At 62.0% G+C, this 56,733-nt stretch carries 49 protein-coding genes, 4 tRNA genes and 1 pseudogene (2 of these 54 cut by a window edge); 22 read left to right on the top strand and 32 right to left on the bottom strand.

Annotated elements, in window-relative coordinates; genetic code table 11:
* The 5 genes from C8K66_RS05795 to C8K66_RS05775 form a co-directional block, all read left to right on the top strand.
* Nucleotides 1–720, top strand: partial view of an energy transducer TonB gene (locus C8K66_RS05795; protein ID WP_046384167.1) — the 3' portion only. 6 nt of this gene lie to the left of the window's left edge; 720 of the gene's 726 nt are visible here — the last part of the coding sequence; its start codon lies off the left edge, out of view; it ends in the stop codon at nt 718–720.
* 24 nt (nt 721–744) lie between these two features.
* Nucleotides 745–3,024 carry a TonB-dependent receptor gene (locus C8K66_RS05790; protein ID WP_046384168.1) on the top strand — a complete coding sequence of 760 codons (2,280 nt, stop codon included), beginning with the start codon at nt 745–747 and terminating at the stop codon, nt 3,022–3,024.
* Between the two features lie 17 nt (nt 3,025–3,041).
* Nucleotides 3,042–3,689, top strand: coding sequence for a MotA/TolQ/ExbB proton channel family protein (locus tag C8K66_RS05785; protein WP_046384169.1), 648 nt, complete (start codon nt 3,042–3,044; stop codon nt 3,687–3,689).
* A gap of 56 nt (nt 3,690–3,745) precedes the next feature.
* On the top strand, nt 3,746–4,963 hold the full coding sequence (locus tag C8K66_RS05780) for a phospholipase D-like domain-containing protein (RefSeq protein WP_108524439.1): 1,218 nt from the start codon (nt 3,746–3,748) through the stop codon (nt 4,961–4,963).
* A gap of 184 nt (nt 4,964–5,147) precedes the next feature.
* Nucleotides 5,148–6,887 (top strand): dipeptidase, encoded by a 1,740-nt coding sequence (locus C8K66_RS05775; protein ID WP_108524438.1) that lies wholly within the window; start codon nt 5,148–5,150, stop codon nt 6,885–6,887.
* A 53-nt stretch (nt 6,888–6,940) separates the two neighbouring features.
* On the opposite strand, the gene C8K66_RS05770 is transcribed toward C8K66_RS05775, so the two are convergent.
* Entirely contained in the window at nt 6,941–8,446 is a 1,506-nt protein-coding gene (locus C8K66_RS05770; protein ID WP_108524437.1) for an acetyl-CoA hydrolase/transferase family protein, read from the bottom strand.
* A gap of 43 nt (nt 8,447–8,489) precedes the next feature.
* Nucleotides 8,490–10,268: an acyl-CoA dehydrogenase gene (locus C8K66_RS05765; RefSeq protein ID WP_046384173.1), complete on the bottom strand. Its 1,779-nt coding sequence runs from the start codon at nt 10,266–10,268 to the stop codon at nt 8,490–8,492.
* Between the two features lie 259 nt (nt 10,269–10,527).
* Here C8K66_RS05765 and C8K66_RS05760 point away from each other — a divergent pair, with 259 nt between their 5' ends.
* On the top strand, nt 10,528–11,547 hold the full coding sequence (locus C8K66_RS05760) for an AraC family transcriptional regulator (RefSeq protein WP_108524436.1): 1,020 nt from the start codon (nt 10,528–10,530) through the stop codon (nt 11,545–11,547).
* A 1-nt stretch (nt 11,548) separates the two neighbouring features.
* On the opposite strand, the gene C8K66_RS05755 is transcribed toward C8K66_RS05760, so the two are convergent.
* Nucleotides 11,549–12,595, bottom strand: coding sequence for an AraC family transcriptional regulator (locus C8K66_RS05755; RefSeq protein ID WP_046384175.1), 1,047 nt, complete (start codon nt 12,593–12,595; stop codon nt 11,549–11,551).
* Nucleotides 12,596–12,756: 161 nt separating this feature from the next.
* Between C8K66_RS05755 and C8K66_RS05750 the strand changes: the two genes are divergently transcribed.
* Complete coding sequence (locus tag C8K66_RS05750) at nt 12,757–13,608, top strand: 3-hydroxybutyryl-CoA dehydrogenase (protein ID WP_017846817.1); 852 nt, start codon at nt 12,757–12,759, stop codon at nt 13,606–13,608.
* A complete protein-coding gene (locus C8K66_RS05745) occupies nt 13,601–14,215 on the top strand; it encodes a TetR/AcrR family transcriptional regulator (protein ID WP_017846816.1) in 615 nt (204 codons plus the stop codon). The genes C8K66_RS05750 and C8K66_RS05745 overlap by 8 nt, the downstream gene beginning before the upstream one ends.
* Nucleotides 14,216–14,221: 6 nt before the next feature.
* On the opposite strand, the gene C8K66_RS05740 is transcribed toward C8K66_RS05745, so the two are convergent.
* Nucleotides 14,222–14,857, bottom strand: coding sequence for a response regulator transcription factor (locus C8K66_RS05740; RefSeq protein WP_017846815.1), 636 nt, complete (start codon nt 14,855–14,857; stop codon nt 14,222–14,224).
* A 16-nt stretch (nt 14,858–14,873) separates the two neighbouring features.
* A complete protein-coding gene (locus C8K66_RS05735; RefSeq protein WP_108524435.1) occupies nt 14,874–16,373 on the bottom strand; it encodes an ATP-binding protein in 1,500 nt (499 codons plus the stop codon).
* 261 nt (nt 16,374–16,634) lie between these two features.
* Between C8K66_RS05735 and C8K66_RS05730 the strand changes: the two genes are divergently transcribed.
* The gene (locus tag C8K66_RS05730; protein ID WP_017846813.1) at nt 16,635–18,257 is read left to right on the top strand and encodes an acyl-CoA synthetase; all 1,623 of its coding nucleotides are present in this window, start codon (nt 16,635–16,637) and stop codon (nt 18,255–18,257) included.
* Nucleotides 18,258–18,539: 282 nt separating this feature from the next.
* Here C8K66_RS05730 and C8K66_RS05725 read toward each other — a convergent pair.
* The 4 genes from C8K66_RS05725 to C8K66_RS05710 all read right to left on the bottom strand — a co-directional run bounded on the left by C8K66_RS05725 (nt 18,540) and on the right by C8K66_RS05710 (nt 18,952).
* A tRNA-Gly gene (locus C8K66_RS05725) sits at nt 18,540–18,615 on the bottom strand.
* A gap of 3 nt (nt 18,616–18,618) precedes the next feature.
* Nucleotides 18,619–18,694: transfer RNA gene (locus tag C8K66_RS05720), tRNA-Glu, on the bottom strand.
* 104 nt (nt 18,695–18,798) lie between these two features.
* Nucleotides 18,799–18,874 (bottom strand) — tRNA-Gly (locus C8K66_RS05715).
* 2 nt (nt 18,875–18,876) lie between these two features.
* Nucleotides 18,877–18,952 (bottom strand) — tRNA-Glu (locus C8K66_RS05710).
* A gap of 357 nt (nt 18,953–19,309) precedes the next feature.
* Here C8K66_RS05710 and C8K66_RS05705 point away from each other — a divergent pair.
* Both C8K66_RS05705 and C8K66_RS05700 read left to right on the top strand, forming a co-directional pair.
* On the top strand, nt 19,310–20,080 hold the full coding sequence (locus C8K66_RS05705) for a hypothetical protein (protein WP_046384177.1): 771 nt from the start codon (nt 19,310–19,312) through the stop codon (nt 20,078–20,080).
* A 117-nt stretch (nt 20,081–20,197) separates the two neighbouring features.
* Nucleotides 20,198–21,010, top strand: coding sequence for an alpha/beta fold hydrolase (locus C8K66_RS05700; protein WP_108524434.1), 813 nt, complete (start codon nt 20,198–20,200; stop codon nt 21,008–21,010).
* Nucleotides 21,011–21,049: 39 nt separating this feature from the next.
* On the opposite strand, the gene C8K66_RS31545 is transcribed toward C8K66_RS05700, so the two are convergent.
* The 4 genes and pseudogenes from C8K66_RS31545 to C8K66_RS05685 all read right to left on the bottom strand — a co-directional run bounded on the left by C8K66_RS31545 (nt 21,050) and on the right by C8K66_RS05685 (nt 25,509).
* Nucleotides 21,050–21,892: a methyl-accepting chemotaxis protein gene (locus C8K66_RS31545; protein ID WP_371928132.1), complete on the bottom strand. Its 843-nt coding sequence runs from the start codon at nt 21,890–21,892 to the stop codon at nt 21,050–21,052.
* Between the two features lie 18 nt (nt 21,893–21,910).
* Nucleotides 21,911–22,072: pseudogene (locus C8K66_RS31540) on the bottom strand (HAMP domain-containing protein); the annotation flags it as partial.
* A gap of 1,060 nt (nt 22,073–23,132) precedes the next feature.
* A complete protein-coding gene (locus C8K66_RS05690) occupies nt 23,133–24,545 on the bottom strand; it encodes a PLP-dependent aminotransferase family protein (protein WP_046384179.1) in 1,413 nt (470 codons plus the stop codon).
* Between the two features lie 202 nt (nt 24,546–24,747).
* Nucleotides 24,748–25,509 (bottom strand): SDR family oxidoreductase, encoded by a 762-nt coding sequence (locus tag C8K66_RS05685; protein WP_046384180.1) that lies wholly within the window; start codon nt 25,507–25,509, stop codon nt 24,748–24,750.
* 228 nt (nt 25,510–25,737) lie between these two features.
* On the opposite strand from C8K66_RS05685, the gene C8K66_RS05680 reads away from it, so the two are divergent.
* The gene (locus C8K66_RS05680) at nt 25,738–26,745 is read left to right on the top strand and encodes an NADP-dependent oxidoreductase (protein WP_046384181.1); all 1,008 of its coding nucleotides are present in this window, start codon (nt 25,738–25,740) and stop codon (nt 26,743–26,745) included.
* A 64-nt stretch (nt 26,746–26,809) separates the two neighbouring features.
* Here the strand turns inward: C8K66_RS05680 and pyrF are convergent, their stop codons facing one another.
* Nucleotides 26,810–27,508, bottom strand: a complete 699-nt coding sequence (pyrF, locus tag C8K66_RS05675) for an orotidine-5'-phosphate decarboxylase (protein WP_017846795.1) — start codon at nt 27,506–27,508, stop codon at nt 26,810–26,812.
* 259 nt (nt 27,509–27,767) lie between these two features.
* On the opposite strand from pyrF, the gene C8K66_RS05670 reads away from it, so the two are divergent.
* Nucleotides 27,768–28,529: a response regulator gene (locus tag C8K66_RS05670; RefSeq protein ID WP_046385333.1), complete on the top strand. Its 762-nt coding sequence runs from the start codon at nt 27,768–27,770 to the stop codon at nt 28,527–28,529.
* Nucleotides 28,529–29,563: a HAMP domain-containing sensor histidine kinase gene (locus tag C8K66_RS05665; protein ID WP_046384182.1), complete on the top strand. Its 1,035-nt coding sequence runs from the start codon at nt 28,529–28,531 to the stop codon at nt 29,561–29,563. Before C8K66_RS05670 ends, C8K66_RS05665 begins: the two co-directional genes overlap by 1 nt.
* 43 nt (nt 29,564–29,606) lie before the next feature.
* Here the strand turns inward: C8K66_RS05665 and C8K66_RS05660 are convergent, their stop codons facing one another.
* The 9 genes from C8K66_RS05660 to C8K66_RS05620 form a co-directional block, all read right to left on the bottom strand.
* Nucleotides 29,607–30,668, bottom strand: coding sequence for an AI-2E family transporter (locus C8K66_RS05660; RefSeq protein ID WP_046384183.1), 1,062 nt, complete (start codon nt 30,666–30,668; stop codon nt 29,607–29,609).
* A gap of 72 nt (nt 30,669–30,740) precedes the next feature.
* Complete coding sequence (locus C8K66_RS05655; protein WP_046486363.1) at nt 30,741–31,559, bottom strand: DUF4892 domain-containing protein; 819 nt, start codon at nt 31,557–31,559, stop codon at nt 30,741–30,743.
* A 114-nt stretch (nt 31,560–31,673) separates the two neighbouring features.
* Entirely contained in the window at nt 31,674–32,528 is an 855-nt protein-coding gene (locus tag C8K66_RS05650; RefSeq protein ID WP_046384185.1) for an alpha/beta hydrolase, read from the bottom strand.
* Nucleotides 32,525–33,328 carry an alpha/beta fold hydrolase gene (locus tag C8K66_RS05645; protein WP_017846789.1) on the bottom strand — a complete coding sequence of 268 codons (804 nt, stop codon included), beginning with the start codon at nt 33,326–33,328 and terminating at the stop codon, nt 32,525–32,527. The genes C8K66_RS05650 and C8K66_RS05645 overlap by 4 nt, the downstream gene beginning before the upstream one ends.
* A 97-nt stretch (nt 33,329–33,425) precedes the next feature.
* Entirely contained in the window at nt 33,426–33,869 is a 444-nt protein-coding gene (locus C8K66_RS05640; protein WP_017846788.1) for a hotdog fold thioesterase, read from the bottom strand.
* Nucleotides 33,870–33,899: 30 nt separating this feature from the next.
* Nucleotides 33,900–35,555, bottom strand: a complete 1,656-nt coding sequence (locus tag C8K66_RS05635) for an AMP-binding protein (RefSeq protein WP_108524433.1) — start codon at nt 35,553–35,555, stop codon at nt 33,900–33,902.
* Between the two features lie 85 nt (nt 35,556–35,640).
* The gene (sixA, locus tag C8K66_RS05630; protein WP_057003702.1) at nt 35,641–36,090 is read right to left on the bottom strand and encodes a phosphohistidine phosphatase SixA; all 450 of its coding nucleotides are present in this window, start codon (nt 36,088–36,090) and stop codon (nt 35,641–35,643) included.
* A complete protein-coding gene (locus C8K66_RS05625) occupies nt 36,087–36,434 on the bottom strand; it encodes a DUF4389 domain-containing protein (RefSeq protein ID WP_017846785.1) in 348 nt (115 codons plus the stop codon). Before C8K66_RS05625 ends, sixA begins: the two co-directional genes overlap by 4 nt.
* 10 nt (nt 36,435–36,444) lie before the next feature.
* The gene (locus C8K66_RS05620; protein WP_017846784.1) at nt 36,445–37,470 is read right to left on the bottom strand and encodes an NAD(P)H-dependent glycerol-3-phosphate dehydrogenase; all 1,026 of its coding nucleotides are present in this window, start codon (nt 37,468–37,470) and stop codon (nt 36,445–36,447) included.
* 195 nt (nt 37,471–37,665) lie between these two features.
* Between C8K66_RS05620 and C8K66_RS05615 the strand changes: the two genes are divergently transcribed.
* The 7 genes from C8K66_RS05615 to C8K66_RS05585 all read left to right on the top strand — a co-directional run bounded on the left by C8K66_RS05615 (nt 37,666) and on the right by C8K66_RS05585 (nt 46,183).
* Nucleotides 37,666–39,786: a TonB-dependent receptor domain-containing protein gene (locus C8K66_RS05615; RefSeq protein ID WP_353847389.1), complete on the top strand. Its 2,121-nt coding sequence runs from the start codon at nt 37,666–37,668 to the stop codon at nt 39,784–39,786.
* Nucleotide 39,787: 1 nt separating this feature from the next.
* Nucleotides 39,788–40,717: an ABC transporter substrate-binding protein gene (locus C8K66_RS05610; protein ID WP_046384189.1), complete on the top strand. Its 930-nt coding sequence runs from the start codon at nt 39,788–39,790 to the stop codon at nt 40,715–40,717.
* Entirely contained in the window at nt 40,714–42,615 is a 1,902-nt protein-coding gene (locus tag C8K66_RS05605; protein WP_108524431.1) for an ATP-binding protein, read from the top strand. Before C8K66_RS05610 ends, C8K66_RS05605 begins: the two co-directional genes overlap by 4 nt.
* A 249-nt stretch (nt 42,616–42,864) precedes the next feature.
* On the top strand, nt 42,865–43,380 hold the full coding sequence (fabA, locus tag C8K66_RS05600; protein WP_003190035.1) for a 3-hydroxyacyl-[acyl-carrier-protein] dehydratase FabA: 516 nt from the start codon (nt 42,865–42,867) through the stop codon (nt 43,378–43,380).
* An 11-nt stretch (nt 43,381–43,391) separates the two neighbouring features.
* A complete protein-coding gene (fabB, locus tag C8K66_RS05595) occupies nt 43,392–44,612 on the top strand; it encodes a beta-ketoacyl-ACP synthase I (protein WP_017846780.1) in 1,221 nt (406 codons plus the stop codon).
* Nucleotides 44,613–44,835: 223 nt separating this feature from the next.
* Entirely contained in the window at nt 44,836–45,252 is a 417-nt protein-coding gene (locus tag C8K66_RS05590) for an OsmC family protein (protein WP_046384191.1), read from the top strand.
* A 64-nt stretch (nt 45,253–45,316) separates the two neighbouring features.
* Nucleotides 45,317–46,183 (top strand): pirin family protein, encoded by an 867-nt coding sequence (locus C8K66_RS05585; RefSeq protein ID WP_046384192.1) that lies wholly within the window; start codon nt 45,317–45,319, stop codon nt 46,181–46,183.
* A gap of 98 nt (nt 46,184–46,281) precedes the next feature.
* Here the strand turns inward: C8K66_RS05585 and C8K66_RS05580 are convergent, their stop codons facing one another.
* The 4 genes from C8K66_RS05580 to C8K66_RS05565 form a co-directional block, all read right to left on the bottom strand.
* Nucleotides 46,282–47,010: a dienelactone hydrolase family protein gene (locus C8K66_RS05580; protein ID WP_108524430.1), complete on the bottom strand. Its 729-nt coding sequence runs from the start codon at nt 47,008–47,010 to the stop codon at nt 46,282–46,284.
* Nucleotides 47,011–47,077: 67 nt separating this feature from the next.
* Nucleotides 47,078–48,982, bottom strand: a complete 1,905-nt coding sequence (gene htpG, locus C8K66_RS05575) for a molecular chaperone HtpG (RefSeq protein WP_017846776.1) — start codon at nt 48,980–48,982, stop codon at nt 47,078–47,080.
* Nucleotides 48,983–49,071: 89 nt separating this feature from the next.
* Nucleotides 49,072–49,524 carry a PaaI family thioesterase gene (locus C8K66_RS05570; protein WP_017846775.1) on the bottom strand — a complete coding sequence of 151 codons (453 nt, stop codon included), beginning with the start codon at nt 49,522–49,524 and terminating at the stop codon, nt 49,072–49,074.
* Nucleotides 49,521–49,997 carry a PaaI family thioesterase gene (locus C8K66_RS05565; RefSeq protein WP_108524429.1) on the bottom strand — a complete coding sequence of 159 codons (477 nt, stop codon included), beginning with the start codon at nt 49,995–49,997 and terminating at the stop codon, nt 49,521–49,523. The genes C8K66_RS05570 and C8K66_RS05565 overlap by 4 nt, the downstream gene beginning before the upstream one ends.
* Nucleotides 49,998–50,155: 158 nt before the next feature.
* Between C8K66_RS05565 and C8K66_RS05560 the strand changes: the two genes are divergently transcribed.
* On the top strand, nt 50,156–50,407 hold the full coding sequence (locus C8K66_RS05560; RefSeq protein WP_017846773.1) for a hypothetical protein: 252 nt from the start codon (nt 50,156–50,158) through the stop codon (nt 50,405–50,407).
* Nucleotides 50,408–50,520: 113 nt separating this feature from the next.
* On the opposite strand, the gene C8K66_RS05555 is transcribed toward C8K66_RS05560, so the two are convergent.
* The 5 genes from C8K66_RS05555 to lpdA form a co-directional block, all read right to left on the bottom strand.
* Nucleotides 50,521–51,261 (bottom strand): DUF599 domain-containing protein, encoded by a 741-nt coding sequence (locus tag C8K66_RS05555; protein ID WP_108524428.1) that lies wholly within the window; start codon nt 51,259–51,261, stop codon nt 50,521–50,523.
* A gap of 179 nt (nt 51,262–51,440) precedes the next feature.
* Entirely contained in the window at nt 51,441–52,754 is a 1,314-nt protein-coding gene (gene brnQ, locus C8K66_RS05550) for a branched-chain amino acid transport system II carrier protein (RefSeq protein ID WP_057003705.1), read from the bottom strand.
* Nucleotides 52,755–53,185: 431 nt separating this feature from the next.
* Complete coding sequence (gene sucD / locus C8K66_RS05545) at nt 53,186–54,067, bottom strand: succinate--CoA ligase subunit alpha (protein WP_003172813.1); 882 nt, start codon at nt 54,065–54,067, stop codon at nt 53,186–53,188.
* Nucleotides 54,067–55,233 (bottom strand): ADP-forming succinate--CoA ligase subunit beta, encoded by a 1,167-nt coding sequence (sucC, locus tag C8K66_RS05540; protein WP_017846770.1) that lies wholly within the window; start codon nt 55,231–55,233, stop codon nt 54,067–54,069. Before sucC ends, sucD begins: the two co-directional genes overlap by 1 nt.
* Before the next feature lie 203 nt (nt 55,234–55,436).
* Nucleotides 55,437–56,733: the 3' portion of a dihydrolipoyl dehydrogenase gene (gene lpdA, locus C8K66_RS05535; RefSeq protein WP_046384196.1), read on the bottom strand. It continues 140 nt past the right edge of the window; the window shows 1,297 of its 1,437 coding nt (coding positions 141–1,437); its start codon lies off the right edge, out of view; the stop codon is at nt 55,437–55,439.

Raw genomic sequence — 56,733 nt, 5'->3', positions numbered from 1 at the left:
GTCCTGTTTCGTGCGCGTCGGCTGCTGGGCAGTGTCCCGGCCCTGATCGCCCTGGTGCTGATTGCACTGGGTATCCAGTCCCAGACGTTGAAGGTCGAACCGGTGTACGACGAGTCGGCGGTCGAGTTGGCATTGGTCGAGCCGGAGCCCGAGGTGGTGCCGCCACCCGTGGCGGAGCAAGCACCGCCACCGCCGGTGATCGAGGATGAAGAGGCCGAGCCGGCCCCTCCACCACCGCCCCCGCCACCGCCCAAGCCGGTGCCGAAACCTGAACCCAAGCCCAAGCCGGTGCCCAAGCCCGTGGTCGCCAAACCCACGCCGACGCCGCCCCCGGTGGCGGCCAAACCCGCGCCGGCGGCGGTCGCCCAGGCTGCGCCGACTCCGGCCCCGCCCGCACCGCCCAAGGTCGACGGCCAGGCCCTGGAGGGCGGTTACCTCAAGGGTTTGCGTAACGAGCTGGACACTTACAAGCAATACCCCACCGGACGCCAGGCCTCCCTCGAACGCCCAAGTGGCGACGTGGTGGTCTGGCTGCTGGTGGACCGCCAGGGTCGGGTACTCGACTCCGGCGTGCAGACCCCGGCCTCGAGCATGTTGCTCAACCGGGCCGCCGCCAACAGCCTGCGGCGTATCAAGCAGGTCAAGCCGTTCCCCGAGCAAGCCTTCGGGGGGCGCAACGAGCAGCGCTTCACCGCCACCTTCAACTACAGCGTGCAATAAGCACCCGACACTAGGACGACACTGATGAGGTTCACACGGATTCATCTGGCACTCGTTGCCGCGAGCATGGGGCATGGCATGGTCATGGCCGACACCGGCGACAGCGACGTCGGCACCATCGGCGTACAGGGCAAGGCCACTGCCGGTGGCGGCTACATGGTGCAGGAAGAAAGCATCAAGGGGCGCTCCACGATAACCAAGGAAGCACTGGATAAACAAACCGCCACCGGCAACGCCATCGACAAGCTCAAGTACACCCCGGGCCTGAACATCTCCAGCGAAGATGCCACCGGCCTGTCGGGTTTTCGCTTCACCATGCGCGGGCTTAACTCCGACCAGGTGGGGATGTCGGTGGACGGCATGCCGATCAACGACTCCGGCAACTACGCGCTGTACTCCAACCTGTTGGGCGACCCGGAAAACATCGACCAGATTTTCGTCACCCAAGGCTCGTCGGAGGCCGACGGCCCGCACATCGGTTCCAGCGGCGGCAACATCGGTATCGTGACCATTCGCCCCACCAAGGAAACCGGGGCCTTCGTCAAACAGACCATCGGCAGCAACGCCACCCGCAAGACCTTTGCCCGGCTCAACACCGGCGAGGTCAACGGCCTGAGCAACTGGCTGTCGGCGTCCCATACCGAAGGGCAGATGTGGCGCGGCTCGGGCGCCGTGCGTGCGGACAAGGTCGAGTGGAACAGCTTCTTCGACGCCGGCAACGGCAACACCGCCAACCTGATCCTCAAGTACCACGAGCAGGACAACAACAGTTACAGCCAACTGACCAAATCGCAGTTCCAGCAGAACGGCCGCAAGTTCGACCCCTACCCCGCCACACCGACGGTCGGCAGCAACGGCAAGCTCAACAGCTACTACGCCCTCGCGCAGAACCCGTTCCAGACCTTTACCGGCGTGCTCAATACCCAGTTCAAACTGGCCGACAACCTGGCCCTGTCGGTGATCCCATATTACTTCTGGGGTAACGGCAGCGGCGTCAACTCGTCGAGCTACGCGCTGAACCGCGGCTCGAACGCAGGCGGCGTCTTCGACCTGGGCAACTTGCCCACCGCCGCGCAATACAATGCCGACGGTTCCTCGACCACCGGCGTGTACTACCGCCCTTCCCGCACCCAGACCTGGCGCCCCGGCATTACCACCAAACTGAACTGGGACCTGGGCGATCACAGCCTGCAATTCGGCTACTGGTACGAGCGCGCGCGCCAAAGCCAGACCCAACCGTTCATCGCGCTCAAGAGCAACGGCAAGCCTACCGATACCTGGCCGGACGGCACTTCCGTGGTCGATGCCAACGGCAACACCGTGCAAGGCCGCGATCGTTTCACCGTCACGCCGGCGCAGAAAGTCTGGGCCCAGGACACCTGGTACATCAACCCGGACTGGACCCTGGTGGCCGGCCTGGCCTACATGAACGTCAAGCGCGACGGCACCAACAACGGCAGCCTCACCGAGCAGCCGGAAAAACGTCACCAGACCTACAACAAGCTGCTGCCCAACGCCGGCCTCAAGTACCAGCTCGACGAACGCGACCAGTTGTTCTACAGCCTGTCGCGCAACATGCGTATCCCGCAGAACTACGTGCTGTACGACAAGGGCGTGGACTCGATCAACTCCAAGCCGGAAACCAGCTGGAACCATGAGCTGGGCTGGCGCTTCACCGGCGACGACATGACCGTGGCCGCCACCTTGTTCTACATGCAGTTCAAGGATCGCCAGGTTTCGTCCAAGGACGTCAACGGCGACTTCGCCGACATCAACGCCGGATCGGTCAACAACAGCGGCCTGGAGCTGGAATGGAGCGGCCTGCTGCCCCACCACTTCAACTACTACACCTCCTACACCTATACCAAGGCCGAGCAACAGGACGACTTGACCGTGTACAACGCGGGCAAAGCCATCCTGTTGCCCACCAGCGGCAAGCAGTTCGCCAACGTGCCGAAAAACATGCTGGCCGCCAACATCGGGTATGACGACGGACGCTTCTACGGCACCTTCGGCGGCAAATACACCAGCAAGCTCTACGGTGACCTGACCAACGACGAAGCCATCTCCGGCCGCACCGTGTTCAACGCCGGCGCCGGTATCTACCTGCCGGTGGACAAGAAAGTGGTGAAGGACGCAACCCTGCGCCTGAACGTCGACAACCTGTTCGACAAGAAGTACCTGGACGGCGTGTACACCACCAAGACCAACGCGGCCAGCTACAGCGGTTTCCGCGACGGCGACCCGGCCTACATCGTTGGCCTGGAACGCACCGTGACGGTGTCCCTGGAAGCCAATTTCTAACGGCGAGGTAATCGAACATGAACATGAACCTGCTCCACGACATCACCTTCTATGTGATGTACGCCGCGATGGCCATCGCCATCTTTATCACCATCGAGCGCGGTATTTACTTCGCCTATGTGCGCCGCCAGGCCCGTGCCTTGACCGAGGTGCTGGGCGCCCACGTACACAGCGAACGTGACCTGCCGGAAAGCCTGAGCCGCCGCGACAGCCTGCCGCTGAACATGGTGATGCCGGTGTTGGCACAGAAAGCCTCGCAGGGTTCGCGCAAGGACCTGGATGATGTGATCGAAACCCAGTACCTGACCACCCGCGCCCCACTGGCCCGCAGCCTGTGGATCATCGAAACCATCACCACCGCCGCGCCGTTGCTGGGCTTGCTCGGCACCATCCTCGGCATCATCGACACCTTCAAGGCGTTGGCCAGCGCGGGGGTGTCCGACCCTGGGCAGATTTCCGGCGGTATCGGCACCGCGTTGTTCGCGACGGGCCTGGGGATCGCCATCGCGCTGTTCTGCGTGGTGTTCCACAACTTCTTCCAGGACAGCCTGGAACGCATCAACGATCAGTTGAAGATCCTGCTGATCCGCGCTGCCACCGGGGCCCGCGTGCAAGGCGAAGTGCCGCACCTGGTGCCGACCTCGTTGCACAGCCGCACGGCATGACTGTCAGGGCGGGCGCGTGAGGCGCCCGCCCTGTCTTTTTCCCTGACGAGATGCCTATGTCCCTATCGATGAAATGCCGTATCGCCGGCCTCGCCGGCTTGCTGCTCAGTCCGCTGGCCCAGGCGGACTTTTCAATTCCGGGGTTCGAACTGGTACACACCGTGCCGCTGGACACCGACCTGGCGAGCGCCGATCTACGCCAGCCGGGCCCGGTATGGATCGAGCTGTTCGACGGCGCGAAAAGCGCGATCGACATCGGCCAGTTTTATGCCGCCGACCATCCAGGCTCGGTGCTGGAGCGGGTGATCGAGCGCCTGGAGGCCGCCGGTAAACGCGGCGTGAAAATTCGCTTCCTGCTGGAGGAAAAAGGCATTCGCCTATCAGAAGCCTCCACCCTGGAACGCCTGCGCGCGATTCCCAACCTGACCTTGCGCGTGCTGCCCTACGCGCAACTGAGTGGCGGCATCATCCACGCCAAATACATGGTGGTGGATGGGCAGCAGGCGTTTGTCGGCAGCCAGAATTTCGACTGGCGGTCCCTGGAACATATCCACGAAACCGGGCTGCGCATCACCGACGCCACGGTGGTCGGCCAGGTCCAGGCGATTTTCGATCAGGACTGGCAAGCCCAGGCGGCGCTGAGCGCACACAGCCCGGTACCGCTGCCGATGGCCGGCCAGGCGCCTGCGCGCAGCGGCAATTACCTGGTGGCCAGCCCGCAACGCTACAACCCGCCCGGGGTGGGCGACTCCCAACTCGAACTGCCGCGCCTGCTCGGCGAAGCCAAGCACGAAGTGCGCGTGCAACTGCTGGACTACGCGCCGCTGTCCTACGGCCCGGATAAAACCCGGCCCTACTATGCGGTGATCGACAACGCGGTGCGTGCCGCCGCCGCACGCGGGGTGTCGATCAAGCTGATGGTGTCCAACTGGAACACCGATGCGCTGGAACTGCCCTATTTGAAAAGCCTCGCAGTGCTGCCCAACGTGCAGATCAAGATCGTCACCCTGCCCCAGGCCAAGCAAGGGTTTATCCCCTACGCACGGGTGATCCACAGCAAGACCTTGGAGATCGACGGGCGAGTGGCCTGGGTCGGCACCAGCAATTGGCTGGGCGGTTATCTGGATAATTCGCGCAACCTGGAGGTGGTCATGCACAGCGAAGCGATGGCCAAGCGTATAGGCCAATTGCATGAGCAGTTGTGGGATGGGCCCTACGCCAAAGCACTGGACGTAACGGCCGATTACCCTGCGCCGCACCCTGGCCAACCTTGACCTGAACACGATTCAACGCCCGCGCGCACAGGGATGTACCCTTCGACGCGGGGGCGTTTGACTGAGAAATTTCCTACGCCAAGGTCTGCCATTCTCAGTCCCTGTGGTGGTAGTGTGTGGAAATATTTCTGACTTAATGATCAGAAATCCCCCACTCACTACCAGCAAAGGAATGCGTCCCGCCATGTACTTTCCACTCAAGCAATTGGCTGCCGCCAGCGTGTTCGCCGCGAGCCTTTCGACCTTCGTCAGCCCGGCTTTCGCCAATATCACCCCACAGCAGAGCACGGCGATTCTGAAGGACTTCAGCCAAACCTCGGTCACTGACTTCAACGGTTTCCTCGGCACCCTGGCCCAGGGCGAGCTGGGCAAAACCAGCGATACGGGGCCGGCGATCAGCGCCTTTCTCGAGCACAAACCCCTGAGCGCCGAGCAACAGAACGAAATCAATCGCCTGCTGGGCATTTATGCGCGGCTGAAATACGCCAAGGCCGCCACCGAGACCCTGCGCGAGCTGGTGGAAATTCCGACGTTCAACGTCGACGGCGTGCCGCAGTACAAAAACCCGCAATTCCTCAAGATCGCCGACAAGCTTCAGGGCCTGGCGAAAGCCTTCAACCTGAACTTCCGTAACATCGATAACCGCGTGTACGAAATCTCCCTGGAAGGCAGCGGCGATGAAGTGGTGGGCATCCACGCGCATGCGGATGTGGTGCCGGTGACGCCGGAAAACTGGGTGTTGAAAGACGGCACCCGGCTCGATCCGTTCAAGGTCACGCTGATTGGCGACCGCATGTACGGCCGCGGGACTGAAGACGACAAAAATGGCATCGTGGTGGCGATGTACGCCATGAAGGTGATCAAGGAAGAGAAGCTGCCGCTGGCGCGCACGTTCAAGCTGCTGGTGGACACCACCGAGGAAACCTCCGGCGACGCGATCCCCTATTACTTCGAACGCAACCCGACGCCGCCGTACAACCTGGCGCTGGATGGCGGCTACCCGGTGGTCATTGCCGAAAAAGGTTACGGCACGATCATGGCCACCTTCCCACGCCGCAAAGGCGAAGGCAAAGGCGCAGAGATCATCGCCATGACCGGCGGCAAGGCCACCAACCAGATTCCCTCGGCGTCGGTCGCCACGTTGCTCAGCGACAAGCCCGCCGAGTTGGCGGCCAGCCTGCAAGAGGCCGGTACGCAATACGCCGAGCGCAATGGCGGTGACTTCCAGGTGAGCGCCAAGGTGGTCGGCAAACAGGTGCAGTTGACGGTCACCGGGGTCTCGGCGCATTCGTCCGAACCGGAATCCGGGGTGAACCCGGTCGCGCGCATGCTGGAGCTGATCCACAGCGTCGATGGCAAGATCGCCCTCAAGCACAACCACATCACCGACGCGGCGCGTTATGCCGCCGACAATTGGGGCCTGGATTACCTGGGCGGCAAATTGGGCGTGGGCTTCGCCGATGACTTCATGGGCCCACTGACCACCTCGCTGACGTTCGTCGACCTCGACGACAAGAGCTTCAAGCTGGCGGTGAACCTGCGCGTGCCCAAGGGTCAGTCGCCGGAGAAACTCAAAGCGCAAATTGCCGACAAGCTCAGCGCCTGGGACAAGAAAACCAAGGTCAACGTGAACTTCACCTACTCGATCGCCGAACCGATGTACCGCAACCCGGAAGGTGAGTGGGTCAAGGCCTTGTTGGCGGTGGCCACGGAAAACCTGGGCATGAAACACGCGTTCGGCACCTCGGCCGGCGCCACCTCCGTGCATGAACTGCCCAACGGCGTGCAGTTCGGCCTGGCACGCCCGGAAGAGAAGTACACCGGGCACACCGACAATGAGTTCAAGACCGTCGAGCAGTTCCTCCTCGACCTGCAAATCGTCACCGAAATGATGGCGCGGGTCGGTCAGTTACCGCAGCTCTGAATGCGGCAGGAGCCCGCCGCAATGGCGGGCTTGTTTCAGTTGGCGCAGACACCCTAGACGCCGACGGCGGCCGCCTGCATCGAACCGGTTTCCTGCAGGTTGATGTGCCAGCTCAAGGCCTTGCTCAACACATGCGGCGTATGCCCACCTTTGGCGCACGCGGCCTTGAAGTAGCTGCGCAACGCCTCGCGATAATCCGGATGCACGCAGTGGTTGATGATCAACTCGGCCCGTTCTTTCGGCGCCAGGCCGCGCAGGTCGGCCAGCCCTTGCTCAGTCACCAGGATATCGACGTCATGCTCGGTGTGGTCGACATGGCTGACCATCGGCACCACGCGGGAAATCGCACCGTCCTTGGCGATCGACTTGGTCACGAAAATCGACAGCAGCGCGTTGCGGGCGAAATCTCCCGAACCGCCGATGCCATTCATGATCTGCGTGCCACAGACGTGGGTGGAATTGACGTTTCCGTACAGGTCAAACTCCAGCGCGGTGTTGATGGCAATCACACCTAAGCGTCGAATCACTTCCGGGTGATTGGAGATTTCCTGGGGCCGCAACACCAGGCGGTCAGCGTATTTTCCCAGGTTGCCGAACACCCGCTGGCCGCAAGGGCCGGACAAGGTAATCGAACAGCCGGAGGCAAACTTCAGCTTGCCCGCGTCGAGCAATTCGAAGGTCGAATCCTGCAACACCTCCGAGTACTGCACCAGGTCGGTGAACGGCGCATCGATCAGCCCGCACATGACGGCGTTGGCAATGGAGCCGACGCCGACCTGCAACGGCGCCAGGCTTCTGCCCAAGCGTTTGTGCTCCACTTCTTGCTCGAAGAAAGCCACCAGATGGTCGGCAATCGCCTGGGTCTCATGATCGGGCGGCAGCATCGGAATCGCAGATTCCGGCGTGTCGCAGAGCACGATGGCGACGATCTTGGCAGGGTCAATTTCGATGGCCTGGGTGCCGACGCGATCATCCGCGCGGATGACCGGAATCGGCCCGCGGCCAGGGCGCCCGTGGGGCAGGAAAATATCGTGCATCCCTTCGAAATAGGGGCTGCTGGCCAGGTTCAGCTCAACAATGACCTGCCGTGCCGTCTGGGCGAAACTGGCCGAATTGCCGACCGAAGACGTCGGCACGATATGGCCCTGCTCAGTGATCGCCACCGCTTCAATCACCGCAATATCCGGATTGGGCAGGCTGCCGTCACGCAGTTGTTCGACCACTTCGCTCAGGTGCTGGTCGATAAACACCACACGGCCTTCGTTGATCGCCTTGCGCAGCACCGGGTCGCCTTGAAACGGCATGCGCCGCGCCAGCAGCCCGGCCTCGGCCATCTGCCCGTCCAGGCCACGACCGAGGCTCGCGCCGGTGATCAGGTTGATCTTGAGCGGATCCTGCCGCGCTCGTTCGATGAGCGCCAGCGGCACGGCCTTGGCGTCCCCTGCGCCACCGAAACCACTCATGCCCACGGTCATGCCGTCTTGAATGAACGCGGCGGCCTGCGCCGCGCTCATGATTTTTTCGTGCAAGGAATCCAGGCGGATGCGCTGGTGATGCATGGGGTGAACCTCAAAAAAGTTAGGCACAAAAACCAACGCGCTGTCAGAACTGTTCTTCATCCAACGCCATGATGCTCGCGCTCCCAGCGCTGACCGCCGCCAACAATGCGTGTACCCGCGGCAACAATTGCTCCGCGTAGAAGCGTGCGCTGACGCCCTTGGCCTTGAGGAAGGCCGCATCGCCCGTGCCGGCTTCCAACTGCGCATGCGCCTGCACAGCAGAACGCGCCATGAGCCAGCCGCCCGACAGGTAGCCGAAGAGCATCAGGAAGTTGACGCTGACACTGCCGGCCCAATCCGCATCGTGCTTGGCGTTGTCGAGTAACCGCGACAAGGCCTCGCGCCCGGCGCCGAGCGCAGCGGCCAGTGCCACGGCCTGATAGTCGAGGGCATCGATGTGACGCAGTTGCTCGACGGTTTCATCCATTTCCTCGAGCAGGCTGTTCAGTAACGCGCCTTGGTTCAGCAGGGTCTTGCGCCCCACCAGGTCGAGCGCCTGAATGCCGGTGGTGCCTTCATAAATGGTCAGGATGCGCGCATCGCGATAATGCTGCGCCGCGCCGGTCTCTTCGATGAAGCCCATGCCGCCGTGGATTTGCACGCCGAGGGAGGTGACTTCCTGGGCCAGTTCGGTCAGCCAGCCTTTGACGATCGGGGTGAACACATCGACCCGCCCTTGGTGATGGCGCGCCAGTTCCGGCGTGGGCGCATGCGCGGCACGGTCGACTTCGGCGGCGGCCACCAGCGACAACGCGCGCATCGCTTCGATGGACGCTTTCATCTGCAACAGCATCCGGCGCACATCGGGAAAGTGGATGATCGAGAAACGGCTGCCATCCTTGCGCGTGCCCTGCAGACGGTCCTTGGCGTATTGACGGGCCTGCTGGTAAGCGCGCTCGGCAATCGACAGCCCCTGCAGGCCGACACTCTGGCGGGCGTGGTTCATCATGGTGAACATGCAGGCCAGGCCCATGTGCGGCTCGCCAAGCAGATAACCGACGGCCCCTTCGGGATCGCCGAAATTCATCACGCAGGTCGGGCTGCCATGAATGCCCAGTTTGTGTTCCAGGGAGATGCACTGCACGCGGTTGCGCACACCCGGCTGGCCCTGGGCATCGAGCAGGAACTTGGGCACCACGAACAGCGAAATGCCTTTGACGCCCGCCGGCGCATCCGGCAAGCGTGCCAGGACCAAATGCACGACGTTGTCGGTCATCTGGTGATCGCCCCAGGTGATGAAAATCTTCTGCCCGGTGATCAGATAGTGGTCGCCCTGGGGCACGGCGCGGCTCTTGATGGCCGCCAGATCGGAGCCGGCATCCGGCTCGGTCAGGTTCATCGTCCCGGTCCACTCGCCGCTCACCAGTTTTTCCAGGTAGGCGCCTTGCAGTTCGGCCGAGCCGTGATGGGCGATGGCTTCGATGGCGCCCTGGGTCAACATGGGGCACAAGGCGAACGCCATATTGGCTGAGTGCCAGATCTCATTGACGGCCGTGCCGATCACGTTCGGCAGGTTCTGCCCGCCATGTTGCTCCGCAGCGGTCAACGAGGGCCAGCCGCCTTCCTGGAATTGCCGATATGCCTCGGCAAAACCCGGTGCCTCTTGCACACCCTGCTCCCCCAGGTGCGTACCTTGGGTATCACCGACCCGGTTGAGCGGCGCCAGCACGCCGGAGCCCAAGCGGCCTGCCTCGCTCAAGATGGCGCTGACCAACTCGCTGTTGACATCCTGAAGCTGGGCGCTCGCGCACAACTGCTCAAATCCGACCAGTTCCTCCAGCACGAATTCGGTGTCGCGGTACGGATGGGCATAACCACTCATTGTTACTTTCCTCATTCACTCGTTAGACAGGCCGCTACACCCTTCGCCCGCTACCCCATGCCAGGTAATTGACCAAAACGGCCATTACCTTAAAAACCTGGGTCGGTAGCAAGCAGGGACGGCGCCAGCAGCGCAAAGCTCTATTCAGCTTCCTCCGATCCAGCCCCGCGTGGCAATTACCAAATCAGTCGAAAAACAGACATAAACGGACAGTCACTTTTGGCTAAACTAACCTCCCCTGCTGCCGGACTCCTGAACGATGGGCATCGAGCGTTATTCCATCTCCATGTACTTCGCCCACATCCTGATGGCGGCTGCGCGCCGCCTCGCGCTGGACGAAGAGGTATTGCTCAAGGAAGCCGGCATCAGCCGCAAGCGCCTGGACAACCTGCACCTGCGCATCACCCCCGACCAGTTCAGTCGCTTGATGCAGGCCGTGTGGCGCTTGAGTGATGATGAGTTTTTCGGCGCAGGTTCACAGCGCTGCCCGAAGGGCTGCTTCGCGATAATGGCCAAGCAAGTGATCCACTCGCACAACCTGCATTCGGTGTATTACAAGCTCAGCCATTTCTACAACGTGATGAACGACTCCCTGCACCTGGAGCTGAAAGTCGTCGGTGATGAGGCCATGTTTTCCATGGCCTTGAGCGACCCGAGCCTGGACCCCGGTTACCTGTTGAGGGGGTTTTTACTCTTGCTCTGGCATCGTTTCCCCAGTTGGCTGATCGGCCAGCGGATCACGCTCAAGCGGGTGACGTTCGACCATCCCGAGCCTGCCCATTCAGCGGAATACCGCTTGATGTTTCCGTGCCCCACGCATTTTGACCAACCCGAGACCTGCCTGGTGTTCGACGCCCGGATGCTCACCGCGCCGCTGGTACAAACCGCGGAAACCCTGGCCTACCACCTGCAGCGCGCACCGGTGGACTGGTTCACCCGCCCCGCCTATTACCCGGTTTACACGCGACGGGTGCTGGACCACCTGGAGAACGTCAGCGATCTCGCCAAGGCCACCATCCAGAGCACCGCCAGTGAGCTGCACCTGACGGAAAGAACGCTGCGGCGCAAGCTGCTGGCCGAAGGCAGCAAGTTCCAGAAACTCAAGGACGGGGTACGCCGCGACATGGCCATTCATTACTTGAGCCAGACGTCGATGTCGATCAACCAGACCTCGCAACAGCTGGGGTTCTCGGACCCTTCGGCGTTCACCCGGGCCTTTCGCCAATGGACCGGCGAGTTACCCAGGACTTACCGCGACGCGGCGCTCAACCGAAAATGACTCAGGCGTCCAGGCGCGCAGGCCGCGACACTTTGCCCTGGACCCGCTCGCGGTAACGCCCCGGGCTTTCGCCGGTCCACTTCTTGAACGCGCGATGGAATGCGCTGGGTTCCTGAAAACCGCATTGCGCGGCGATTTCACCGATGCTGGCGCGCGTCTGGCAGAGCAGTTCCAGCGCCAGGCTGCGGCGCACTTCGTCCTTGATCTCCTGAAACGAGCAACCTTCGCGCTCCAATCGGCGGCGCAAGGTGCTGGGGCTCATGTGCAAATCCACGGCCAGATCCTCCAGCGCCGGCCACTGGCTGTAGTGGCTGCCACGCAGGCGTTGGTAGACCTGGGTCGCCATGCCGTCCTGGTTGCGAAAGCGGATCACCAGCCATTGCGGCGCGCTGCGCAGAAACACCTTGAGCGACGCCAGGTCCTGCACCACGGCCAGACGCAGGTAGCTGCTGGCGAACTCGATTTCGGTGCGGGCCGCGCCAAACGTCAGGTTGTAGCCCCACAGCAATTGATCGTCGCTGAGCGGCGCACGCACATGGCGAAAGTCGGCGCGATCGATGGGCACGCGGCGTCCGCCCAGCCAGCACAGCAGGCTGATCATCAGTACCAGGAAGGTTTCCTCACCGTAACGCCGGGTGTCCTCATCGCCGCCGCCAACTTCCAGGCTGAGTACCGCGCGCTTGCCATGCACGCTGAGGCTGCCGCGAAAGTCGCGCAGGAACAGGGCGAAACTGGCCAGGCACTGGGTGAGCGCCTTGCCCAGGTTCGGCTCCTGGATCAGGCCACGGCAGATCAGGGCGAAACTGCCCGGCGGCATGCCGTGGGAGTCCAGGCGGAAGAACTCGTCGTTCAACTCACGGATCTGAATCAGCCATAACGCCGCAAACGCGCTGGCCGGCACCCGGGCCTCGGGCTGGGTCAGCAACGCCGGCGCGATGCCCGCTTCGCACAGCACCGCGGCGAGCCGCTCGGGCTGATCGCGCAGTGCATGGATCATGACCTGCACGAAGTAGACGGCAACCGAATCCTTTTCCCGGGTGGGCATCATTCTGAGTTCCTGTAGCGGACACATGGTAAGAAACGCCAATACAACTGACAGGTTTCGGCATAGGCCGCCACATTGTCGGGCCCTAGACTCTCGCCCAATGGACCGTATTGCAAGGCATGTCTGCCGTGCGACGGCAGCGCACAATTGAAGAGAGACTGACGATGAATCTGCAGAATATCGGCGTGATCGGCGCGGGCACCATGGGTAACGGCATCGCCCAGATCTGCGCCGTGGCCGGCATCAACGTGACCTTGCTGGACATCTCCGCCGGCGCCCTGGAAAAAGCCCTGGCCACCGTGGGCAAGAACCTCGATCGCCAAGTCAGCAAGGGCATCCTCAGCGAACCCCAGAAGCATACGGCGCTGGGCAAGATCCGCACCAGCACCGACTACGCCAGCCTGGCGAATGCCCAATGGGTCATCGAGGCGGCCACGGAAAACCTCGAACTGAAGCGGCGCGTGCTGCAACAGATCGCCGCTCATGTCGATGAGCAATGCGTGATTGCCTCCAATACGTCTTCGCTGTCCATCACCGAACTGGCGGCCGGCGTTAACGCCCCCGAGCGCTTTATCGGCCTGCATTTTTTCAACCCGGTGCCGGTGATGGGCCTGATCGAAGTGATCCGTGGCCTGCAGACCAGCGACACGACCCACGCCCAGGCCATCGAGCTGGCGCAGCACCTGGGCAAGACTGCGATCACCGCCGGCAACCGCCCGGGTTTCGTGGTCAACCGGATTCTGGTGCCGATGATCAACGAAGCAATCCTGGTGTTCCAGGAAGGCCTGGCCAGCGCCGAAGACATCGACGCCGGCATGTGCCTGGGCTGCAACCAGCCGATCGGCCCGCTGGCCCTGGCCGACCTGATCGGCCTGGACACCTTGCTGGCGATCCTCGAAGCGTTCTACGAGGGCTTCCAGGACAGCAAATACCGCAGCGCGCCGCTGCTCAAGGAAATGGTGGCCGCCGGTTACCTGGGGCGCAAGACCGGGCGCGGCTTCCATACCTATGGCTGAGTATCGCTCGCGCTTGTGCGAACACCGCAACAAGGCCCTGGAGTTGCTCGCCAGTAAAGGCTTCGGTCAAGTCGGCATGCGCGAGCTGGCCAGCAGCCTGGGGTTGACCCCGGGCTCGCTGTACCACCACTACCCCAGTAAGCAGCACCTGCTGCTGGATTGGATCGAAGAGTTCTACGAAGAACTGCTGACCACCCTGGGGCGCGTCGAGCAACGGCCGCGCTCACGCCAGGACAACCTGCAACGGCTGATCCACGCCCACCTGAATTTGCATCGAGAGATGCCATGGCACTTCCGCCTGGTGGAGCGTGATTGCGGCTGCCTCACGGAAGACCAGCAGCTACGGGTCCGGCAGTTGCGCGAACAATACGAGCGCCGACTGCTGCAAATGCTCGGGCGACCGCGGCGGCTGAGTGTCCACGCCCTGCAAGCGGCCGGCCACGCGATCGCCACGCTGCTGAACAATGCGCCGAGCTGGCTGGCCGGGCAGGCGCTGGATGATGCCGAACGCACCGAGTTACTGGAAAACCTGCTGACCGGCGCCATCGAGCGCGTGCTGGCAACAAGGGCCAGCGACCGGCCGAGCCTGCAGATTGCCGTGGCCTGAGGCCTATCAGCGCAATTGCAGGGGGTCCACCAGGCCGGCGGCAATCGCCATCCCTACCAGCTCCGGCAAATGGCTGGCCGCCATGCGCTTCATGACCCGCGCGCGATACAGATCGATGGTCTTGACGCTGACGCCCAACTGCTCGGCGATTTCGCGGTTGGTATAACCCTGCACCAACGGCAGCAATACATCGCGCTCGCGTGGCGTGAGTTGCTGCAGCCGCGCCTGTACCCGCGCCGGCCCTTCACCGAGGCTCTGGCGATGATCGGCCTTGCTCAGGGCCTGCAGGACACTGTCCAGCAGCAACTGTTCGTTGTAGGGTTTCTCGATAAAGTCATGCGCCCCGGCCTTGAACGCGCGGACCACAATCGGCACATCGGCGTGGCCGCTGACGAAAATCACCGGCAGGTGCAAATCACGGCTGCGCATGTGCTCCTGAACATTCAGGCCGCCCATGCCCGGCATGCGTACATCCAGCAGCACACAGGCGTTGAGGCGGCTGTCGCAGGCGTCGAGAAACTCGCGGCCACTGGTAAACGGCAGCGCCTTGAGGCCCACCGATTCGAGCAACCAGACGGTCGAGTCGAGCATCCCCTGGTCGTCATCCACCACATACACCACCTGTTCCGTCACGCTCACCATCGCTTGATTCCTCTTCTTATTGTGGAGCGCCGCTCTGCGCGAGCGTGGGCAAGCGGCAGCACATTTGCAGCCCGACCGGCATCGGTTCGGCCTGCAACTCGCCACCGAAGCCTTCGATAATGCTGCGGCTCATGGACAAGCCCAGGCCCAGGCCATTGGCCTTGCTGGTATAGAACGGCGTGAATATCTGTTCCAACTGCGCCGGCGAGACACCGGGGCCCTGATCGCTCACGTCGATCTGCACCCACCCGTCACGCTGCGCCAAGGCACTCATGACGATGAGCGAGGGCTGGCCGGGATGGGCTTCGCGATTCGCCTCGATGGCATTGCGCAGCAGGTTCAGCAGCACCTGTTCCAGCAACACCCGGTCGGCGTAAATCAGCGGCAGATTATCCGGCAGGCGATCCTCGATCGTCACCTGACAATCGCTGGCCTCCCAGGCACACAGGCGCACCGCTTCGCGGGCGACCTCGCCGGGGTTCAGCGCCTCCATGCGGCGGCGCCCCTTGCGCAGAAACGCACGCAAGCGCTTGATCACTTGCGCGGCGTGATTGGCATGCACCGAGATCCGCTCCAGGCCTTGAGCCACCCGTTCGGCCGCCGGCGAATCGCTGCCCATTGCGGCCAGATAACGCTGGCTGGCGTTGGCGTAATTGACCACCGCCGCCAGCGGCTGATTCATTTCATGGGCGATACCCGATGCCAGTTCACCCAGGGTCACCACGCGCGCGGTGTGCGCCAGTTCGTCCTGATGATGGCGTTGCTGGGCCTCGCGCAGCTCGCGTTCGGTCAGGGTGGTTTCCTCGGCCTGGACCCTGGCAGTGATGTCGCGGGACACGCTGACCACCTCCACCACCGCGCCGGTGTAGGTCTCGCGGATCGCCCGGCAGGCGGTTTCGAACCACAGGTAATGGCCCTGGCGATGGCGGATGCGATAGGTCATGGTGTAATAACCGTCCTGCTCCAGGCCCTCCCGGGCGCGCCGCACCAACCCCGCCAAGCCCTGCCGATGGAACAGGCGCTGTGCCCGAGTCCCGCGCAATTCCCCCGGCCAATAGCCCAGCAAGGCCCAGGAAGCCGGTGAAGCGTCGAGAAAAGCGCCATCCGGGGTGTGCCGGGAAATCAGGTCGGTGGTGTTTTCGATGATCAGCCGATACAGGCGCCGCGCCTTGGTGGATTCGCGCTCGGCGACAATCTGCGCGCTGGCTTCCCGGCAGCGCGCCAGCACGCGGTTTTCACCCGGGTCGGGAATGAACGTCCACACCAGAATGCGCTCGGCGAACTGTGCCTCGACGTTTTCGATCGCCCGCTGCTGCCCCAGGCACGCCTGCACCAGCGGCAAGCAATTGATCGGCAACAGGTTCATACAATCGACCAGGGACAACTGCTCAAGCAACGCCAGCAGCGCGGCGTTGAACTCCAGCGGCCGAGCCTGGGCATCGAGCAGCAGACTCGGCTGCGGGTCATGCCTGAGCAGCGGCGAACCGCCTGTCAAGCGCACGGAGTTGCCGATCATCATGGAACCTATACAGGGAGGGGAACGTCGAGGTCAGCGGAAGCGTTTCATCAAGATATAGTACATATACTATACAACACAGGTAGTACTTCCATATATCTGCGCGGACAGTATATAAAAGCCGCCGGAGAAGTCATTGAGCTTTTCCCGCAGGGACCGGCGTGCCAACGATAAAGCCTCAAGGCCGGCACCGTCAGCTTAACTGCCGTTACCAGCGTCTCGAACAATAGAGCTAATAATCAGCCACCGGGTATCCGCACCATGTCCATTTTCGACCAAGGCCTCGAGCCGACCAGCGTTAATCACATTGCTCTTTCGCCTTTAAGCTTCATTGAACGCACTGCCAGCGTTTATCCCGATTACCCTGCCGTGATCCACGGATCGATACGCGCCACCTGGGCGCAAACCTACAGCCGTTGCCGGCGCCTGGCCTCGGCCCTGGCCGGTCGCGGGATCGGCAAAAACGACACCGTGGCCGTCATGCTGCCCAACATCCCGGCCATGCTCGAAGCGCATTTTGGCGTGCCGATGATTGGCGCGGTACTCAATGCCCTCAACGTGCGCCTGGATGCCGAGGCCATCGCCTTCATGCTCGCGCATGGCGAAGCCAAGGTACTGATCGCCGACCGTGAGTTCCACGATGTGGTGCATGCGGCCATCGGCATGCTTGACCATCCGCCGCTGGTCATCGACGTCGACGACCCGGAATACGGCGAAGGCCAGCCGGTCAGCGACCTGGACTACGAGGCGTTTCTCGCAGAGGGCGATCCGGATTTCGCCTGGCAGTGGCCTGCAGACGAATGGCAAGCCATCTCGCTGAACTACACCTCGGGCACGACCGGCAACCCCAAGGGTGTGGTCTACCACCACCGCGGGGCCTACCTGAACTCCCTGGGCAACCAAATGATCTGGGCGATCGGCAACCACCCGGTGTACCTGTGGACGCTGCCGATGTTCCACTGCAACGGCTGGTGCTACCCGTGGATCATCACGGCCTTGGCCGGGGTCCATGTGTTTCTGCGCCGCGTCGACCCACAGAGAATCCTCAACCTGATCCGCGAGCATCAGGTCACCCACTTGTGTGGCGCGCCAATCGTGCTCAACGCCCTGGTGAACATGCCCGACTCGGCCAAGGCTGCCATCGACCACCCGGTGAACGCGATGGTCGCCGGCGCGGCGCCACCCGCCAAGGTGATCGGCGCCGTGGAAGAAATGGGCATCAAGGTGATCCACGTCTACGGCCTGACCGAAGTGTACGGCCCAGTGACCCTGTGCGCCTGGCACTCGGAATGGGATGAGCTGCCCCTGGAAGAACGCGCCCAGATCAAGGCGCGCCAGGGCGTGCGCTACCCGACCCTGGAAGGCGTGATGGTCGCCGACCCGAAAACCCTCGAACCCACCCCCCATGATGGCCACACCATCGGTGAGATTTTCATGCGGGGCAACACGGTGATGAAAGGCTATCTGAAGAACCCGACGGCAACCGCCGAAGCGTTCGAAGGCGGCTGGTTCCACACCGGCGACCTGGCGGTGACCCATCCTGACGGCTATGTCGAAATCCGCGACCGGCTCAAGGACATCATCATCTCCGGCGGCGAGAACATCTCCACCATCGAACTCGAAGGTGTGCTGTACCGCCACCCGGCAATCCTCGAAGCCGCGGTCGTCGCCCGCCCCGATGAAAAATGGGGTGAAACGCCGTGCGCCTTCGTCACCCTCAAGGCCGACCACCAGAACGTCCGCGAAGCCGACATCATCAGCTTCTGTCGCGAACACCTGGCGGGCTTCAAGGTGCCACGCACGGTGGTGTTCACACAGTTGCCGAAGACGTCGACAGGCAAGATCCAGAAGTTCATGCTGCGCGACATGGCGAAAAAGCTCTAGGCCGTTTCCATCAAGCCCGAACGCTGCGCGCACACGCTCGTGTCCGATTGAACGGCATGGACGCTAGCTGACGGGACTGATGCAGCCAACCTCAAACCGATGCCCTCCTCTATGGAGGGCATTGTTTTTTGTGCAGGTGCGGTTGAGGTGTGCCGGATAGCCCGAAGCGCTCAAGCCACCCTCAGCAGATGCAATATTTGATTTATCGCAGAAACGAAAAAAGACGCCGAAGCGTCTTTTTTTCGCTGACTCCCAGGCCCATGGACACTGCGAATCAAAAATTGGAGCGGGAAACGAGACTCGAACTCGCGACCCCGACCTTGGCAAGGTCGTGCTCTACCAACTGAGCTATTCCCGCAAATGGCGTCCCCTAGGGGACTCGAACCCCTGTTACCGCCGTGAAAGGGCGGTGTCCTAGGCCACTAGACGAAGGGGACACGCTACTGAAACACATGGTGTGTATTTCAGTGCCCAGAGGCCTCGTCCGAAGACTTGGTCCTGGTTTCACTCAATGCCGCCCGAAGGCAACACTGCTTAAAAATGGAGCGGGAAACGAGACTCGAACTCGCGACCCCGACCTTGGCAAGGTCGTGCTCTACCAACTGAGCTATTCCCGCATTGGCGTCCCCTAGGGGACTCGAACCCCTGTTACCGCCGTGAAAGGGCGGTGTCCTAGGCCACTAGACGAAGGGGACACACGTACAACATTCACTCCCTGCCGCGTTTCGCTGTGTGCTTTACGCTGCAAGTGGCGCGCATTCTATGGATGGATTGAAAGGTCGTCAACCCCCCAGGATAAATTTATTTAAATCAATGACTTCGCCCCCCTTTCCAGGCCCGTGCGGGCATTCTGCGCGTCCGCGCCTTGACGCCTATATTCTGGCGCCCGACAAGACGCTATAGTTCGCTCAGCAACTGATGGCATTGTGCATCTACGCAGGGAATGCTTACGTATATAGAAGAAACTACCTGGGCAACTGGTCGAACAGTCCTATCCGGCAGATGTCTCAGTCACTACACTCCACAGCAAACCCTATAAAGAGGTCGCACCGGTGACACCACTCATGATCACCCTGCTGGTAATAGCCGGGATCGCAATACTGATCGCCATTGGCTATATGAACCATGTGGTGGAAAACAACAAACTGGAAAAGCAACGCACCGTGATCGAGCTTAATGACCGGCTGCGTCGCTGTGGTGAAATCACCGAGACCTTCCCCGGCCAGTTGATGACTCCGGCACTCAAGCTGCTGCTGACCCGCCTGGAACTCAACGTCAACCAGCGCTTGTTGCACCTCAACAAGTCCAGCGCACCGCTCAAGGCGCGGATCGCCGAACTGAATGCGCTGGTGGCCCAGGGCGAATCGATCCCGGTCAACAACCCGCCCGGCCCGATCCAGACCGAAGCCAAGGCCAAGGACGTGCGCTTCCTGCTCGAAGCCCTGCACGGCCAGGTCACCCGCGCCGCCCAGGACGGTTTCCTGCCGGCCAATGAAGCCAAGCACTGGATCAGGGAGATTCGCCACATCCTGGTCCTGCTGCACATCGAGTTCTTCAACAACCTCGGCCAGCATGCCCTGCAACAGAACCAGCCGGGCCAGGCGCGCCTGGCCTTCGAGCGCGGCGTGCAGTACCTGCGCAAACAGCCTGAGCCGGCGATCTACAGAGAGCAACTGCAATTGCTGGAGAGTCAATTGGCGCGCGCCAACTCCACGGTGCTGACCAACAGCAAACCGGCGGAAGATGAAGTCAACGAACTGACCGAAGGCCTGAAAGTCGCCGACACCGATGCCGAATGGAAGAAAAAAGTCATCTACGACTGACCTCCCCCACCCCATGTGGCGAGCGCTCCTCGCCACATGCCATCATTTAGCATCTATCCCCTCGCCGCCGACTCGCGTACAAAAGTCCCCCTCACTCCGTGAAGTTAGAGGCCCGCTATGCCTGTCGCCGTGATTGATGGACAACCGCTGCACTATGTTGACCAGGGCCGCGGCCCGGTCGTCCTGCTGGGTTCGAGTTACCTGTGGGACCGCGCCATGTGGGCACCGCAGATCGAAGCGCTGTCGCAGCAATACCGCGTGATCGTCCCCGAACTGTGGGGCCACGGCGAGTCCGGGCCGCTGCCGGCGCACACGCGCTCCCTGGACGACCTGGCGCGCCAGGCCCTGGCACTGCTCGACCAATTGCAGATTGCCCAGGTCAATCTGGTGGGTTTGTCGGTCGGCGGCATGTGGGGCGCACGCCTGGCCCTGCTGGCGCCCGAGCGGGTCAACAGCCTGGTGCTGATGGACACCTACCTCGGCGCCGAACCCGAGGCCACGCGCCAACACTACTTTTCGCTGTTCAAGATGATCGAAGACGCCGGCGCCATCCCCGAGCCGCTGCTGGATGTGGTCGCGCCGATCTTTTTCCGCCCGGGTATCGACCGCGCATCGGCGCTGTACCAGGATTTCCGCAAAGTCTTGCAGGGCTACCCCACGGCGCGCCTGCTGGACAGCGTCGTGCCCCTGGGCCGGCTGATCTTCAGCCGCGCAGATGTGCTGGAGCAGTTGTCACGCCTGGACGCCGACACCACCCTGGTGCTGTGCGGCGAACAGGACACGCCTCGCCCACCCGCCGAGTCCGAGCAGATGGCCAGCCTGATCGGCTGCGGCCTGAGCCTGATTCCCGACGCCGGGCATATCTCCAGCCGCGAGAACCCGGACTTCGTCAATGAAGCGCTGCTGACCTTCCTCGCCAACCACGCCTGATCGCGCCCCGGCCCTTTGATCGCGGCCCGGCGGCGGCGATCAAAGGCGGAAGTGCCCCACCATGCCCTTGAGTTCCGCGCCCAACCGCGCCAGCGCAATACTCGACGCGGCATTGCCTTGCATGCTCAACGCCGATTGATCGGCACTCGCGCGAATGCTGGTGACGCTGCGGTTGATCTCTTCGGCCACCGAGCTCTGTTGCTCGGCCGCCGCCGCAATCTGCTGATTCATTTGTTGGATCAATGACACCGCGACCGCAATGCTGCCCAGCGCGCTTTCGGTTTCCAGCGCATCGCTGACGGCCAGCTTCACCAACTCGCCGCTCTGCTGGATCTGCTGCACCGACGCTTGCGCCGCGCTGCGCAAGGTGCCGACCAGGCGCTCGATCTCCTCGGTCGATTGCTGGGTGCGCTTGGCCAGCGCCCGCACTTCATCGGCCACCACCGCAAAACCACGGCCTTGCTCACCGGCGCGCGCGGCCTCGATGGCTGCGTTGAGCGCCAGCAGGTTGGTCTGTTCGGCCACGCTTTTGATCACGCTCAACACGCTGCCGATGTTCTGGATTTCGCTGCTGAGGCTGTCGATGCTGGCGCTCGCGCTGGTGCTGGACGTGGCCAGCTGTTCGATGCGCTGCAAACTCTGGCGCACCACCTGCTGGCCGCTGTCGACTTTGTCATCGGCGGTCTGCGCAGCCTGTGCGGCCTCTTCGGCGTTGCGCGCCACATCGTGGACCGTGGCGGTCATCTGGTTCATCGCCGTGGCGACCTGCTCGGTTTCTTCCTTCTGGCTGCTGACCTCGATGTTGGTCTGCTCGGTGACGCTGGACAGCGAATGCGCCGAACTGGCCAATTGCTCGATGCCCGCTTGCAGCCTGCTGACCATATCGCTCAAGCCGCTGCCCATCTGTTGCATCGCCTGCATCAACTGGCCGATTTCATCGCGGCGGCTGACGTCCATGCGCCCGCTCAAATCACCGGCTGCGATCTGCTGGGCCACCGCGATCACCCGGCGCAGCGGCGCGACGATCAACCGGGTAATCACCCAGGCCGCAATCAAGCCCATCAACAGCGCCAGGGCCGAAGAGCCGATGATCAGCAGCGCGCTTTTCTTCAACTGCGCCTGCATCGACTGATCTTCGGCGGCATACGCCTGGTCGACGCGGCCGACCACTTGGTCGGCGCGATCATGCAATTGTTTGTAGACCACTTTTTCCTGGGCCAGCAGGCCGGTGTATTCGCCGAGCTTTTCATTGAACGCAGCGATATGCCCGCCGACCTCATTGAGCACCGTCTGGTAACCGGCGTCCTTGACCGAGGTCTTCAGTAATTCGACCTGGGCCAGCGCCTGCTCGGCCTGTTCGATCTTGCCTTGTTCGGCGTTGTCTTCCTGCCCTTTGCGGCTCTGATCGAGGCGCACATGGGCCTCGTTCATGGCTTGCAGCATCAACCGCGAAACCTGGCTGACCTGCCCCGCCTGCTCGATAAACTCGGCGCCCTCCTTGCCCTGGCTTTCCTTGAGGCCATAGGCGCCATCGTCGGCCAGGCCGGCCTGCAACACATCGAGGTTATTGGCCACGCTGGACACCGACCAACTGGCCATTTCCAGTGCCAGGTCCTTGGTCTGGGTCAGTTCGACGAACTCATCGAACGCCTTGCGGTAAGCCGCCAGGGCCTGCTCGACCTCGGTCATCAACGGCACGTTGGTCGCAGACTCGGCCTTGAGGCTGGCGGCCAGGGCGGCCAAGGCGTCGACTTGCTCATGCAGGGCGTCGACGGACTTGGGGTCGGCGTGCAGCGCGTAGTCCTGCTCGATCAAACGCACCTTGAGCAGCCCGCTGTTGAGCGAAGACATGCTCTTGAGGCCCTCGAAACGCAGGCCAACGGTTTGCAGGGACCACACGCCAATCGCTGCGACCAACGCAGTCAACAGCAGCACCAGGCTGAAGCCCAAACCCAGTTTTTTCGCCATACCGAGGTTGGCGAAACGTCGTTGCACGGCCGAAATCATTGCACTTGAATCCTCTTGCAATGGCGGATGCCATCAAGTCCGGTTTCCCAGCAGCGAGATTCGCAACCCCAAGGCCCTGAACACAAGTCGTTGGCGCCACAATAATGGCAAAAAGCTACACACTCGTCGTTTTCAGAATGGTCGAGGTCGATCTGGCGGGCCCCGCGGCGCGGAACAACGCCAGGGCCCGCTGATCAGCAGCATAGGCCACATTGATGCGCTGCCACTCGCTGTGTTCACCCGTGGGGCTGAACAGCGCCCCCGGCGACATCAACACGCCGAGTTGCCGCGCACACGCCTGCAAGCGTGAACGGTCGGCCATGCGAGGCCGCGCCCAGACAAACATGCCGCCGGCGGGCACGGCGAACACCTGCCATTCCTCATCCTCCAGCACCTGCAAGGTCGCGGCCATTTGCGCGTTCAGGCGTTTGCGCAGGCGCTGCACCCATTTGCGATAGGTGCCGTTGGCCAGCAACGTGGCCATCACCGCTTCGGCAAAACGCGAGGTGCCGATGCCGGTGAGTGTCTTGAGGTGTACCAATTGCGCAATGATCGGCGAACTGGCGCTGAGGTAGCCGACGCGCAGGGCACTGCTGAGGGTCTTGGAAAAACTCGAGACATAGATCACCCGGTCATCATGGGGCAGCGCCGAGAGCCGCGTGCAACTGGCGTGTTGCAGGTCGGCGTAGACATCTTCTTCGATGATCAGAAAGTCTTCGCTGTGCGCCAGCGCCAGCAAACGCTCGGCCACCTTGCGGCACAGGCTGGTGCCGGTGGGGTTGTGATACAGGCTGTTGATAAACAGGCACTTGGGACGATGGCAGCGCAGCAGGGCTTCCAGCGCCGGGACGTCCGGGCCGCCCTGGGTACGCGGCACTTCCAGCAGCGTGACGCCGTGGAAGGCCAACTGACGAAAGAGGTTGCCATAACCGGGGGTTTCCACGACCACCGTGTCGCCGGCCTTGAGCAAGGTGCGGATCAGCAGGTCCTGGGCATGGCTGGCGCCATGGGTGGTGAGAATGCGGTCGAGGCTGGTGGCCACGTGAATCTGGGTCAGGCGCTTGAGCAGTTGCTCGCGCAGCGCCGGCAGCCCCAGTGGCGTGCTGTAGTTGAACAGGCCGCCGGTATCGATGCGGCTGACTTCGCGGATCGCGTAGCTGATGTCATCGCTTTCGCGCCAGGCGTCCGGCAGCCAACCGCAGCCGAGTTTCAACTCGCCCAACGGGCTGTCGGTGAAAGCGCCCCACTCTCGCTCCGCGCCTTCATACCAGTGGCGTTCCTGAGCCACTGGCGGCTGCGCCACCACAAACCCGGAGCCCTGCTTCGAGGTCAGCAGGCCCTGGGCCTCCATGCGCTCGAATGCCTCGATCACGCTGGACTGGCTGAGCAGGTTGTCGAGGGCCAGTTGGCGGATGGACGGCAAGCGTGTACCGGGGCTGACCCCGCTCTTGCGAATCCATTCCGCCACCGCGCTGACGATTTGCTGCACCACCGGTACAAGGGCTTGTCGATCGATCCCTAAATCCATGAGCCACTCACTTAACTATCTGTTATTCAACCCAAAACAGTTAAGCACAGAAGCCCGCTCCAACCGGTCGCCAACAGTAACTAAAGTATTGATTTTATTGACTTATTTACCTCCTGATACACATTGGATCACGGCGTTTTGCCAGCTATGGAAATGCCCCACAGCACCTCAAACTTTTTCGAATGAGGTGCGGCTTGGAGTCCTAGATCGCGGTGGCGCCGCCGTCCACTGCCAGGGCGTGGCCGGTGGTGAACGCCGCACCGTCACTGCACAGGTACAACACCGCACTGGCGATTTCCTCGACCTTGCCGATGCGCCCGACCGGGTGCATGGCCGCGGCGAATTCGGCTTTGCGCGGGTCAGCTTCATAGGCACGGCGGAACATGTCGGTGTCGATCACGGCCGGGCATACCGCGTTGACGCGGATGTTCTTTTTCGCGTACTCGATGGCCGCCGATTTGGTCAGGCCGATCACCGCGTGCTTGGACGCGGCATAGATGCTCATCTTCGGCGCAGCGCCCAGCCCCGCCACCGACGCGGTGTTGACGATCGCACCAGCGCCCTGGGCCAGCAGCAACGGCAATTGGTACTTCATGCACAACCACACGCCCTTGACGTTGACGCCCATGATCGCGTCGAACTCATCGAGGGTGCCGTCCGCCAGCTTGCCTTTCTCGATCTCGATCCCGGCGTTGTTAAAGGCGTAGTCCAGGCGGCCATACGCGGCAATGGTCTGCGCCATCAATTGCTGCACATCGGCTTCCAGGGTGACGTTGCAGCGCACGAACTGCGCCTCGCCACCGGCCTCGCGGATCAGCGCGACAGTGCCTTCGCCGCCCGCTACGTCGAGGTCGGCAACCACTACCTTCAAACCTTCGGCGGCAAACGCCAGCGCGGTGGCGCGGCCAATACCGGCGGCGGCGCCGGTGACCAGGGCGACCTGGCCGGAAAACGTCATGCTCATGGGGGATGTCCTATGGGAGAGATAGCCGTGGGCCGAGTCTAGCCAAGCCCGACACGGGCGCGTCAGCACTATCAGAAGGCCGGTTAGCGCTGCATGAATCACAATGATAAGACCGCCCGGCTGACTATCATCGAAGCCTATCGCCAAGCATTCGCAGCCCTCGGCCGACCTTGCTCGCAGGCCATTATGGGTCTATCAATCAGGCTTCATTTCTCAAGAGTCCTTGCCATGACTGCCCAGACCAACCGCCAGTTCCTGCTCGCCAAACGCCCGGTCGGCGCGGCCACGCGGGAGACCTTCACCTACCAGGAAGTGCCGGTGGGCACGCCACAGGATGGGCAGGTGCTGGTGCGCAACGAATACCTGTCCCTCGACCCGGCCATGCGCGGCTGGATGAATGAGGGCAAATCCTACATTCCGCCCGTCGGCATCGGCGAAGTGATGCGGGCGCTGGGTGTAGGCAAGGTAATCGCCTCGAACACCCCTAAATTCGCCGTCGGGGACTACGTGAACGGCGCCCTGGGGGTGCAGGATTACTTCCTCGGCGAGCCGCGTGGTTTCTACAAGGTCGACCCCACGCTTGCGCCCCTGCCGCGCTACCTGTCGGCGCTGGGCATGACCGGCATGACCGCCTACTTCGCCCTGCTCGAGACCGGCGCACCCAAGGCCGGCGAAACCGTGGTGATCTCCGGCGCGGCCGGGGCGGTGGGCAGCATTGCCGGGCAGATCGCCAAGATCAAAGGCTGCCGCGTGGTGGGCATTGCCGGTGGCGCCGACAAGTGCAAGTTCCTGGTGGATGAACTGGGCTTCGACGCCGCCATCGATTACAAACACGAAGACCTGCCCGCCGCGCTCAAGCGCGAGTGCCCCAAGGGCGTGGATGTGTATTTCGATAACGTCGGCGGCGACATTCTCGACGCCGTGCTCAGCCGCCTGGCGTTGAAAGCCCGCGTAGTGATCTGCGGTGCGATCAGCCAGTACAACAACAAGGACGCGGTAAAAGGCCCGGCCAACTACCTGTCATTGCTGGTCAATCGCGCACGCATGGAAGGCTTCGTGGTGATGGATCACGCGGCGAACTTTGCCGCCGCCGGGCAGGAAATGGCCGGCTGGATGGCGCAGGGCAAGCTCAAGAGCAAGGAAGACATTGTGGAAGGACTGGAGACGTTCCCGGAGACGCTGATGAAGCTGTTCAACGGGGAGAACTTCGGCAAGCTGGTGCTCAAAGTCAGCTGATACACAGCAGATGTCAATGTGGGAGGGGGCTTGCCCCCTTCCCACATGGTTGATCGGTGATCGATCAGGCGATCTCGGCGACCACTGCCGCCAATGCCTTGGCCGGGTCCGCCGCCTGGCTGATCGGGCGGCCGATCACCAGGTAGTCCGAGCCGGCGTCCAGGGCCTGACGCGGCGTGAGGATACGGCGCTGGTCATCCTGGGCGCTGCCCGCCGGGCGAATCCCCGGGGTGACCAATTGCAGCGACGGGTGGGCGGTCTTGAGCGCCCGGGCTTCCAGCGCTGAACAGACCAAGCCATCGAGGCCGGCTTTTTGCGCCAGGGCCGCCAGGCGCAGCACTTGCTCCTGAGGTTCGATATCCAGGCCGATCGCGGCCAGGTCTTCGCGCTCCATGCTGGTCAGCACGGTCACACCGATCAGCAAGGGTTTAGGGCCGCTGCGCTGTTCCAACACTTCACGGCAGGCGGCCATCATGCGCAGGCCGCCGGAGCAGTGTACATTGACCATCCACACGCCCATTTCGGCGGCAGCCTTGACCGCCATCGCGGTGGTGTTGGGGATGTCGTGGAATTTCAGGTCGAGGAACACCTCGAAACCTTTGTCACGCAGCGTGCCGACGATGTCCGCGGCGCAACTGGTGAACAGTTCCTTGCCGACCTTGACCCGACACAGCTTCGGGTCCAACTGGTCAGCCAGCTTCAGTGCGGCGTCACGGGTGGGGTAATCCAGGGCGACGATGATAGGAGTCTGGCAGACGGACATTGGAATGGGCTCTCAGGCAAGTCGAAATCGGCGCGAATTGTAGCGCAAGCGACGCCGTTGCGGGATCCGATGATCGGTAAATACTGACCAAGCGCACTCAGGCGGACCTTTCGGCCATTTGTATCAAAGCAGATACATTCACGACATGCCCTCAACACGCCCTACCGCTAGCCTCGCCCGCACGACCCACCGACCAGCACTACCAGCCATGGGGCTGGGCGCCTATGCTGACCGCTACCACCAGGCAGATGATCGCACTATGCATACTTCCGTCCCGCTGAACGACGAGCAAAAAAACGCGGTGAGCGCCGATGAAAAGCGCTGGAACACCCGCGCGCTGATTGTCGACGACGATGTGCCGATCCGCGAACTGCTGATCGACTACCTGGCACGCTTTAACATTCTCGCCACCGGCGTCACCGACGGCACCGCGATGCGCGTGGCGATGCAAGCCGAAACCTTTGATGTGGTGGTGCTCGACCTGATGCTGCCGGGCGAAGACGGCCTGTCACTGTGCCGCTGGCTACGCGCCGAGTCGGACATTCCGATCCTGATGCTCACCGCCCGCTGCGAACCCACCGACCGCATCATCGGCCTGGAACTGGGCGCCGACGACTATATGTCCAAGCCGTTCGAGCCGCGTGAATTGGTGGCGCGCATCCAGACCATCCTGCGCCGGGTGCGCGACGACCGCACCGAGCAGCGCGCCAATATCCGCTTCGATAACTGGCGGCTCAACAGCGTGTTGCGCCAATTGGTGGCCGACGATGGCCTGGTGGTGCCGCTGTCCAACGCCGAGTTCCGCCTGCTATGGGTGTTTATCGAGCGGCCGCGCCGGGTGTTGAGCCGCGAACAGTTGCTGGATGCGGCCCGCGGTCGTTCCATCGAGGCCTTCGATCGCAGCATTGACCTGCTCGTCTCGCGCCTGCGCCAGAAGCTGGGCGATGACCCCAAAGCACCGCAGTTGATCAAGACCGTGCGCGGTGAAGGCTATCTGTTCGACGCACGGGATATCGGCTGATGCGCAACGCCCTCAACACGCTGTTCGGCCGCTTGTTCGGTGTGTTGCTGTTGGCGATTGTACTGGCCCATGCGTTGGCATTTTTCTGGTTCCACCACTATGACCCGCCTCCTCCGCCGCGCAAGGACACCTTCGTCGAGCAACCGGACGGCACGATGAGGCCGCTGCCTAAACGCCCTCGCCCATGGTTTGGCGGCCCGGTGGTGCCGCTGACGTTTCAGTTTTTCTCGTTGATCATCGCCGCCTGGTATGGCGCCAAATTGTTGAGCCGGCCGATCCAGCGCCTGAGTGAGGCCGCCGAGCGCTTGAGCCTGGACCTCGACAGCCCGCCTCTCGACGAATCGGGCCCCCGGGAAGCCCAGCAGGCCGCGTCAACCTTCAACCTGATGCAAAAACGTATTCGCGAACAAGTCGGTCAGCGCGCGCGCATGCTCGGCGCGGTCTCCCATGACCTGCGCACCCCGCTGTCGCGCCTCAAGCTGCGCCTGGAGCAGATCGAAGACGCCAAGCTGCAAGGCCAGATGCGCCAGGACCTGAACGACATGATCGGCATGCTCGACGCCACCTTGAGCTACCTGCACGAACAACGCACCAGCGAAAGCCGGCACTGGCTGGATGTGCAGGCGCTGGTGGAGTCGATCAGTGAGAACGCCCAGGACCAAGGTTCCAATGTGCAATGTGCCGGCACCTGTGCGCCTTTGCAGGTGCAGCCGATGGCGTTGCGTTCATGCCTCAACAACCTGATCGACAACGCCTTGCGCTACGCCGGCAGCGCGCGCGTGGAACTGGAGGACAGCCGCGAGGCCCTGACCATCCGCGTGATTGACCACGGCCCCGGGATTGCCGCCGACAAGCGCGAGGCGGTGTTCGAACCGTTCTATCGGCTGGAAGGCTCGCGCAACCGCAACTCCGGCGGCGTGGGCCTGGGCATGACCATCGCCAAGGACGCGGTGGAACGCCTGGGCGGACGGTTGAGCCTCGAGGAAACCCCGGGCGGTGGGTTGACTGCCGTGATGTGGTTGCCCCGCGCCTGACGGCCAACGCCGTCCAACTCCCCCATAAATCTTGGCCACTCAGCTACAGCGGTTCGTCTTCGCGGCGGCTCTGGGCCTGGGTCGCGCTCCAATCCATCAGCAGGCTGTACGCCACGGCGAGCAAGGTCGGGCCGATAAACAGGCCGATGAAGCCAAACGCGATCAGGCCGCCGAATACCCCGAGCAACACGATCACCAGCGGCAGGTTGCCGCCACGGCTGATCAGGTACGGCTTGAGCACGTTGTCCACGCCGCTGATGATGAACGTGCCCCACACGCCGAGGAACACTGCGTAGGTGTAATCGCCCTTCCACGCCAGCCAGGCCGTGGCCGGAATCCACACCAGCGGCGGCCCCATGGGGATCAGGCTGAGCAGGAACGTGACGATACCCAGCACCAGCGCGCCCGGCACCCCGGCGATCAGGAAGCCGATCAGCGCGAGCACGGCCTGGGCGGCGGCCGTACCGATCACGCCATTGACCACGCGCTGCACGGTGCCGGCCACCAGTTCGATGTAGTAACCGGCACGTTCGCCGATCAAGCGCTCCAGCAGGCGGTGGACGAACATCGCCAGGCGCGGCCCGTCACGGTAGAAAAAGAACACGAACACCAGGCTGAGGGTCAGTTCCAGGATGCCGCCGCCGATCTGCGCGCTGCGCGCCAGCAGCCAGTTGCCCACCTGCCCCAGGTACGGCTTGAGGCTGACCATCAGCGCCGCGCCCTGCTGGTCGATGCTGTCCCACATCGCCACCAGCCGTTCTCCGACAAAGGGAATCGACCCCAACCAGGCCGGTGCCGCCGGCAAACCGTCGACCTGAATATCCTTGATCAACGTCACCGCGTCGCGCACATGGTCCGCGAGGTTGAACCCCAGCCATACCAGCGGCACCGCCACCAGCAGCATCCAGCCCAAGGTCAGGATGCCAGCGGCCAGGGATTCGCGGCCGCCCAGCCAGCGGGTCAGCAACACCATCAGCGGCCAACTGGCAAACGCCAGCACCGCCCCCCAGAACAGCGCCGACCAGAACGGCGCCATCACCCAGAAGCTGGCACCGAACAGCACCAGCAGCAGGATTTGCACCAGCAGGCGATCGTTATTGAGCATGGAGTTTCTCTAGGAAAAGGCTGAAGGCAGTCAGTTTAGGCGAACGGCGCGGGTCCGTTCGCCCTGTTTCGGTCAGCGTATCAGATGCAGGTGCAGGCCTTTGGCTGGCTCGGTACCGGTTTCCAAGCGTGCGGCCCGCACGCCCTTGTCAATCAGGGCCTGGCGCCACGCTTCGGCATGGGGGCCGGTCAAACTGACACGCAGGGTGGTGTCGAGGTTCAAACCGCGGGAAATCAGGGTCAACCAGGTGGCATCGGGGTCCGTCCCCAAAGCCGGGAAATCCAGCTCGCCAGTGCTTTTGAGTTCGCGCAACAGCGTGGCTGAGGTCGGCAGCAGCTCCCCAAGCGGGGTGCCGGCATCGATCTGTTCGACATGCAGGTAAGCCCGGCGATTGCCGCGGGTGATGCCGTACAACGCCACCAGGGAATTGTCCTGCGGGGCGGCCAGACGCAACAGCAGGTATTCCTGCTGGCCATCGGCGCCGACCAACTTGGCATTACCGAACACTTCATTGGCCCACAGGCTGCTTTCACCGCAGTCACGGGCCTGGCACCAGAACAACAGCTGCGCGCCCTGCTGCTGCAGCGCTTCGCGCGTGGCGGTGAACGCAGCGCTGGAGGTGTGCTCGGCGGGCAGTTCATAGGTGATGGCGGTGGCCTGGCCGCGCGCGGTGGCCTGGGCTTCGTAACGCAACTGGCCGCTGATCTTGCGGATCGCGCCCATGGGGTAGATGCGCTCTTTTTCTTCGGCGGGACGATAATCGACGATTTGCGCGTCGACCTGACGGGCCACGGCGGGCAAGTCCTGGCTACCCGGAACATCGGCGGCGAACACCAACGGGCTGAACACACACAGCCCGAGGGCACGGATACAGCCTTTACGCACGCTCATCGGATAGTTGAGCCCTGGCCATCGGAGGTCGCAGCAGTTTCAAGATCGGTGTTGAGATCGTTCATGGTTGACTCCCTTTCAATCCGCCCAGCCTCGGCAGTTGACCGCGCCAAGTCAAGGTGCAGAGAAGAACCGATTGAAACAGTCTGCAACAAGGACCGCGCCCGCCTCGTCATTCAAGTGCAAATGATGGCCACCGGGCAGGGTCGTCACGGTAAACGGTAGCTGGGAAAGCAATTCGGGATGTCTCGCCAGCATGCCGTCAGCGGCCACCACCAGTTGAGTAGGGCAACCTACGCGGCACACGAAAGCCATGGCTTGCTCGTCGGTCAGACGCATCGGCGATGCCAGGGTCAAGCGGCTGTCCGTTCGCCAGGTGTAACCGCCCGGCACCGGCATCAAACCGCGCTGGGCCAGCAGTTCAGCGGCTTCGCGGCTGACGGCCACCAGCCCCTTCATCCGCGCTTCGACGGCGCGATCAAGGTTGCTGTAGACCGGCTTGCGCTTGCCCTGCAGGTTCAATTGCGCCTGCAACGCCATGCCCAGGCGTTCGGCGGCGTTCTCGCCGGAGGCGGTCGGCGGGATCACACCGTCGATCAAACCCAGGTGCGTCACCCGCTCCGGCAAGGCACCGGCCAATACCAGGGAGACGATGGCGCCGAGGGAATGGCCAAGTAATGCAAAACGTTTCCAGCCCAGTTGTTCGGCGACCTGCAGCACATCGTGGACGTAATCCCACAAGGCATAACCGGCCCCCGTCGGACGATGCGCCGAATGCCCGTGGCCGGCCATGTCGAGGGCGACGATACGCATGCCCTGCAGTTTCGGCGCCAACCGCGCGAAGCTGTTGGCGTTGTCCAGCCAGCCATGCAAGGCGATCACCGGCAGACCGTCTTCGGGACCGAACAGATGCGCGGCCAATTCGATATGCGGCAGGCTCAGGCGCACTTCTTCGACCGGTGTACTCATGCGCAACTGCGCTCGCGGGCTTCCCAACGGGCGAACAGCTGCTTGAGCAAGGTCGCGGTGTCCTGGGGGCGTTCGAGGGGGAACATGTGGCCGCCGGGCATGGTGAGCATTTCTCCCATGGGCAGGCGCCCGACGCCGCTGGCGTGGTGGCGCATCACCACCCGGCTCTGGCGCCCGCGCACCACCGCCAGCGGCACTTTCAACTGGCGCACCTGGCCCGGGCTGGTGTGGGGCACGCCCCGGTAGATACTGATTTCAGTGGCCGGATCGAAACGCAGGCGCAGGCGATCGCCGACCTGATACAGGCCATGTTGCAGGTAAGCGTCGAAGCATTCCGGGTCGAAGCCGCGAAACAGGGTCTTGCCGGCGAAGTAACTGCGCGCGGCGTCCAGGTCGGCGAATTCTTCACGGCGGCCCAGGGTGCGCCCGGCCGGGGTGAGGCGGTCGATAAAACCAAAGCGCTTGGCGGCGCGGATCACCCAGCGGTCGGCACGGGTCAGCACCGGCGAGTCGAGCATCACCACGCCGCGATACAACTGCGGGCAGCGCATGGCCGCGTGCAAATGCAACACGCCGCCCAGGGAATGGCCCACGCCCCACACCGGCTCGGGCTGCTGTTGCAGATGGTGGATCAGTTCGTCCACCAGGTTCTGCCAGTTGTCGTCCACCGGAAACCGTGGATCGTGGCCGTGCTGCGGCAGGTGCGCGACGGTATATTCCGGGGCCAGGCCGGCAAACAACTTGCCGTAGGTAGCCGAAGGGAAGCCATTGGCGTGGGCAAAAAACACGTGCTGCGACATACCGGTTCCATCTATAAAAACAGACATTGATTGTCACCACGCCCGACCGTTACGGCAATGACCGTAACCGCCAGGAATGATGACACTCTCGCCACGCCTATCGCGCCGGCGGGTTCTCGCCCAGGGGCACTACGGCCATGGTCAGGCGCGAGACGCAGCTGGACTTGCCATCATCGTTGGTCAGGCGGATGTCCCACACCTGGGTGGTGCGGCCGATATGAATCGCCCTCGCCACCGCCGTCACCCGCCCGCTGCGCACCCCGCGCAGGTGGTTGGCGTTGACCTCGAGGCCGACGCAATAGAACTTGCTCGCATCGATGCACAGGTAGGCCGCCATGGAGCCGACGCTTTCGGCCAGCACGACCGACGCGCCGCCGTGCAGCAGGCCGTAGGGCTGATGGGTACGCTGATCGACCACCATGCTGGCGGTCAGGGATTCTTCGTCGAAACTTTCGAAGCGAATGTCCAGCACTTCACCGATGGTGTTTTTCTGCAGAGCGTTGAGTTGTTCGATATTGGGTTGGGTGCGCCACAGGCTCATACCGTTGTCCCTATTGGTTTTATGATGACCCTAATCCTGCCACAGAATGACTTCGGTGCGCTCGCTCCACACCTGAAACTGTGGGCCGTAGGTCGATTCGATGACATTGCGCCTGATCTTCAAGGTCGGTGTCAGGAAGCCGTTTTCCACCGCCCAACTGTCTTTCACCACCACCAATTGACGCAGGCGCTCATGCTTGTCCAACGCCGCGTTGACCTGCTCCAGCCAGCGTTCAAGGCTGCCGTGCAAGGCCTGGCGCGCATCCGCCGGGCCCGCCGCCGACAGCACGCACAGGCCCATCGGCGCAGGCAGGCCGTCGCCGACCACACACACCTGTTCGATCCGCGCATGTTCGGCCAGGCGGTTTTCGATTGGCGCCGGGGCCACGTACTTGCCCTTGCTGGTATTGAAGATTTCCTTGAGACGCCCGGTCAGGCGCAGACGGCCCTCGGCGTCCTGCTCGCCCTTGTCGCCGGTGCGCAGGAAGCCGTCCGGGGTGAGGGTTTCGGCGGTTTTTTCCGGGTCCTTGAAGTAACCGAGCATGGTCGCGCCACTGCGCACCTGCACTTCGCCGAGCGGGTCGATACGCACTTCAACGCCCGGGCACGGCAGGCCGATCCAGCCGATTGTCTGCTGGCCGGGGCGACACACATGGGAATAGCCGCAACTCTCGGTCATGCCGTACACCTCCAGCACATCCAGGCCCAGGCGCTGATACCAGCGCAACAAGGCTTCGGGCACCGGCGCCGCGCCGGACAGCGCAATGCGTAGCGCGTCCAGGCCCAGGCCGGCCAGCACCTTGCGGCCCACGCGTTTGCCGATAAAGGGCAGCCGCAACAGGCGCTCCAGGCGCGTCGCCGGGATCTTGCCGTAGACGCCCATCTGGAATTTGGTCCAGATACGCGGCACCCCGAACAGCGCCGTCGGCCGTGCCCGACGCAGGTCCCTCAGAAAAGTCTCAAGGCTTTCGGCGAAATACACGGTTTGCCCGGTATAGATCGCCGCCAATTCCACAAACATCCGCTCCGCCACATGGCACAAGGGCAGGTACGACAGCAGCCGGTCACCCTCCCCCAGGCCGAACAATTCGGTGCCACCAGTGGCGGCAAAGCCCAGGGCGCCGAAGCTATGCATCACGCCCTTGGGCAGGCCGGTGGTGCCGGAGGTGTAGATGATGGTGGCCAGATCCGACGCGGCAGGTAGCGGCTGATCCTGGATCGGTGAACAGGCTTGCAGCTCGGCCCAGCTGAAATCCAAGTCGCCCGCCGGACACAGCGGCAGGCCGATGGTGGGCACGTCGGCCGGAACCCCGGGCGCCATGGCGGGCCAGTCATCGAGCTTGCCGATGAACACCAGCGCCGCCTCGGAGTGCTTCAGCACATGGGCGACGGAATCGGCGGTGAGGTTGGGATAGAGCGGCACCGAGACATGCCCGGCCATCCAGATGGCCAGGTCGGCGATGATCCAGTGCGCGCAATTTTTCGAGATCAGGGCTACGTGCGAACCCTGGGGCAGTTCCCTCGCACGCAGCCAATGCGCGGCGCAGCGGGCCTGGTGGCCGACCTCGGCCCAAGTGAGGGTCTGTACCTCGTCGCCGCCGACGGGCTGCACCAGGAAGGGTTTGCGCGGATGCCGCGCTTCACGTTCGAAGAAGACCTGCAACGGCAAACGAAAAGCGACGGGCATGGGACGCGCTCCTTTGTGGTCCGATGATAGCCAACCAAGCACTTGCTCGGCTGACTATATAGCACACACAAAGCAGTGAAAGCGCCTACGGGTGTTTCACACTGACCAGGCTCATCAGCCCCGCCAGCGGGCATTCCCCCTCCAACTCCGCCAGGCTGGCGGTGTACATCGGCAGCGGTTGACGCTGATGACCATGCTGCAAAAAGCTGATCAGGCTGCCGACCAGCGGCTGATGGCTGACCAGCAGCACATTCTCATCCGTGTCGAGCTTTTCCAGCACCTGCTGCGGATTGCCGTCCGGTGTCAGCCAGGGCACGGTGCGGATGTCCGGCACGAAGCCCAGCGCTTCACGCACCAACTGCGCGGTCTGCTGCGCCCGTACATACGGGCTGGCAATGATCGCGCTGATGGGCTGGCCGATCAGGTGCGCCGCGCTGCGCAAGACTTCGGCGCGGCCATGCTCGGTCAGCTCGCGCTCGGCATCGGTGCGGGCATGCGCTTGGGCCTCACCGTGCCGCAAAATCCACAGTTTCACAGTTTTGGCTCTTCATCGCGCACCGGGTGCGGTGCTGGCGGCACGCTGTGGGCGGCTTCGCCTTCCGGCGCACGCGGCGTCGGCCAGTCGGCGAATGGCCAGGGCTTTTGCTCGGTGTGGAAACTGCCGAAGCGGCCGATCTGCGCGAGGAACTGGCTCAGGCTGTCGCCAAAATTCATCAGGCCCAGGTTCGGCGCGCCGTAGACCAGCCGGTAAATCAGTTGCACCACCACCAACGCACCGAGCAGGAATTGCGCCACTTGCCACACCAGGGCAAACACCAGCATCCACAAGATGCGCAGGGCGATGGACTCGTACTTGGGAGCTGCTTTCGGATCGTTCATGACGCGTTCCTCAGTTGAAACCACTGGTGGAAATAAAGTCGACATCGGTTTTCGGCTCGGCGCGCATCAGCAATTCGATGACCTGATTCAGGGTGCGCCCTTCAAACAGGATCGCGTGCAACCCGGCGACCAGCGGCATGTACACGCCGGCCTCCTGGGCCTTGGCCTTGAGCACCTTGAGGGTATTGACCCCTTCGGCCACTTCGCCCAGGCGCGCCACGGCGTCCTCCAGGCTCAGGCCCTGGCCGAGGGCGAAACCGACCTGATAGTTACGGCTTTTCGGCGACGAGCAGGTGACGATCAGGTCGCCCACGCCCGCCAGGCCCAGGAACGTCATCGGGTTGGCGCCCTGGCTCACCGCGAAGCGGGTCATTTCCGCCAGCGCGCGGGTGATCAGCATGCTCTTGGTGTTCTCGCCCATGCCCAGCGCCACCGCCATCCCGGCAATGATCGCGTAGACGTTTTTCAGCGCACCGCCCAGCTCGACGCCGAAACGATCGCCACTGGCGTACACGCGGAAGGTGCGCCCATGCAGCACGGCCTGGACCCGCTCACACAGTGCTTCATCTTCACTGGCGATCACGGTGGCGGTCAGCGCATGTTCGGCCACTTCCCGCGCCAGGTTCGGCCCGGACAGCACGCCGATGCGCGCCTGCGGGGCGATCTCTTCGAGGATTTCGCTCATCAGCTTGAAGGTGTGCGCCTCGATGCCCTTGGTCAAACTGACCAGCAGCTTGCCCGCCAGGCGTTCGGCGTGAGGCGCGAGTACCGAACGCAACGCACTCGAAGGCAGCGCGACGAAACACAGCTCGCAGGCCTCCAGGGTCGCCTGCAAGTCGGTGACCGGCTCGACCGCCGGATGAATCTTGATGCCTTTAAGGTAACGAGGGTTTTCTCGATGGACGCGAATGGCCTCGGCCTGTTCGGGATCGCGCATCCACTGGCGCACCGCATGACCGTTCTCAGCCAGCAGGTTAGCCACGGCGGTACCAAAACTTCCGCCTCCCAGGACCGCAATAGGGCGCTGTTCAGTCATATGCAATCCGTTAATCCATACCAGTGGCGATGGCCGCATTATACGGAGCCCCCCGCTTGCGGCCAGCCCCCGTATCAATTCACACGCCTGTCGGAAAATGCCATAGCGACGCGGGGTAATTGCAAAGGCGACGACTGGCAAATGGCCCGGCCTCGGTTAACATGGTCGGCTATCCGTAATTATCAAGGCCGTGCCGTGTATTTGGGCCCTCCTCCCCGTTCATCGTTGTGGTTGATGCTGTTGTGCAGCGGCGCGGTGTTCGCCGACGACCTGTTCCTCGACAACCAACCGCTGCCACAGGTGCTGACTGCCACTCGCCTCAAACAATCGGCCGCCGCCGTGCCCGGCAGCATGACCGTGATCGACAGCGAACTGATCAAGGCCAGCGGCGCGCGGGACATCGCTGAGTTGCTGCGGCTGGTGCCGGGCATGATGGTCGGCTACACCAGCGGCAACCAGGCGGCGGTGAACTACCACGGCACCAATGCCAGCGATGCGCGACGCATGCAGGTCTTGATCGACGGCCGCTCGGTGTACCGCGCAGGCCTGGCCACGGTGGACTGGAGCGATATTCCGGTGGCCATGGAAGACATCGAGCGCATCGAAGTGTTCCGCGGGCCCAACACCGTCAGCTACGGCGCCAATGCGTTGATGGCTGTGGTGAATATCCTCACGCGCTCACCGGCCGACAGCCACGGTTCAAGGGTAAAAGTGGTACGCGGCGAACGCGGGATCAACGACTTCTATGCCAGCCAGGGCGTAGGCTGGGAAACCGGCGACCTGCGCCTGTCGATGTCCGGGCAGCAGGACGATGGCTTTGACAGCAACGCGGTGGGCGCCGACCGTCGTGACGGCCGGCGTCTCAACCGCTTCAGCCTGGCGGTGAGCCAGACGCTGAACACACAACAGAGCATCGACTGGCAACTGAATGCCAAGGAAGGGACCAACCAGCGTCCTTATACCTACACGCCGGTATTCGCCGGGATTACCGAGGGCGGCAACAATTCCGACGTTACCGCCAAGGACTATGCCGGCTCCCTGCGCTGGAATTTCGATTTCAATCCCGAACACAGCCTGTATATCCAGGGCTCGGCCCAACAATGGGACCGCCGGCAGATCTGGAAAGCCTGTGACGCCAAGGTGTCGTTCAGCCCGGAATTGACCCGGCTGTGGCAGCTCAACCCCAATTATGCCGAGCGATTGGCCCGGCATATGGACGCTTACACCCCAGACAAACCGCCGCCAGGCAGTAGCGCCGAGCAGGCGCTAGCCGAGCAAGTGCTGAAGCAATGGGGTGATGGCGGTAAAGACCCGGTATGCGGCGACATCGACCAAAGCACCCGCGAAAGCCGCTACGACCTGGAGATCCAGGACACCCTGAGCCTGTCCGACAGCCTGCGCCTGGTCAGCGGTATGAACTATCGCTATGACCGCGCCGACTCCGACACCTATTTCAACGGCACTCTGGATGACACCACCTGGCGCCTGTTCGGCCAGCTTGAATGGCGCGCCAGCGAGCACTGGTTGCTGCAGGGCGGCGCCATGTACGAAGACACCCACCTGAGCGGCAACTCGCTGACGCCGCGGGTGGCGGTCAACTACCTGATCAACCCGCGCCACGGCCTGCGCGCGGTGTACTCCGAGGCGATCCGTTCGCCGGACATGTTCGAGAACAACGTCAACTGGAGCTATCGCGTCACCAACCTCGACTCGCCGGCCTACGGGCAGAATTCCGGGCAGTACTTCGTGGTCACGCGCGGTCCGGGCAACCTCGACAAAGAACTGATGAAATCCCGCGAATTGGGCTATAACGGCTTTTTTGCCGACATCGGGCTGAACATGGACGTGAAACTGTTCTACGACGAAATCACCGACATGATCAGTTCGCCGCTGCGCAACAATCAGTACATTGCCAGCAACGCCAACAGCTCGCGCTTTACCGGCGCAGAATCCCAATTCGACTGGCGCATGAGCAACGCCGACCGCCTGCGGCTGACCTACGCTTACGTCGACGCCAGCACCAGCAACCCGCTGGACAAGGCGCAAACCGCACGCAACAGCGGTTCGGCCGGCTGGTTGCGCGAATGGGGGCAAGGCTGGTCCAGCGCCCTGTTCTACTATGGCGACGACGCCCTTAACCGCTATCGCTTCGAACGGGTCGACCTGCGGGTCGCCAAGCGCATGGCCCTGGGCAACGCCAACGTGGAACTGGCCGGCATGTTGCAACAACGCCTGGACAACCAGCCCACCACCTGGGCCGACAACAACTACGACCATCGCCAAGTGCTCTACTTCAGCGCGGAGTTAGAGTTCTGACATGGGCGCTCAGTCACGGATGACCCTCCTATCTCTCCCCAGACGCTGGCAACGCGGCCTGCTGCTGCTGTGCCTGCTGCTCAGCGTACCGGCCTGGAGCGCCGATATCCTGCTGACCGCCGCCGAAGACGGCGCCGGGGTGCAGGCCTTCGTCCAGGCGCTCACCCAGCAGCGCCCCGACGACCGCGTAACCTTCACCCCCCTCGCCAACCTGCCCGTGCCCAGCCGCCTACCGGCCAATACGCGCCTGATCCTGTTGGACCTGCCCAGCCTAGACTGGCGCCTGCAGGACGCCCAGGGGCCGTCGACCCTGGTGTTGCGCATCAGCCGCCTGCAGGCCCACCAGCGCATGGGCCAGGGCGTGCCGGGCAAAATCAGCCTGCTGTGGAGTGACCCGCCGCTGGAGCGCCAGCTGCGGCTGATCGCCACAATCCTGCCCCAGGCCCGCCGCATCGGCGTGCTCTACGGCGCCGACAGTGAATTCCTGCTCCGCGAATTGCGCCAGTACGCCGCGCCGATGGGCCTGGAGATCGTGCCCCAGCGCTGGGACGACATTAACGACAGTCGCCCGCTGCAGCATTTGTTCAGAAACAGCGATGTGCTGCTCGGCCTTGACGACCCGCAGTTATACAACCCGAAAACCGCGAAGAACCTGCTACTGAGCAGTTATGCCCGGCAACTGCCGCTGGTGGGGCCCAATGCCGGCTTCGTCAAGGCCGGCAGCCTGGCCAGTACTTACAGCGACCAGACCGACTGGCTGGCCGTGCTCGACCGCCTGCTCGATCACCCGCCGGCCGGCTGGCCGCGCGCCGTGTACCCGGAGCGTTTCAAAGTCGTGGGCAACCCGCAAGTCGCACGCTCACTGGGCATCGAACAGGTCGACGAAGCCAACGTCGCCGCCCGCCTGGCCGAAGGAGAACAACGCCCATGACCTTACGTCGTCGTTGGGACATCAACACCCGCACCCAGCTCATCACCCTGGGGCCGGCGCTGTTGCTGACGTTGCTGTTGATCAGCTTCTTCACCTTCGTGCGGATCCAGGACCTGCGCCAGGAACTCGACCACACCGGCCAGTTGATTGCCAACCAATTGGCCCCGGCCACCGAATACGGGGTGATCTCCGGCAACAACGACGTGCTCGACAGCCTGCTGCGCGCGACGCTGGCCACGCCCCATGTGCGCTTCCTGGAGATCCAGGACAGCGCCGAGAACATCCTGGTGTACGTCGAGCAACCGTCGGAAAACCACGACCGCTCGCTGTCGGTCAAAGTGTTCCAGGCCCCGATCCGCCTGCAACATATTCAATTGGGCAATGACTTTTTCCAGGACAACCTCAACGAACCCAAGGCGCCGCGTGCCGACTACCTGGGCCGGGTGATCGTCGGCATGTCCAACGATGCCTTCAGCCAGCGCCAACAGGAGATTCTGTTCAAGGCCGGCGTGCTCGCGCTGTTCGCCCTGCTGTTCACCTTTTTGCTCGCGCGGCGCCTGGCCGCCAGCCTGTCGCAGCCGATCAGCGCGATGGGCAATGCAGTCAAGGCGATCCAGCAAGGCGACTACAAGACCCCGCTGCCGATTGTCGATGACTCCGAACTGGGCGACCTCTCGCGGCACATCAACAACCTTGCCGAAGGCCTCAACCAGGCCAGCCGCGAACAGCAGCAGGCCATGGCGCAACTGATCCAGACCCGCGAGGAAGCCGAACGGGCGAACAACGCCAAGTCGGACTTCCTGGCGATGATGAGCCACGAGCTGCGCACGCCGATGAACGGCGTGCTGGGCATGCTGCAGTTGCTGGAAACCACCGAGATGACCGAAGAGCAGACCGAATATGCGGCACTGGCCTCCGAGTCCACGGAACATTTGCTCAAGGTCATCAATGACATCCTCGACTTCTCGCGCATCGAGCGCGCGGCCCTGGAGCTGGAACACATTCCGTTCAACCTCGCAGACCTGATCAACAGCTGCGCCCAGGCCTTCCAGCACAGCGCCCAGCAGCGCGGGCTGAGCCTCGAACTGCCGATCCCGCCGGGCTTGGACACGTTGCGCGTGCAGGGCGACCCGACGCGTATCCGCCAGATTCTGGTGAACCTGATCGGCAACGCGCTCAAGTTCACCGAGCACGGCAGCGTCAGCGTCGAGCCCCATTGGCAACCCCTCGACCATGAACTGGTGTGGTTCACCTGCACCGTGCGCGACAGCGGCATTGGCATTTCCGCCGAGCGCCTGGAACTGATGTTCGATGCGTTCCAGCAGGCCGACAGTTCCATTTCAAGACGTTACGGCGGCACCGGCCTGGGCCTGCCCATCGCCCGCACCCTGGCCGAACGCATGGGCGGCACCCTGCGCGCGCAGAGCGAAGAAGGTCGCGGTTCGGTGTTCACCCTGGAAATCCCGCTGGCCATCGACCAGCACAGCGTGCCGGCCATCGCCGCCAACGCCGAAGGCAAAACCAGCGCGGGCGACGGCCGCCATGTGCTGCTGGTGGAAGACAACCCGGTCAACCGCACCGTGGTCGAAGCCATGCTGCGCAGCCTGGGCTTTGAAGTCAGCCTGGCCACCGACGGCGCCGAAGCGATCCGCAGCGCCGAGAGCCTGATTTTCACCGCGATCCTGATGGATTGCCGGCTACCGCTGATCGACGGCTACGAAGCCACCCGCCAGATTCGCCAACTGCCGGGCTGCGCCGACCTGCCAATCATCGCCCTCACCGCCAACGCCTTGCAGGGCGATCGGGAACTCTGCCTGGCCGCCGGAATGAACGATTACCTGGCCAAGCCGTTCAAACGCACGGATTTGCAGCAAATCCTGCAGCGTTGGGTGCAATAGCGCCGCGCCATCAGCCAACTGCGACTGGCGTGAAAGACGAAAGTGCGGCAGTCTTAGGCACCCGAACGGACCGATAAACAGGCCCGGTTTAAAATTTCAGTGAACAAGTGTACATTCAGTGCCTTGACGCTGTGACTTTCACTACAACGCAATAGTCTATGTGTAGGCTGCCGATGTGAGGCATGAACGCTTCAGTCGGTTCGGGAAGATTTGCCCTACCCTGCCGCATGGGATTATTGAGGAGCTCGCATGACCAAACAAAACGCCTTTACTCGGGAAGACCTGCTGCGCTGCAGTCGCGGTGAGCTGTTCGGCCCAGGTAACGCGCAACTGCCCGCCCCGAACATGCTGATGGTGGATCGCATCACCCATATCAGTGAAGAGGGTGGCAAGTACGGCAAAGGTGAATTGGTCGCCGAGCTGGATATCACCCCGGACCTGTGGTTCTTCGCCTGCCATTTCGAAGGCGACCCTGTCATGCCGGGCTGCCTGGGCCTCGACGCCATGTGGCAACTGGTCGGTTTCTACCTCGGCTGGCAAGGCTTGCCGGGCCGCGGTCGCGCCCTGGGTTCGGGCGAAGTGAAGTTCTTTGGCCAGGTTCTGCCGAGCGCCAAGAAAGTCACCTACAACATTCAAATCAAGCGCGTCCTCAAGGGCAAGCTGAACCTGGCGATCGCCGACGGTTCGGTGACTGTCGACGGTCGCGAGATCTATACTGCCGAAGGCCTTCGGGTCGGCGTATTCACTTCCACTGACAACTTTTAAGGGTTATCCGCATGCGCCGCGTCGTTATCACTGGTCTGGGCATCGTTTCTTGCCTGGGCAATGACAAAGAGACCGTCACCGCTAACCTGCGTGCAAGTCGCCCTGGCATCCGCTTCAACCCGGAATATGCCGAAATGGGTCTGCGTAGCCAGGTTTCCGGCTCCATCGACCTGCCCCTCGAAGAGTTGATCGATCGCAAGATCTACCGCTTCGTCGGCCACGCTGCCGCCTACGCCTACCTGGCCATGAAGGACGCCATCGCCGATTCCGGCCTGAGCCACGATCAGGTCTCGAACGTGCGTACCGGCCTGATCGCCGGTTCCGGCGGCGCGTCCACCCTGAACCAGATGGAAGCGCTGGACATCCTGCGCGAGAAAGGCGTGAAGCGCGTTGGCCCGTACCGTGTCACGCGGACCATGGGCAGCACCGTTTCCGCCTGCCTGGCCACGCCGTTCCAGATCAAGGGCGTGAACTACTCGATCTCCTCCGCTTGCGCCACCAGTGCTCACTGCATCGGTAACGCGGTTGAGCAGATCCAGCTGGGCAAGCAGGACATCGTGTTCGCCGGCGGCGGCGAAGAAGAACATTGGAGCCAATCGTTCCTGTTCGACGCCATGGGCGCGCTGTCCACCCAGTACAACGACACCCCGGAAAAGGCCTCCCGCGCCTACGACGCCAAGCGTGACGGTTTCGTCATCGCCGGCGGCGGCGGCATGGTGGTGGTCGAGGAGCTGGAACACGCTCTGGCCCGTGGCGCGAAGATCTACGCGGAAATCGTCGGCTACGGCGCCACTTCCGACGGCTACGACATGGTTGCGCCAAGCGGTGAAGGCGCCATCCGCTGCATGCAGATGGCCATGTCAACCGTGGATACCCCGATCGACTACCTGAACACCCACGGCACCTCGACTCCGGTCGGCGACGCCAAGGAAATGGAAGGCGTGCGCGCGGTATTCGGCGACAAGGCACCGGCCATCAGCTCCACCAAGAGCCTGTCGGGTCACTCCCTGGGCGCCGCCGGCGTTCACGAAACGATCTACTGCCTGCTGATGATGGAAGGCAACTTCATGGCCGGCTCGGCCAACATCGAAGAGATGGACCCGGTCGTGGCCGATATGCCGATCCTGACCAAGACCGTCGAAAACGTAAAAGTCGACACCGTGATGAGCAACAGCTTCGGCTTCGGTGGCACTAACGCCACCCTGGTGCTGAAACGCTGGCAGGGCAAGTAAGCCCCGCAGCTTGATCAGATGAAAACGCCCCGACTGGTTCGGGGCGTTTTTTTTGCGCTTGAATTCGGGGTCGCCTCGCCTGTACGCGGGTGTTGCTCCGCTGCCTCGAACTGATGCGGGGAATCCTGCCGCCCCGCCATCTGGAAAAAATCCTGGAACACTTGAGTGCCAGCATGTTCTATAACTGCATGACTTTCTTCCTGCCACGCTTGAGAGGTTCGCCATGCCTGTTACCGTCAACACCCTGAATGCCGACAACTTCCGCCACAGCCTCAACATCGATAACCACGAGTTGTTCACCGATCTGCCCAAAAGCCTGGGCGGTGACGACACCGCGCCCTCGCCCCACGACTATTTCGACGCAGCCCTGGCGTCGTGCAAGGCCCTGACCCTGAAGCTGTATGCGCAGAGAAAGGGCATCCCGCTGACCGGCGTAACCGTGGAAATCACCCACGACGACAGCGAAGAGCAAAAGGGCAAGTACCACCTCAACGTCAAGCTGACGCTCAAGGGCGTGCTCACCGATCAGCAACGCGACGAACTGCACCGCATCGCCGACCGCTGCCCGATACACAAGTTGATGACCACCGCCGAGGTGAGTATCGAGACGAAATTGTCGGAAGGTGCCTTCAGCCAATAGCGGCAACCTCCGGTCGAGCGGGTTATGCTCAGGGCTATCCAACCCGCTCCGACAGGGACGCACCATGACCACCCTCACCGTGATCCGCCCTCGCCTCGAAGATGTCGAAGGCCAGCCCATCCTGCGCCCGCTGCCATCGCGAGAATGCCGTAGCGTCGGGCCGTTCGTGTTTTTCGACCATATGCTGGCGACCCGCTATGCACCGGGCAGCGGCATGAATATCCGCCAGCATCCGCACATCGGCCTGTCGACCCTCACCTACCTGTTCGAAGGCACCTTGCAGCACAAGGACAGCCTCGGTTCGGACCAAATGGTGCAGGCCGGCGATGTGAGCTGGATGACCGCCGGCAGCGCGATTGCCCACGTCGAGCGCACGCCCGAAGCAATCAAGAGCAAGGGGTTCAGCCTGCATGGGCTGCAAGTGTGGCTCGCCTCCCCCAGGGACCACGAGAGCGGCCCGGGGCATTACAGCCACCATCCGGCAGCCAGCTTGCCCACCAGCGACAACCTGGGCGTGCAGATCCGCCTGATCGCCGGCAATGGCTTCTGCCTCAAATCACCGGTGCCGGTGCTGTCGCCCACGCTGTACGCCGATGTGCAGATGCAGACGGCCACCACCCTGCTGATCCCCGACGAGCATGAAGAACGCGCGGTGTATGTGCTGGAGGGTGACGTACAGTTGGACGGTGAGCCGCTTGAGGCACACAGCCTGGTGGTGTTGCCGAGCGGACAGGCGATGACCCTGTCTGCCGACAGCGATTGTCACCTGGTGGTGTTCGGTGGCGCGCCGCTGGATGGGCCACGCCGGATCAACTGGAATTTTGTCGCGAGCGACCCGGCCGTGATCGAGCAGGCCCGGCAGCGTTGGGCGGCTGGGGATTGGCCAACGGTGCCCGGTGAAACCGAAAGAATTGAGTTGCCGGTGAGATAGCCGCCTGCTCCCACATTTAACCGCGTTTACCCTGTAGGAATGCGCTCGAATGTGGGAGCTGGCTTGCTCGCGATGAGGCCAGGACAGAGGCCAGAGACTTAGCCCTTGAACACTTCATCCAACAAGTTATGCATCGACTGGAACGCCCGCGCAGCGGTCTTCGCGTCGTACATCATCATGCCCGGCACGTTGGCGTGCGGGTCGGTGAAGGAATGCACCGCACCGCCATAGCTCAGCAGTTGCCAATCCACACCGGCCGCGTTCATCTCATCTTCGAACACCGGCAGTTGCGCTTTCGGCACCAGCGGGTCGGAAGCACCATGCAACACCAGCACGGAACCCTTGATGTTCTTCGCATCCGCCGGGTTTGGCGTGTCGAGGGTGCCGTGGAACGACACCGCAGCCTTCAACGCTGCGCCGGTGCGCGCCAGCTCCAGCGCACAGCAACCGCCGAAGCAGAAACCGAAGGTGGCCAACCTGGACGTATCCACCGCAGCTTCGCTCTGGCCTTGCAGTTGCGCTAACGCGGCCTGCATGCGCTTGTTCAGCAACGGGCGGTCATTCTTCAACGGCATCATCGCCGCACCGGCTTCATCGTTATTCGACGGGCGCACGGTTTGCCCGTACAGGTCGGCGATCAGCACCACGTAGCCTTTGCTGGCGACGCGCTTGGCAATCTCTTCGGCCCCTGCACTCACGCCCATCCAGTTCGGTGCCATCAACAGGCCCGGCAGCGGGCCGGTTTGGCTGGCATCGAAGGCCAGGCGGCTTTCATAAGACTGGCCATCAATCTGATAGACCACGGAACGCACAGTGACTTGGCTCATCATTTACTCCAGTTGAGGTTGCACAAGAACGAAAAAACCCGCCGAAGCGGGTTTTTCTACAACGGGGTTAAACCGACAGTTCAACCAACAGCTTGTTCAGTCGGCGCACATAGGCGGCCGGGTCTTTCAGGCTGTCGCCGGCAGCCAGGGCTGCCTGGTCGAAGAGGATGTGCGACAGGTCGCCAAAACGCTCTTCGCTCTGTTCGCCGTCGAGTTTCTCGATCAGCGGGTGAGCCGGGTTGAATTCGAAGATCGGCTTGGAGTCCGGCACCTTCTGACCGCTGGCTTCGAGGATCTGACGCATCTGCATGCCCAGGTCCTGCTCGCCGATGGCCAGGATCGCCGGGGAGTCGGTCAGACGGTGGGAAACCCGCACTTCGCTGACGGCGTCGCCCAGGGAGGCCTTGATCCGCTCAACCAGGCCTTCCTTGGACTTGGCCACTTCTTCAGCGGCTTTTTTGTCTTCTTCGGAATCCAGGTTGCCCAGGTCCAGGTCGCCACGCGCCACGTCGACAAAGGTCTTACCGTCGAATTCGCTGAGGTAGCTCATCAGCCACTCATCGATACGGTCGGTCAGCAGCAGCACTTCGATGCCTTTCTTGCGGAAGACTTCCAGGTGCGGGCTGTTCTTGACCTGAGCGTAGGTCTCGCCGGTCAGGTAGTAGATCTTGTCCTGACCTTCCTTGGCGCGTGCCAGGTACTCGGCCAGGGACACCACCTGCTCGCCGTCTTCGCCCTGGGTGGAGGCAAAACGCAGCAGGCCGGCGATTTTTTCCTTGTTGGCGAAATCTTCCGCCGGGCCTTCTTTCATGACCTGGCCGAAGTTCTTCCAGAAGCCTTTGTATTGCTCAGGCTCGTTCTTCGCCAGTTTTTCCAGCATGTCGAGGACGCGCTTGGTCAGCGCCGACTTCATGGAGTCGATGATCGGGTCTTTCTGCAGGATTTCCCGCGACACGTTCAGCGACAGGTCGTTGGAGTCGACCACGCCTTTGATAAAGCGCAGGTACAGCGGCAGGAACGATTCCGCCTGGTCCATCACGAACACGCGCTGCACGTAGAGCTTCAGGCCCTTTGGCGCTTCGCGCTGGTACAGGTCGAACGGCGCGCGGGCCGGTACGTAGAGCAGCGAGCTGTATTCCAGCTTGCCTTCGACCTTGTTGTGGCTCCAGCTCAGCGGGTTTTCGTAGTCGTGCCCGATGTGCTTGTAGAACTCCTGGTATTCCTCGTCCTTGATCTCGGTACGCGGACGGGTCCACAGGGCGCTGGCGCGGTTGACGGTTTCCCACTCAACGGCCGGTGCTTCTTCGCCTTCGGCGGCGGCCTGCTCTTTCGGCAATTCAATCGGCAGGGCGATGTGGTCGGAATACTTCTTGATGATGTTGCGCAGGCGCCAGCCATCGGCAAATTCGTCTTCACCGGGTTTCAGGTGCAGCACGATGCGCGTACCGCGATCAGCCTTGTCGAGGGTAGCGACTTCAAACTCGCCCTCGCCTTTCGAAGACCAATGCACGCCTTCGCTGGCGTCAAGGCCGGCGCGGCGGCTGAACACTTCAACCTTGTCGGCGACGATGAAGGCCGAGTAGAAGCCCACGCCGAACTGGCCGATCAGGTGCGAATCTTTCTTCTGGTCGCCCGAAAGGTGCTTCATGAAATCGGCAGTGCCGGATTTGGCGATGGTCCCCAGGTGGGTGATCGCATCCTCACGGCTCATGCCGATACCGTTATCTTCGAGGGTGACGGTCTTGGCGTCTTTGTCGAAGCTCACGCGGATTTTCAGTTCGGCGCCGCCTTCCAGCAACTCCGGCTTGGACAGGGCTTCGAAACGTAATTTGTCGACAGCGTCAGAGGCGTTCGAGATCAACTCGCGAAGGAAAATTTCCTTGTTGGAATACAGCGAATGGATCATGAGGTGCAGCAGTTGCTTCACCTCGGTCTGGAAGCCCAGGGTTTCCTTTTGAGTTTCCACACTCATGGTCATCAAACTCCAATTGGATGGCAGTGGCCGCGCCCTGAAGGGTTGGCGGCGGGTTGTCATCAAAGTTGGGGGCTAAGACCAGGATTTCAAGGGCGGGACACTTCTCCGATCTTGAAATGCGCGCGGGCGGTGGCGATGGGTTCGGCCGCGGTGCTTTGCCAGGCGGTGATCGACACGTTCGCCACCCGTCGACCCTGGCGCCAGACCTGGCACTTGGCGTAAGTGTCGCGAAACTGGCCGGCGCGCAGGTAATCCAGGGAAAAGTCGATAATTTTCGGCAGGCCCGGTGCGCCGGTGAACACCAGCAGGTGCAACGCGGCGCAGAGTTCCATAAAGCCTGCAATCACACCGCCGTGCAGTGCCGGTAATATCGGGTTACCAATGTTGTCCTTGTTGGCCGGCAGGCGGAACAGCAGCTCATCGCCTATCCGCGTGCATTCGATGCCGATCAGCTTGGCGTAGGGGATCAGATCGAGCAGCGCCTTGTAGTTACCGTGCTCATGGGCCTGCTCCAGACGTGTCTTGAAGTGATGTGTCATACCTGTTCTCCCGTGACTGTACTGCCCAGCCCCTGCGCGCCCTTGAGGCGCTTGCCCATACGCATGAACGTCCCCACCGTGTGGGCGACGGGTTGTTGCGGGTCATCCTGGTAAGCGAAACCACGGGTGAAAATCACGTCGGTGGTCACCCGGTAGCACTGGGCGAAACCATACACCGGCTTGTGCGGTTCGGCGGGATGCATGTAGTCGATGCGCAGGTCGAGGGTCGGGCACACCTCGAACTCCGGCAACACGCACAGGGTGGCCATGCCGCAGGCGGTGTCCATCAGCGAGGTCAATGCGCCACCATGGATCACGCCCGTCTGGGGATCACCCACGATCATCGGGCTGTAGGGCAGAACCAGGGTAATCCCCTCTTCGCTGGCTTGATGAACGGTAATGCTCAGCACCTGGCAATGGCGCAACGCTGAAATAAAGCGCTTGGCACGCTCTAACAAGGGATTTTCGGTCATTCGGTTCAGACTCTGATGAATGTGGGTCCGGCGCAGTATGGACCGTCGGAAAAAGTTCCTTGGGAAAATGCTTTATATATCTGTGGGATATAAGGAACTAATGCTGGCCCCATGTGCTCGAAAGGCCAGTAGATATCTTCACTAAGGAGAAACACCCAATGCGCAAGACTTTAGCTATTTCCATGATGCTGGCCGCTGCCCTCGGTCTCGCTGCCTGCGACAAGAAATCCGAAAACAAAGCCCAAGATGCCGCCGCGCACTCTGAGCAAGCTCAGAAAGATATGGCTGCAGCACAGGATAAAGTGAACGAAGCTGCGAAAGAAAACGGCGATGCTGCCAAAGCTCAGGCCGAATCGAACAAAGCCGCAGCACAAGAAGCAGCACCTGCTACCCCAGCAACCGGTTCTTGATACCGGGGCTTGAAATAGCTTGGCTGCAAAAAGAAAGCCCGCTTAGATAGCGGGCTTTACTTTGTCTGCTGTTGGCGCGCAGTGCGATAAACCGGCGCTATGCCCGCAGCGCTTTACGCCACCGAGTCTTTGGCCACGTCCGGCAGCGACGTATCGGTCTGCGTATACACCATCACTTGCAGTACGTCGGAATGAAACTCTCGGCGATACAGCACCAACACCACCCCGGCGCTCATCGACATGAACAGCCAGGGGCTGACAAACCATGCCAGCATGGTCATCCCGAAGTAATAAGCGCGCAAGCCAAAGTTGAACTGGTTGGCCGCCATCGAAATCACCCGCGCCGCCCGCAGGGCAAACGCCTTGCGCTCCTGCTCCGACACGTGCCGCTCACCGATCATCGGCGCCGACCCCACCAGCACCGCGGCAAAGTTGTACTGGCGCATGCACCAGCTGAACGTGAAGAACGCGTAGACGAACACCAGTGCCAGGCACAGCAGCTTGATCTCCGACATACCCTGGGATGCCTGCTGCACCAGCGGAATATCGGCCAGCAATGAAACCGCCCGCTCCGAGGCGCCCAACACGGTGAGAATGCCCGCAAGGATGATCAAGGTGCTGGAGGCGAAGAACGACGCGTTGCGCTCAAGATTGCCAATCACACTGGCGTCGGCGATGCGGTTGTCACGCAGCAGCATGCGACGCATCCAGTCTTCGCGATACAGGTGCAGCACGCTGGCCAGACAGGCAGTGTCGCGGGCTTTCCAGGTGGCATAACGGGTGTAGCCGCCCCAACAGAGGACGAACCAGAGGGCGGCAAGCAAGTGGATCAGGTTGGCTTCGATAAACGGCATGCGGGTCCTTATACACGACAGATTTCATGAACCCGGTTAAGTGTGGGCGCCGGGTTCCAGCTTGAGCTTTGCGTTACTCCTTCGACGTTAGCCCACGGAAAAAGACACTGCCCGCCGCCCATAAAAAATGCCCCGTATCAATCGATACGGGGCATTTCAATACAGCCTGAAGCCGGGGGTTACGCGACCGCTTCGCTGCGCTTGCCCAGCATGCGGTCAACCACCACCGCGGCCACCAGCATCATCACCGATGGCACCAGCCACGCCAGGCCCTGCTCGCTCAACGGCAGGTTGGCCAATTGCGACGGCATCCAGCCCGCCAGGCCGGCGCCCTTGAGCGCATCGATGCAGCCGAAGATGAACGACACCAACATCACCGGGCCAACGATGCGGCTCTGCTCCTGCCAGAAGTCTTTGCAGAAGCTCAAAGCCACCAGCACGATGCATGGCGGGTAGATCGCAGTGAGCACCGGGATCGAAAACGCGATCAGTTTGGTCAGGCCCAGGTTGGACACGAACAGCGAGAACAGCGCCAGGATCACCACCAGGGTCTTGTAGGACAGCGGCAGGATCCGGCTGAAGTACTCGGCGCAGGCACAGGTCAGGCCGACGGCGGTGACCAGGCAGGCCAGGGAGATCAGCACGGCCAGGAAGCCACTGCCCAGGGAACCAAAGGTGTGTTGCACGTAGGCATGCAGGACAGCGGCGCCATTGGCGGCACCGGCGGCGATCTCATGGCTGCCCGCCCCGAGGCGGAACAGGCTGACATACACCAACGCCAGGCCGACGCCGGCAATCAGCCCGGCAATGATCGCGTAGCGGGTGATCAATTTAGGCGATTCGACACCACGAGAACGGATCGCGTTGACGATCACGATACCGAACACCAGCGCGCCCAGGGTATCCATGGTCAGGTAACCATTGATAAAGCCTTGGGAGAACGGCGCGGCCACGTATTCCGGGTTGGCGACGCCCACATCACCGGCCGGCAAGGCAAACGCGGCGATACCAAGGATGGACAGCGCGATGATTTTCAGCGGCGCAAGGAAACGGCCCACGGTGTCCAACAGACGGCCCGGGTACAGGGAGACGAAAAACACCACCAGAAAGTACACCGAGCTGTAGAGGAACAGCGCCAGCGGGCTTTCACCGGTCAACGGCGCCAGGCCCACTTCAAAGGACACGGTCGCAGTACGCGGGGTGGCGAACAGCGGCCCTACCGCCAGATACGCTGCCGCCGCCAGCAGGCCACCGGCGATCTTGCCGATCGGGCTGCTCAACGCATCCATACCACCACCGACCTTGGCCAGGGCGATCACGGTGACCACCGGGAGCCCGACTGCGGTGATCAGGAAACCCAACGCCGCCATCCAGACATGGGGCCCGGACTGCAAACCAACGATAGGCGGGAAGATGATGTTGCCGGCCCCTACAAACAGGGCAAAAGTCATGAAGCCCAACGCCAGGATGTCCTGACTTTTCAACACTTTCATTTGAGGAAATACCACACTACTGAATCGGAATTTAGAGAGGGCTTCCCTATGGATGAGGGAAATGCTGCCGGCCCTTGTGGGCACCGACCGGTCTAGCGCGCGGCTTCCTTTTGGGATGCGAGCGCTTAAAGAGGCGGCAAGGTTACAGAATTTGGCCGATAAACGCACTGTTGCAGGGCGAACTGTCCGATAAGCGACATTGGAATGTCGTGTTTTCATACTTAATGTGGCGATACAGACAAAAAATGTGGGAGGGAGCTTGCTCCCGATAGCGGAGGTTCAATCACATCATCAGTGACTGAGCCACCGCTATCGGGAGCAAGCCCCCTCCCACATGGGACCAAGTACATTTCAATAAATGGGCCGCCCAGAATGCACAAAGGCCACCCGAAGGTGGCCTTTGCTGGTGAAGCGTCAGTTAAGCGCGAGGCTTACTTGACTGCCCAACCGGTCAGCTCGGCCAAGGCCTTGCCGATGTCTGCCAGCGAACGCACGGTTTTTACGCCTGCGTCTTGCAGTGCAGCGAATTTTTCGTCTGCAGTGCCTTTGCCGCCAGAGATGATTGCGCCAGCATGGCCCATGCGCTTGCCAGCAGGGGCAGTCACACCAGCGATGTAGGAAACAACCGGCTTGGTCACGTGGGCCTTGATGTAGGCAGCCGCTTCTTCTTCAGCCGAACCGCCGATCTCACCGATCATGACGATCGCTTCGGTCTTCGGGTCTTCCTGGAACAGCTTCAGGATGTCGATGAAGTTCGAGCCTGGGATCGGGTCACCGCCGATGCCGACGCAAGTCGACTGACCGAAACCGGCGTCAGTGGTCTGCTTCACAGCTTCGTAGGTCAGGGTGCCGGAACGGGAAACGATACCGACTTTACCTGGCAAGTGAATGTGACCAGGCATGATGCCGATCTTGCATTCGCCTGGAGTGATCACGCCTGGGCAGTTAGGACCGATCAGGACCACGCCCAGCTCGTCGCACTTGACCTTGGCATCCAGCATATCCAGGGTAGGAATGCCTTCGGTGATGCACACGATCAGCTTGATGCCGCCGAACGCCGCTTCCAGGATCGAGTCTTTGCAGAAAGGAGCCGGAACGTAGATCACGCTGGCGGTCGCGCCAGTGGCAGCTACTGCGTCTTTAACGGTGTTGAACACTGGCAGGCCCAGGTGCTCGGTGCCGCCTTTGCCCGGAGTTACACCACCAACCATCTTGGTGCCGTATTCGATGGCTTGCTGGGTGTGGAAGCTACCTTGCGAACCGGTAATACCCTGGCAGATAACTTTGGTGTCTTTATTGATCAGGACGCTCATTATTTGCCCTCCGCAGCTTTGACAACTTGTTGAGCAGCGTCGGTCAGGCTGGTAGCCGCGATGATGTTCAAACCGCTTTCTGCCAGTACTTTAGCGCCCAGTTCAGCGTTGTTACCTTCAAGGCGAACAACAACCGGGATTTTCACGCCGACTTCTTTCACTGCACCGATGATGCCTTCGGCAATCATGTCGCAACGAACGATGCCGCCGAAGATGTTGACCAGTACTGCAGCGACGTTGGAGTCGGACAGGATGATCTTGAAGGCTTCGGTTACGCGTTCTTTGGTAGCACCACCGCCCACGTCGAGGAAGTTGGCTGGTTTGCCGCCATGCAGGTTGACGATGTCCATGGTACCCATGGCCAGGCCGGCACCGTTGACCATGCAGCCGATGTTACCTTCCAGGGCTACGTAGTTCAGTTCGAACTTGGCAGCGTGCGCTTCGCGCGGATCGTCTTGCGACGGATCGTGGAAAGTCTTCAGCTTAGGCTGACGGTACATGGCGTTGGCGTCGATGTTGATCTTGGCGTCGAGGCAATGCAGATCGCCGTCAGCCTTGATCACCAGCGGGTTCACTTCCAGCAGGGCCAGATCGTGATCCTGGAACAGTTTGGCCAGACCTACGAAGATCTTGGCGAACTGGGCAACTTGCTTGCCTTCCAGACCCAGCTGGAAAGCCAGCTCGCGACCCTGGAATGGCTGAGCGCCAACCAGTGGATCGATAGTGGCTTTCAGAATTTTTTCAGGGGTATCGTGAGCGATCTTCTCGATGTCCACGCCACCTTCGGTGGAAGCCATGAACACGATGCGACGGCTCGAACGGTCAACGACAGCGCCCAGGTACAGCTCTTTAGCGATATCAGTGCACGATTCAACCAGGATCTTGGTGACTGGCTGGCCATTGGCATCAGTCTGGTAAGTCACCAGACGCTTGCCCAGCCACTGCTGTGCGAAGGCCTTGGCGTCTTCTTTGCTGCGAACCAGCTTAACGCCGCCCGCTTTACCGCGACCACCTGCGTGAACCTGGGCTTTTACAACCCATTCGGTCCCGCCGATTTTATCGCAAGCTTCTGCTGCTGCTTCCGGGGTGTCTACTGCGTAGCCCTGGGATACTGGCAGGCCGTATTCAGCGAACAGCTGCTTACCCTGATACTCGTGAAGATTCATGCTTTTTACCGTCTTCGTTAGGTACTGCGCATTCGGCGCTGCGCTCATTATGAGTGCCGCGCCACCTGTGACTGCTGCTTACGCAACTTGCCGGACTCAAGCCCGGTCAAGCTGCGCAAGACTGCGTCCAGCGGATATTCCGCGGTGAGTCTTGCGCGCAAGGCTCACGACGGGCAACCGCCGTGGTTTCTTATTATCTCGTTTTAGCGCTTCTTCTTGTTCGCGATGTGAATGGCATGACCATTCACTGCCAGCGCGGCTTCGTGCAATGCTTCGGACAGGGTCGGATGGGAGAAAACCATCATGCCGATGTCCTCGGCACTGGTGCCGAATTCCATACCGATTGCGCCCTGCTGGACCAGTTCTGCTGCGCCTGGGCCAATCACATGGACGCCCAATACGCGGTCAGTCTTGGCATCAGCGATGACTTTGACAAAACCACCGGTGTCGTTGGCTGCCATGGCACGACCAGAAGCAGCGAACGGGAAGGTGCCGACGTTAACTTCAACGCCTTCAGCTTTCAACTGCTGTTCGTTCTTGCCGACCCATGCAATTTCCGGGTGGGTGTAGATAACCGATGGGACCAGGTCGTAGTTCATCTGGGTTTTGTGGCCCTTGATGCGCTCGACAACCATGATGCCTTCTTCGGAAGCCTTGTGCGCCAGCATCATGCCGCGAACCACGTCACCAATGGCGTAGACGCCTGGAACGGTGGTAGCGCAGTGATCGTCAACGTGGATGAAACCACGCTCGTCGATGTTCACGCCGCTGTCGGCTGCCAGCAGGTCGGTGGTCACTGGACGGCGACCAACGGCTACGATCAGCTTGTCGAAGGTGATGGTCTGTTCGCCATCCTTGTCGGTGTAGGTCACGACCACTTCTTCGCCGTTGACCTTCGAGCCGGTCACGCGAGCGCCCAGCTTGATGTCCAGACCCTGTTTGGTCAGGGTTTTCAGGGCTTCCTTGGACACTGCGGTGTCAGCAGCCAGCAGGAACGTGTCCAGGGCTTCGAGCACAGTGACCTGGGAACCCAGGCGGGACCAGACCGAACCCAGTTCCAGGCCGATCACGCCAGCGCCGATCACGCCCAGACGCTTGGGAACTGCTTGGAATTCCAGAGCGCCGGTCGAATCAACGATGACTTTCTGGTCAACAGGTGCTGGTGGAATGTCGATCGGACGCGAACCTGGAGCCAGGATCACGTTTTCGGCTTCGATGATTTCGACCGAACCGTCCGGCTTGGTGATTTCAACTTTCTTGCCGGCCAGCAGCTTGCCGTGGCCTTGCAGGGAAGTTACGCCGTTGGCCTTGAACAGGGTGGCAACGCCGGAGGTCAGGCCTTTGACGATGTTGGCTTTACGGCCAACCATCGCGGGTACGTCCATGGTCACGCCAGCGTGGCTGATGCCGTGGATGGCAAAACCGCTTTGCGCTTCGTGGAATTTCCAGGAGCTGTCCAGCAGCGCCTTGGAAGGAATGCAACCAACGTTCAGGCAAGTA

This window comes from Pseudomonas sp. GV105 (genome assembly GCF_003058185.1).
Lineage (GTDB): Bacteria > Pseudomonadota > Gammaproteobacteria > Pseudomonadales > Pseudomonadaceae > Aquipseudomonas > Aquipseudomonas veronii.
This window is presented reverse-complemented; position numbering and strand designations above follow the sequence as displayed.

What these genes read in the sequence shown, in the direction of transcription:
- C8K66_RS05790 (WP_046384168.1), top strand. Translation starts at nt 745, where the DNA reads ATGAGGTTCACACGGATTCATCTGGCACTCGTTGCCGCGAGCATGGGG.
- C8K66_RS05785 (WP_046384169.1), top strand. Translation starts at nt 3,042, where the DNA reads ATGAACATGAACCTGCTCCACGACATCACCTTCTATGTGATGTACGCC.
- C8K66_RS05780 (WP_108524439.1), top strand. Translation starts at nt 3,746, where the DNA reads ATGTCCCTATCGATGAAATGCCGTATCGCCGGCCTCGCCGGCTTGCTG.
- C8K66_RS05775 (WP_108524438.1), top strand. Translation starts at nt 5,148, where the DNA reads ATGTACTTTCCACTCAAGCAATTGGCTGCCGCCAGCGTGTTCGCCGCG.
- C8K66_RS05770 (WP_108524437.1), bottom strand. Translation starts at nt 8,446, where the DNA reads ATGCATCACCAGCGCATCCGCCTGGATTCCTTGCACGAAAAAATCATG.
- C8K66_RS05765 (WP_046384173.1), bottom strand. Translation starts at nt 10,268, where the DNA reads ATGAGTGGTTATGCCCATCCGTACCGCGACACCGAATTCGTGCTGGAG.
- C8K66_RS05760 (WP_108524436.1), top strand. Translation starts at nt 10,528, where the DNA reads ATGGGCATCGAGCGTTATTCCATCTCCATGTACTTCGCCCACATCCTG.
- C8K66_RS05755 (WP_046384175.1), bottom strand. Translation starts at nt 12,595, where the DNA reads ATGATGCCCACCCGGGAAAAGGATTCGGTTGCCGTCTACTTCGTGCAG.
- C8K66_RS05750 (WP_017846817.1), top strand. Translation starts at nt 12,757, where the DNA reads ATGAATCTGCAGAATATCGGCGTGATCGGCGCGGGCACCATGGGTAAC.
- C8K66_RS05745 (WP_017846816.1), top strand. Translation starts at nt 13,601, where the DNA reads ATGGCTGAGTATCGCTCGCGCTTGTGCGAACACCGCAACAAGGCCCTG.
- C8K66_RS05740 (WP_017846815.1), bottom strand. Translation starts at nt 14,857, where the DNA reads ATGGTGAGCGTGACGGAACAGGTGGTGTATGTGGTGGATGACGACCAG.
- C8K66_RS05735 (WP_108524435.1), bottom strand. Translation starts at nt 16,373, where the DNA reads ATGATCGGCAACTCCGTGCGCTTGACAGGCGGTTCGCCGCTGCTCAGG.
- C8K66_RS05730 (WP_017846813.1), top strand. Translation starts at nt 16,635, where the DNA reads ATGTCCATTTTCGACCAAGGCCTCGAGCCGACCAGCGTTAATCACATT.
- C8K66_RS05700 (WP_108524434.1), top strand. Translation starts at nt 20,198, where the DNA reads ATGCCTGTCGCCGTGATTGATGGACAACCGCTGCACTATGTTGACCAG.
- C8K66_RS31545 (WP_371928132.1), bottom strand. Translation starts at nt 21,892, where the DNA reads ATGGTCAGCAGGCTGCAAGCGGGCATCGAGCAATTGGCCAGTTCGGCG.
- C8K66_RS05690 (WP_046384179.1), bottom strand. Translation starts at nt 24,545, where the DNA reads ATGGATTTAGGGATCGATCGACAAGCCCTTGTACCGGTGGTGCAGCAA.
- C8K66_RS05685 (WP_046384180.1), bottom strand. Translation starts at nt 25,509, where the DNA reads ATGAGCATGACGTTTTCCGGCCAGGTCGCCCTGGTCACCGGCGCCGCC.
- C8K66_RS05680 (WP_046384181.1), top strand. Translation starts at nt 25,738, where the DNA reads ATGACTGCCCAGACCAACCGCCAGTTCCTGCTCGCCAAACGCCCGGTC.
- pyrF (WP_017846795.1), bottom strand. Translation starts at nt 27,508, where the DNA reads ATGTCCGTCTGCCAGACTCCTATCATCGTCGCCCTGGATTACCCCACC.
- C8K66_RS05670 (WP_046385333.1), top strand. Translation starts at nt 27,768, where the DNA reads ATGCATACTTCCGTCCCGCTGAACGACGAGCAAAAAAACGCGGTGAGC.
- C8K66_RS05665 (WP_046384182.1), top strand. Translation starts at nt 28,529, where the DNA reads ATGCGCAACGCCCTCAACACGCTGTTCGGCCGCTTGTTCGGTGTGTTG.
- C8K66_RS05660 (WP_046384183.1), bottom strand. Translation starts at nt 30,668, where the DNA reads ATGCTCAATAACGATCGCCTGCTGGTGCAAATCCTGCTGCTGGTGCTG.
- C8K66_RS05655 (WP_046486363.1), bottom strand. Translation starts at nt 31,559, where the DNA reads ATGAGCGTGCGTAAAGGCTGTATCCGTGCCCTCGGGCTGTGTGTGTTC.
- C8K66_RS05650 (WP_046384185.1), bottom strand. Translation starts at nt 32,528, where the DNA reads ATGAGTACACCGGTCGAAGAAGTGCGCCTGAGCCTGCCGCATATCGAA.
- C8K66_RS05645 (WP_017846789.1), bottom strand. Translation starts at nt 33,328, where the DNA reads ATGTCGCAGCACGTGTTTTTTGCCCACGCCAATGGCTTCCCTTCGGCT.
- C8K66_RS05640 (WP_017846788.1), bottom strand. Translation starts at nt 33,869, where the DNA reads ATGAGCCTGTGGCGCACCCAACCCAATATCGAACAACTCAACGCTCTG.
- C8K66_RS05635 (WP_108524433.1), bottom strand. Translation starts at nt 35,555, where the DNA reads ATGCCCGTCGCTTTTCGTTTGCCGTTGCAGGTCTTCTTCGAACGTGAA.
- C8K66_RS05625 (WP_017846785.1), bottom strand. Translation starts at nt 36,434, where the DNA reads ATGAACGATCCGAAAGCAGCTCCCAAGTACGAGTCCATCGCCCTGCGC.
- C8K66_RS05620 (WP_017846784.1), bottom strand. Translation starts at nt 37,470, where the DNA reads ATGACTGAACAGCGCCCTATTGCGGTCCTGGGAGGCGGAAGTTTTGGT.
- C8K66_RS05610 (WP_046384189.1), top strand. Translation starts at nt 39,788, where the DNA reads ATGGGCGCTCAGTCACGGATGACCCTCCTATCTCTCCCCAGACGCTGG.
- C8K66_RS05605 (WP_108524431.1), top strand. Translation starts at nt 40,714, where the DNA reads ATGACCTTACGTCGTCGTTGGGACATCAACACCCGCACCCAGCTCATC.
- fabA (WP_003190035.1), top strand. Translation starts at nt 42,865, where the DNA reads ATGACCAAACAAAACGCCTTTACTCGGGAAGACCTGCTGCGCTGCAGT.
- fabB (WP_017846780.1), top strand. Translation starts at nt 43,392, where the DNA reads ATGCGCCGCGTCGTTATCACTGGTCTGGGCATCGTTTCTTGCCTGGGC.
- C8K66_RS05590 (WP_046384191.1), top strand. Translation starts at nt 44,836, where the DNA reads ATGCCTGTTACCGTCAACACCCTGAATGCCGACAACTTCCGCCACAGC.
- C8K66_RS05585 (WP_046384192.1), top strand. Translation starts at nt 45,317, where the DNA reads ATGACCACCCTCACCGTGATCCGCCCTCGCCTCGAAGATGTCGAAGGC.
- C8K66_RS05580 (WP_108524430.1), bottom strand. Translation starts at nt 47,010, where the DNA reads ATGAGCCAAGTCACTGTGCGTTCCGTGGTCTATCAGATTGATGGCCAG.
- htpG (WP_017846776.1), bottom strand. Translation starts at nt 48,982, where the DNA reads ATGAGTGTGGAAACTCAAAAGGAAACCCTGGGCTTCCAGACCGAGGTG.
- C8K66_RS05570 (WP_017846775.1), bottom strand. Translation starts at nt 49,524, where the DNA reads ATGACACATCACTTCAAGACACGTCTGGAGCAGGCCCATGAGCACGGT.
- C8K66_RS05565 (WP_108524429.1), bottom strand. Translation starts at nt 49,997, where the DNA reads ATGACCGAAAATCCCTTGTTAGAGCGTGCCAAGCGCTTTATTTCAGCG.
- C8K66_RS05560 (WP_017846773.1), top strand. Translation starts at nt 50,156, where the DNA reads ATGCGCAAGACTTTAGCTATTTCCATGATGCTGGCCGCTGCCCTCGGT.
- C8K66_RS05555 (WP_108524428.1), bottom strand. Translation starts at nt 51,261, where the DNA reads ATGCCGTTTATCGAAGCCAACCTGATCCACTTGCTTGCCGCCCTCTGG.
- brnQ (WP_057003705.1), bottom strand. Translation starts at nt 52,754, where the DNA reads ATGAAAGTGTTGAAAAGTCAGGACATCCTGGCGTTGGGCTTCATGACT.
- sucD (WP_003172813.1), bottom strand. Translation starts at nt 54,067, where the DNA reads ATGAGCGTCCTGATCAATAAAGACACCAAAGTTATCTGCCAGGGTATT.
- sucC (WP_017846770.1), bottom strand. Translation starts at nt 55,233, where the DNA reads ATGAATCTTCACGAGTATCAGGGTAAGCAGCTGTTCGCTGAATACGGC.